The organism is Hymenobacter caeli (genome assembly GCF_013294115.1).
Taxonomy (GTDB): Bacteria; Bacteroidota; Bacteroidia; order Cytophagales; family Hymenobacteraceae; genus Hymenobacter; species Hymenobacter caeli.
In genome coordinates this window covers 56746-114416 of the sequence record NZ_JABSNP010000013.1, presented here as the reverse complement: position 1 = coordinate 114416, position 57671 = coordinate 56746, and the positions used below count along the sequence as shown (strand labels likewise).

At 67.7% G+C, this 57671-nt stretch carries 42 protein-coding genes (2 of these 42 only partly in view); 26 read left to right on the top strand and 16 right to left on the bottom strand.

All coding sequences use genetic code 11. The features are described from left to right. A protein-coding gene (locus HNP98_RS14265; RefSeq protein WP_173810755.1) for a SusC/RagA family TonB-linked outer membrane protein crosses the window boundary here: on the bottom strand, positions 1-3071 show its 5' portion. Its footprint begins 73 nt before the window's first position; only the first 3071 of its 3144 coding nucleotides appear in the window; the start codon lies at positions 3069-3071; its stop codon lies off the left edge, out of view. 299 nt (positions 3072-3370) lie between these two features. Between HNP98_RS14265 and HNP98_RS14260 the strand changes: the two genes are divergently transcribed. The 5 genes from HNP98_RS14260 to HNP98_RS14240 all read left to right on the top strand — a co-directional run bounded on the left by HNP98_RS14260 (position 3371) and on the right by HNP98_RS14240 (position 7682). Continuing rightward, positions 3371-4552 carry an acyltransferase family protein gene (locus tag HNP98_RS14260; RefSeq protein WP_173810754.1) on the top strand — a complete coding sequence of 394 codons (1182 nt, stop codon included), beginning with the start codon at positions 3371-3373 and terminating at the stop codon, positions 4550-4552. A gap of 72 nt (positions 4553-4624) precedes the next feature. Continuing rightward, a complete protein-coding gene (locus HNP98_RS14255) occupies positions 4625-5188 on the top strand; it encodes a DUF2059 domain-containing protein (protein ID WP_173810753.1) in 564 nt (187 codons plus the stop codon). 30 nt (positions 5189-5218) lie between these two features. Further along, a complete protein-coding gene (proC, locus tag HNP98_RS14250) occupies positions 5219-6019 on the top strand; it encodes a pyrroline-5-carboxylate reductase (RefSeq protein WP_173810752.1) in 801 nt (266 codons plus the stop codon). Positions 6020-6128: 109 nt separating this feature from the next. Next, positions 6129-6848 (top strand): hypothetical protein, encoded by a 720-nt coding sequence (locus tag HNP98_RS14245; RefSeq protein WP_173810751.1) that lies wholly within the window; start codon positions 6129-6131, stop codon positions 6846-6848. A 114-nt stretch (positions 6849-6962) separates the two neighbouring features. Further along, on the top strand, positions 6963-7682 hold the full coding sequence (locus HNP98_RS14240; RefSeq protein ID WP_173810750.1) for a hypothetical protein: 720 nt from the start codon (positions 6963-6965) through the stop codon (positions 7680-7682). Between the two features lie 249 nt (positions 7683-7931). Here the strand turns inward: HNP98_RS14240 and HNP98_RS14235 are convergent, their stop codons facing one another. Together HNP98_RS14235 and HNP98_RS14230 are read right to left on the bottom strand one after the other, a co-directional pair. Then, a complete protein-coding gene (locus HNP98_RS14235; RefSeq protein WP_217425779.1) occupies positions 7932-8819 on the bottom strand; it encodes an Rpn family recombination-promoting nuclease/putative transposase in 888 nt (295 codons plus the stop codon). A gap of 53 nt (positions 8820-8872) precedes the next feature. Then, positions 8873-10498: a 3-(methylthio)propionyl-CoA ligase gene (locus HNP98_RS14230; protein WP_217425778.1), complete on the bottom strand. Its 1626-nt coding sequence runs from the start codon at positions 10496-10498 to the stop codon at positions 8873-8875. Positions 10499-10652: 154 nt separating this feature from the next. Between HNP98_RS14230 and HNP98_RS14225 the strand changes: the two genes are divergently transcribed. After that, positions 10653-11078: a hypothetical protein gene (locus HNP98_RS14225; RefSeq protein WP_173810749.1), complete on the top strand. Its 426-nt coding sequence runs from the start codon at positions 10653-10655 to the stop codon at positions 11076-11078. A 25-nt stretch (positions 11079-11103) separates the two neighbouring features. Here HNP98_RS14225 and HNP98_RS14220 read toward each other — a convergent pair whose 3' ends face one another. From HNP98_RS14220 to kaiC, 7 genes are all read right to left on the bottom strand, one after another. Continuing rightward, complete coding sequence (locus HNP98_RS14220; protein ID WP_173810748.1) at positions 11104-11433, bottom strand: hypothetical protein; 330 nt, start codon at positions 11431-11433, stop codon at positions 11104-11106. 150 nt (positions 11434-11583) lie between these two features. Then, a complete protein-coding gene (locus HNP98_RS14215) occupies positions 11584-14715 on the bottom strand; it encodes a glycoside hydrolase family 3 N-terminal domain-containing protein (protein WP_173810747.1) in 3132 nt (1043 codons plus the stop codon). Positions 14716-14901: 186 nt separating this feature from the next. Further along, positions 14902-18975: a T9SS type A sorting domain-containing protein gene (locus HNP98_RS22255; protein ID WP_173810746.1), complete on the bottom strand. Its 4074-nt coding sequence runs from the start codon at positions 18973-18975 to the stop codon at positions 14902-14904. 564 nt (positions 18976-19539) lie between these two features. After that, positions 19540-21264 (bottom strand): sensor histidine kinase, encoded by a 1725-nt coding sequence (locus HNP98_RS14205; protein ID WP_173810745.1) that lies wholly within the window; start codon positions 21262-21264, stop codon positions 19540-19542. Next, positions 21261-21596 carry a circadian clock KaiB family protein gene (locus HNP98_RS14200; RefSeq protein WP_317171113.1) on the bottom strand — a complete coding sequence of 112 codons (336 nt, stop codon included), beginning with the start codon at positions 21594-21596 and terminating at the stop codon, positions 21261-21263. The genes HNP98_RS14205 and HNP98_RS14200 overlap by 4 nt, the downstream gene beginning before the upstream one ends. Positions 21597-21599: 3 nt before the next feature. Then, a complete protein-coding gene (locus tag HNP98_RS14195) occupies positions 21600-21935 on the bottom strand; it encodes a circadian clock KaiB family protein (protein ID WP_246275142.1) in 336 nt (111 codons plus the stop codon). A gap of 15 nt (positions 21936-21950) precedes the next feature. Further along, positions 21951-23690 (bottom strand): circadian clock protein KaiC, encoded by a 1740-nt coding sequence (gene kaiC, locus HNP98_RS14190; protein WP_173810744.1) that lies wholly within the window; start codon positions 23688-23690, stop codon positions 21951-21953. 223 nt (positions 23691-23913) lie between these two features. Here kaiC and HNP98_RS14185 point away from each other — a divergent pair, with 223 nt between their 5' ends. The 3 genes from HNP98_RS14185 (at position 23914) to HNP98_RS14175 (ending at position 27525) form a co-directional block, all read left to right on the top strand. Continuing rightward, a complete protein-coding gene (locus HNP98_RS14185; RefSeq protein WP_173810743.1) occupies positions 23914-25737 on the top strand; it encodes a DUF885 domain-containing protein in 1824 nt (607 codons plus the stop codon). A 67-nt stretch (positions 25738-25804) separates the two neighbouring features. Beyond that, positions 25805-26938 carry a TlpA disulfide reductase family protein gene (locus HNP98_RS14180; protein ID WP_173810742.1) on the top strand — a complete coding sequence of 378 codons (1134 nt, stop codon included), beginning with the start codon at positions 25805-25807 and terminating at the stop codon, positions 26936-26938. A gap of 104 nt (positions 26939-27042) precedes the next feature. After that, entirely contained in the window at positions 27043-27525 is a 483-nt protein-coding gene (locus HNP98_RS14175) for a DinB family protein (protein ID WP_173810741.1), read from the top strand. Between the two features lie 117 nt (positions 27526-27642). On the opposite strand, the gene HNP98_RS14170 is transcribed toward HNP98_RS14175, so the two are convergent. Then, positions 27643-27927 carry a winged helix-turn-helix domain-containing protein gene (locus HNP98_RS14170; RefSeq protein ID WP_173810740.1) on the bottom strand — a complete coding sequence of 95 codons (285 nt, stop codon included), beginning with the start codon at positions 27925-27927 and terminating at the stop codon, positions 27643-27645. Positions 27928-28040: 113 nt separating this feature from the next. Here HNP98_RS14170 and HNP98_RS14165 point away from each other — a divergent pair, with 113 nt between their 5' ends. From HNP98_RS14165 to HNP98_RS14130, 8 genes are all read left to right on the top strand, one after another. After that, positions 28041-29324 (top strand): M48 family metallopeptidase, encoded by a 1284-nt coding sequence (locus HNP98_RS14165; RefSeq protein ID WP_173810739.1) that lies wholly within the window; start codon positions 28041-28043, stop codon positions 29322-29324. 104 nt (positions 29325-29428) lie between these two features. After that, positions 29429-31273, top strand: coding sequence for a DUF885 domain-containing protein (locus HNP98_RS14160; RefSeq protein WP_173810738.1), 1845 nt, complete (start codon positions 29429-29431; stop codon positions 31271-31273). 147 nt (positions 31274-31420) lie between these two features. Then, positions 31421-33253 carry a DUF885 domain-containing protein gene (locus HNP98_RS14155; protein WP_173810737.1) on the top strand — a complete coding sequence of 611 codons (1833 nt, stop codon included), beginning with the start codon at positions 31421-31423 and terminating at the stop codon, positions 33251-33253. Positions 33254-33333: 80 nt separating this feature from the next. Then, positions 33334-35160: a DUF885 domain-containing protein gene (locus HNP98_RS14150; RefSeq protein WP_173810736.1), complete on the top strand. Its 1827-nt coding sequence runs from the start codon at positions 33334-33336 to the stop codon at positions 35158-35160. A 92-nt stretch (positions 35161-35252) separates the two neighbouring features. Then, the gene (locus tag HNP98_RS14145; protein ID WP_173810735.1) at positions 35253-37607 is read left to right on the top strand and encodes a S9 family peptidase; all 2355 of its coding nucleotides are present in this window, start codon (positions 35253-35255) and stop codon (positions 37605-37607) included. A gap of 160 nt (positions 37608-37767) precedes the next feature. Further along, positions 37768-39099: an amidohydrolase family protein gene (locus HNP98_RS14140; protein ID WP_173810734.1), complete on the top strand. Its 1332-nt coding sequence runs from the start codon at positions 37768-37770 to the stop codon at positions 39097-39099. 126 nt (positions 39100-39225) lie between these two features. Beyond that, positions 39226-40251, top strand: coding sequence for an alpha/beta fold hydrolase (locus HNP98_RS14135; protein WP_173810733.1), 1026 nt, complete (start codon positions 39226-39228; stop codon positions 40249-40251). 65 nt (positions 40252-40316) lie between these two features. Further along, positions 40317-41879 carry a serine hydrolase domain-containing protein gene (locus HNP98_RS14130; RefSeq protein ID WP_173810732.1) on the top strand — a complete coding sequence of 521 codons (1563 nt, stop codon included), beginning with the start codon at positions 40317-40319 and terminating at the stop codon, positions 41877-41879. A gap of 212 nt (positions 41880-42091) precedes the next feature. Here the strand turns inward: HNP98_RS14130 and HNP98_RS14125 are convergent, their stop codons facing one another. Then, the gene (locus tag HNP98_RS14125) at positions 42092-43696 is read right to left on the bottom strand and encodes a T9SS type A sorting domain-containing protein (protein ID WP_173810731.1); all 1605 of its coding nucleotides are present in this window, start codon (positions 43694-43696) and stop codon (positions 42092-42094) included. Positions 43697-44016: 320 nt separating this feature from the next. Here HNP98_RS14125 and HNP98_RS14120 point away from each other — a divergent pair, with 320 nt between their 5' ends. From HNP98_RS14120 to HNP98_RS14095, 6 genes are all read left to right on the top strand, one after another. After that, positions 44017-45402, top strand: a complete 1386-nt coding sequence (locus HNP98_RS14120; RefSeq protein ID WP_173810730.1) for a POT-type proton-dependent oligopeptide transporter — start codon at positions 44017-44019, stop codon at positions 45400-45402. Positions 45403-45569: 167 nt separating this feature from the next. Beyond that, positions 45570-47534, top strand: a complete 1965-nt coding sequence (locus HNP98_RS14115; protein ID WP_173810729.1) for a S9 family peptidase — start codon at positions 45570-45572, stop codon at positions 47532-47534. Positions 47535-47826: 292 nt separating this feature from the next. Further along, entirely contained in the window at positions 47827-49329 is a 1503-nt protein-coding gene (locus HNP98_RS14110; protein ID WP_173810728.1) for a M28 family peptidase, read from the top strand. Between the two features lie 68 nt (positions 49330-49397). After that, complete coding sequence (locus tag HNP98_RS14105) at positions 49398-49805, top strand: MauE/DoxX family redox-associated membrane protein (protein ID WP_173810727.1); 408 nt, start codon at positions 49398-49400, stop codon at positions 49803-49805. A gap of 134 nt (positions 49806-49939) precedes the next feature. Next, positions 49940-50572 carry a flavin reductase family protein gene (locus HNP98_RS14100; protein ID WP_173810726.1) on the top strand — a complete coding sequence of 211 codons (633 nt, stop codon included), beginning with the start codon at positions 49940-49942 and terminating at the stop codon, positions 50570-50572. A gap of 88 nt (positions 50573-50660) precedes the next feature. Then, positions 50661-52190, top strand: a complete 1530-nt coding sequence (locus HNP98_RS14095; protein WP_173810725.1) for a serine hydrolase domain-containing protein — start codon at positions 50661-50663, stop codon at positions 52188-52190. A 103-nt stretch (positions 52191-52293) separates the two neighbouring features. Here the strand turns inward: HNP98_RS14095 and HNP98_RS14090 are convergent, their stop codons facing one another. Beyond that, entirely contained in the window at positions 52294-52683 is a 390-nt protein-coding gene (locus tag HNP98_RS14090; RefSeq protein WP_173810724.1) for a hypothetical protein, read from the bottom strand. 162 nt (positions 52684-52845) lie between these two features. Here HNP98_RS14090 and HNP98_RS14085 point away from each other — a divergent pair, with 162 nt between their 5' ends. Continuing rightward, on the top strand, positions 52846-54066 hold the full coding sequence (locus HNP98_RS14085) for an esterase/lipase family protein (protein ID WP_173810723.1): 1221 nt from the start codon (positions 52846-52848) through the stop codon (positions 54064-54066). A gap of 121 nt (positions 54067-54187) precedes the next feature. Here HNP98_RS14085 and HNP98_RS14080 read toward each other — a convergent pair whose 3' ends face one another. Continuing rightward, positions 54188-54529, bottom strand: coding sequence for a hypothetical protein (locus HNP98_RS14080; RefSeq protein WP_173810722.1), 342 nt, complete (start codon positions 54527-54529; stop codon positions 54188-54190). A gap of 174 nt (positions 54530-54703) precedes the next feature. Between HNP98_RS14080 and HNP98_RS14075 the strand changes: the two genes are divergently transcribed. Further along, positions 54704-55117 (top strand): thiol-disulfide oxidoreductase DCC family protein, encoded by a 414-nt coding sequence (locus tag HNP98_RS14075; protein ID WP_173810721.1) that lies wholly within the window; start codon positions 54704-54706, stop codon positions 55115-55117. A 67-nt stretch (positions 55118-55184) separates the two neighbouring features. On the opposite strand, the gene HNP98_RS14070 is transcribed toward HNP98_RS14075, so the two are convergent. Further along, on the bottom strand, positions 55185-55406 hold the full coding sequence (locus HNP98_RS14070; RefSeq protein ID WP_173810720.1) for a hypothetical protein: 222 nt from the start codon (positions 55404-55406) through the stop codon (positions 55185-55187). A 71-nt stretch (positions 55407-55477) separates the two neighbouring features. Continuing rightward, entirely contained in the window at positions 55478-56752 is a 1275-nt protein-coding gene (locus HNP98_RS14065; RefSeq protein WP_173810719.1) for a serine hydrolase, read from the bottom strand. Positions 56753-56861: 109 nt separating this feature from the next. On the opposite strand from HNP98_RS14065, the gene HNP98_RS14060 reads away from it, so the two are divergent. Then, positions 56862-57671, top strand: partial view of a T9SS type A sorting domain-containing protein gene (locus HNP98_RS14060; protein ID WP_173810718.1) — the 5' portion only. The gene runs 132 nt beyond the window's last position; only the first 810 of its 942 coding nucleotides appear in the window; the start codon lies at positions 56862-56864; its stop codon lies off the right edge, out of view.

The window sequence follows — 57671 nt, the reverse complement described above, 5'->3', positions numbered from 1 at the left end:
CCGCCGCCGCGCACGCCGGCCCCGGAGGCCGCCGTTTCGGGGTCGGCCCCGGTGTAGTGGGTCAGCAGCACCAGGTTGCGGCCGGTCACGCTCAGGTCCACGCCTTTCAGAAACGACGAGGCCCCGCCCAGCCAGCGGGTGGGCAGGGCGTACCCCAGGGCCACGTAGCGCAGGCGGGCCCAGGAGCCGTCCTCCACGAAGGCCGTGCCCACGCGGTCCAGCACGTTCTGGTAGTAGCTCTGGGTCAGCTCCACCGCTTTGGTGTTGGGGGCGTAGGTGCCGTCGGCGTTGCGCACCACGCCGCCGAACACGGCCTGCTTGTAGCGCTCGGCGGTGCGGGCCGAGGTGCCCACGTTGGTCTGGTACCAGTCGTTGCCGTTCACCACCACGCCGCCCACCCGGAAGTCGAGCAGGCCGGTCAGGCTCAGGCCCTTGTAGGTGAAGGTGTTGGTGAGCTGGGTGGTGAAGCGCGGGGCCCGGTTGCCGGCGTAGACGAAGGCCGTGCCGGCCGTGGGGTAGCCGGTGGCATCCACGATAATCTGGCCGTTGTACGGGCTGCTGGGGTCGTTCACGCGGTTGAAATCGGTGGCCGCCAGGCCCGAAATGGCTTTGCCCGGGAAGGCCCCGCCCTCGTGCACGTCGGTGATGAACGTGTCGGACTGGTACACCACGGTGAGCGGCGACGGCAGGCTTTCCACGTTGTTGGTGTTGTGGTAGAAGTTGGCCAGCACGTCCCAGCTGAAGCCGTTGGCGTTGCGCACGGGCGAGCCGGTGAGGCTGATTTCCACGCCTTTATTGGTCACCACCCCGCCGTTGATGTACTGGAGGATGAAGCCCGTGGCCTGGCTCACGCGGGGCGCGATGAGTTGGTCGACGGTGCGCGAGTAGTAGTAGTTGACGTCCAGGCCCAGGCGGTTTTTGAAAAACTGCACGTTGGCCCCGTACTCGTAGGTGCGGGTGCGCTCGGGCTTGAGCAAGGGGTTCGAGCCGTAGAAATCGTTGCGGAAGCCGCCGCCGATGTACGTGTTCTGCGTCAGGCTCGACAGCACCCGGTAGGGCCCCGTGTCGCGGCCCACCTCGGCCACCGACGCCCGGATTTTGCCGTAGTTCAGCACGTCGTTCTGCTCCAGGCCCAGAATTTTGGTGAACTCGTAGCCCAGGCCGGCCGAGCCGTAGAGGAAGCCCTTGCCGAAGATTTTGCCCTCGTCGGGCCGCGGCAGCGTGGACGACTGGTCGTAGCGGGCCTGCAATTCGAGGAACAGCTGGTCGTAAATCGAGGTGCTTAGGCGGGCGAAGTTGCCGATGAGGTGGCGCTTCGAGTCGCGTTGCAGGGCCCCGCGGTTCACGGTGTTGTTGAGGCCGGTGAAGTCGGGGTTCTGGAAAATCAGGCCGATGTAGTCCACGGCCTGGTCCTTGTTCTCCTCAATCGTGTTGCCCACAATCAGCGAGCCGCCGAAATGCTCGCCGAAATTGTGGGTGAACGTGGCCAGCGTGGTGGCCGTAATCAGCCGGAACTGGTCCACGGTTTGGGCAATGCCGCCGTTCTGGTTGCCCACCTGCGAGGTGCCCACCGCCCGGATGGAAGTGGAGGTGGTGGTGTAGAAATCGGTGCCAATATTGTGGCTCAGCGTGAGCCACTTGGTGGGCGCAAAGCTGAGCTGCACGTTGCCGATGAAGCGGTTGGTGCCCTCGCTCTGGGGGTTTTTGGCCACCGTCCAGTACGGGTTGTCGGCGTCGGTGCCGTTGCCCAGGGCCAGCAGGCGGCGGCGGCTGCCGTCGGGGTTGAGGTAGTTGCGGGCGTCGTCGCCGCGCGGCCAGTTCAGCAGGCTCAGCAAAAAGCCGCCCGACGACCCAAACAGCCCGGGGCCCTGCAAGGGCCGCACGCTGCCCGTGTTCAGGTACTGGGCCGAGCCCGTGACGCTGAGCTTGGGCGAAATCGTGGCCGAGCCCGAGAGGCGCACCGTCGTTTTGTCGTAGGAGCTTTGGGGCACCACGCCGTTCTGGTGCAGGTTGGAAGCCGAGGCGAAGAACGAAGCCTTGTCCGAGCCGCCCGACATGGTGAGGAAGTTCTGGAAGGTGGTGCTCTTCTGGAAGAAGTTGCCCACGTTGTCGTACACCGGCTGGCCCGCCGCGAACCGGGGCCCCCACGACTGCCGCGTGGTGCCGTCGAAGATGCCGCTCGCGCCTTGCCCGTACTCGCTTTGGGTGGCGGGCAGGCGGTTCACCTGGTCCACCGACACCTGGCTGCGGTAGTTGAGGGTGGTGCGGCCGGCCGAGCCTTTTTTGGTCGTAATCACCACCGCGCCGTTGGCGGCCCGCAGGCCGTAGAGGGCGGCGGCGGCGGGGCCCTTCAGCACGGTCATGCTGGCGATGTCCTCGGGGTTGAGGTCGCCGGCGCGGTTGGAGGCCCCCACCGAGCGGCCCAGCAGCCCGTTGAAGGCCGAGCCCCCGCCGGGGGCCGTACTCTCCTGGAACGAGCTGTTGTCCATGATCATGCCGTCAATCACGAACAGCGGCTGGTTGTCGCCGTCGAGCGAGGTGCCGCCGCGGATGACGATGGAGGCCCCCTCGCCCGGCGAGCCGCCCGAGGAGGTGATGTTCACGCCGGCCACCTTGCCTTGCAGGGCGTTCACCACGTTGGTCTGGCGCGAGTCGATGAGGTCCTTGCCCTGCACTTCCTGCACGGCCGTCACCAGCGTGCGCTTGTCCTGCTTGATGTTGTAGGCCGTCACCACCACCTCGTCGAGGCCGCTGGCGTCGGCGTCCAGCGCCACGTCGAGGGTGGCCCCGGCGGCCGGCCGCTCCACCGACTTATACCCGATGAAGCTGAACACCAGCGTGGCCCCCTCGGGCACGTTGGGCAGTGCATAGCGGCCGTCGGCGTTGGTGGCGGTGCCCACGTTGGTGCCCTTCACGAGCACGTTGACGCCCGGAATGGGCAGGCGGTCCACGGTGCCCACCACGGTGCCCGCCACGGCGCGGGCGGCGGGGGCCGTGGTTTGGGCCCGGCCCGCCGGGGCCAAGGCCCCTTCGGCGGCCAGCAGGAAACCCAGCAAGTAAAGTTTTTTCATAGGTGATTTTTCAGGTTAGGAAACGGTGCAGCGTTCAAAAAACGGCCCCGGGGCCGGGTACCGCCAGGGGCCAACCCAGGCAAAAGCGGTGCGGGCCCCGGCAGCGGCGGCCATTTTATTTCAACAGAAAATGCAAGATTGCAAAACAATCGGATAATGCACGTTTGATGAAATAAAATTATTCAAATATGCTTTTGAATTACCCGGGGGTTCAGGGCGTAGCGGGCGGCTTCCGGGCGGCGCGGGGCCCCGGAAACCCGCCTTAAATTGCCCCTGCTCACCCTCCCCCGTTTTTGCCCATGCGCGCCACCACCCAAGCCGCCCTGGCCACCACCGGGGCCCTGCCCCTGGCCGAGGCCTCGCAGCCCGGCCGCCTGCTCAGCCTCGACGTGTTCCGGGGCCTCACCGTGATGGCCATGATTCTGGTGAACAACCCCGGCGACTGGGGCCACATCTACCCGCCGCTGGAGCACGCCGAGTGGAACGGCTGCACGCCCACGGACCTCATTTTTCCGTTTTTCCTGTTCATCGTGGGCGTGAGCCTGGTGTACGCCCTCGACGGCCCCAAGCGCCGCGGCGCGCCCCGGGGGCCCCTGCTGGCGCGGGTGGCGCGGCGGGCGGCGCTGCTCTTCGGGCTCGGCCTGCTCACGTCGCTCTACCCGCATTTCGACTTCTCGACGGTGCGGATTATGGGCGTGTTGCAGCGCATCGGGCTGGTGTTTTTCGGGTGCAGCGTTATCTTCCTGACGACCAGCTGGCGCACCCAATTGCTCGTTCTGGGGGCCCTGCTGGTGGGCTACGCCGGGCTGCTGCAAGCGGTGCCGGTGCCCGGCTTCGGGGCCGCCAACCTGGCCCCCGCCACCAACCTGGGGGCCTGGCTCGACCGCCTCGTCCTTACCGAGCCCCACCTCTGGAAAACCTCCCGCACCTGGGACCCCGAGGGCCTGCTCGGCACGCTGTCCGCGCTGGGCACCGGCCTGCTGGGCGGCCTGGCGGCCCAGTGGCTGCGCCGGCCCGCCCCCGAGCCGGCCGCCAAAGTGGCCTGGCTGTTCGTGGCGGCGGGCGCGGCCATCGTGCTGGGCCTCATCTGGAACGGCTGGTTTCCCATCAACAAAGCCTTGTGGACCAGCTCCTACGTGCTGTATGCCGGGGGCCTGGCCGGGGCCGCGCTGGCGGCCCTGTACTGGCTGTGCGACGTGCAGGGCTACCGCCGCTACGCCGGCCCGGCCCTGGACTACGGCGTGAACGCCATCACCGTGTTTTTCCTGTCGGCCATCCTCTCGCGCACCTTCGGGCTGTTCAAGCTGCTGGGCCCCCAAGGCGACGCGGCGGGCCTGAAGGAATGGCTCTACGAGTGGGGCATCGCGCCGTGGTTTGCCGACCCGCGCAACGCCTCGCTGGCCGGGGCCCTGGTGCTGCTGCTCATCTGGTGGGGCATCCTGCACTGGATGCGCCGCAAAAGCGTGGTGGTGAAGGTGTGAGGGGGACTGCCGCCCGGCCCGGAGTTACGGCGGGGGCTTTATTTGCATTATCCCTCCTCCTTCCTTTCCGCCATGACCAAGTTTCTACTGTTACTCTGCGCCGCGGGCCTGGCCGGCGCGGCCGCCCACGCTCAGCCCGCCACGACGACGCCCCCCGCTGCCACCGCGCCCGCACCGCTCCCTGAAGCCCAGCGCCAGGCGGCGCTCGACTTTTTGGCCGCTATTCAAATAAAGCAGCAGATGGAGCGGCAAATTGAAAAGATTGTTGAGGCACAAGCTGCAGCCCAAGTGCAGTTGGCGGGTAACCCACCGGAAGCCAAAGCTGCTCAAGTCGCAGCAATGGAACAAATGCGCAGTTTCTACCAAAAAGCCATGAGCTGGGAAGTGGTGCGGGAAGACCTAGTGCAGGCGTATGGCACCACATTTACAACCACTGAGTTGAAGGACCTAACGGCCTTTTATCGCTCCGACTTGGGGCAAGTGTACCTGCGCAAACAGCCGGAAGCAGGAAAATTGGTAGCAGCCGCTACCCAGCGCCGCACCCTGGCCCTGATGCCGGAAATGCAACGCATAATGCAGGCCCAGCAGAAGTGGAACGACATCCAAAAGGCCACGCCCAAAATGCCGGGCCAATAGCTTTATTTCCATTAATTTACCTTTCTCAGCTTGAAAATCCTCATCATCGGCGGCGGCAACATGGGCCTCACCTATGCCCGCAGCTTCGTGCGCGCCCACATCACCTCGCGGCTCGACTTGCGGCTGCTGGCCCGCTCGCCCGCGCGGGTAGCGGCCCTGGCGGCCCACGAAATTGGCACGGTGTGGGGCACGCCCGAGGAATGCGTGCCGGGGGCCGGCATCATCATCCTGGCCGTGAAGCCCCAGGACTCGGGGGCCCTGTTTGCGCGGCTGGCCGGGTTGGTGCGGCCCGAGCAGGTGGTGCTCAGCATCATGGCCGGCGTGACGGTGGCCACGCTGCGCCAAGCGCTGGGCACGCCCAAAATCATCCGGGCCATGCCCAACCTGCCCGCCCAAATCGGGATGGGCATGACGGCCTTCACCAGCACCGACGAGGTGAGCCGCGCCGAGCTGGTGCAGGTGCAGAACCTGCTCAGCACCACCGGCAAAACCATTTACGTGGAGAACGAAGCGGCCATCGACGCCAGCACGGCCATCTCGGGCAGCGGCCCGGCCTACGTGTACTACTGCATGGACGCGCTGATGGCCGCCGCCGCCCAAATGGGCTTCGCCCCCGCCGAAGCCGAGCTGCTGGTGAGCCAGACCTTCCGGGGGGCCGTGGAGCTGTACTCGCAAGCCGGCCTGAGCTGCGCCGACTGGATTGCCAAGGTCTCCTCCAAGGGCGGCACCACCGAGGCGGCCATGCGGGCCTTTGGGGCCGGCCAGGTGCGCGAGGGCCTGATGGCCGGGGCCGGCGCGGCCCGCGACCGGGCCGAGGAACTGGGCCGATAAAGGGGCGAACGGCCGCTTCGCCCGCTAAAACCTAATTTTTAGTATTTTAGCCGTCCCTTCTTCCCACATCGCCTTCGCTTCACTTTTCCACATCTACCCGTCTACCGCCATGCGTTTTACGTGTTTATTTCTGCTCGCGACGGCGGGCTACTCAACGGCCCGCGCCCAGCAAGTAGGCCGGGGGGGCACCGCGCCCACCAACCTGGAGTACGTCAGCCAGCAATTGGAAAAGGGCAAAGGCAACGCAGCCCTGGCCGGCGTGCAGGGCACGCCCCTGCTGGCTTCGTACTGGACCCAAGGCCGGGTGCTGACCGCCAACGGCCCGGTGGCGCACGTCTGGCTGAAGTACAACCTAGCCAATGAGCAGCTGCTGTGGCGCCGCCCCGCCGGCGACTCGCTGGAATTGAACACCGCCCAAATCACCGAGTTCACGCTCGGCGACTCGCTGCGCGGCAGCCGGGCCACGTTTCGGCGCTACCTGGCGGCCCGCATCGAAGCGCTGGCCCTGCGCACCACCTTTTTTGAGGTACGCTACGACGCCGGGCACTCGGCGCTGCTGCGCCAGCGGGCCAAAACCGTGGTGCACGCCACCAGCAGCGGCCCGTCGCTGACGGAGGGCCGCCCGCCGTCCTGGCAGGAATCGACACAGTACTTTGTGAAGCGCGCCGACAACGTGGTGCTACCGGTGCGCCTCAACGAAAAGTCGCTGCTGGAGGCCCTGGGGCCCGCCCAGGCCCCGGCCCTCACGGCCTACGCCAAGCACGAGCATTTGGCCCTCAAGCAAGAAGGCGACGTGGCCCGGCTGCTGGCTTACTACGACACGCTATAAGCGGCCGAAGCACGTATAGCCTGCATTGTCACGACCAGCTGCTGGGCGTAGCCCTGCACCCACTTGCTGCCGAAGCACGTATAGCCTGCGTTGTTACCCCTCAATTTCCTTCGTATGCGGCTCTTTCTCGCACTACTGGTTGCCTTCGCCGGCCAAATGGCCCGGGGCCAAAACATAACGGACGCTAAAGACGGCATCAGGGGCGTGGCCGACTCCAGGCAGCACGAAAGTCTTGTACAGCAGCAGAACCCGGCCCCGAACAACGGCCAGTACGCCGCGCCCCCGCGGGCCAACGCGCTGCCGGCCGGCCCCGCCACTGGCGGCACCTACCTGTTCCCGTACTGGACGCAGGGGGTGCTGCGCTCGTACGCGGGCCCTGCCCGGCGGGCCTGGCTGAAGTACAACGTCATAGACCGCCAGCTCGTGGCCCGTACGGCGGCCGGCGGCGTGGCCGTCGTGAACACCGACAACCTGCGCGAGTTCTCGGTGGGCGACTCGGCCCAGGGCCTGCGCCTGACCTACCGCCGCTACCGCGACGCGCGCGTGCCCCAGCCAAAGCTGCGGACGGCTTTTTTTGAGGTGCACTACGACGCCGGCAAAACCGCCTTGCTGTGCCAGCGCACGGCGTTCCCGAACCGGGAGAGCGTTTTGCAGTACTTCCTGAAAACGTCCGACCACCTGCTTACCCCGGTCAAGCTGGCTCCCCGGCCCCTGCTGGCCGCCTTGGGCCCCGCGCACGCCGATGCCCTGGCCGCCTACACCGAACAGCAGCGGCTGAACCTGGGCCGGGAATCTGACGTGGCCCGGCTGCTGGCCTACGACGACGCGCTGTAGCCGGACGAGGTAGAAATATTGGGGAACGCAACCCGATTTAAAAATCCGGCGGTAGCCTAAAACGGGGTGGTCCGGCGACTTTTTCGGTTGTCGGGCCACTCTGACAGTACCCCGAAGCCGCTGTTCAATCGTCGGAGTGGCCCGACGAAACCCTTCGGGCAATTCGCCGGACCACCCGGTTTTAGACCACCGCCAAAAACCCGTAGGGCCCGGCACCGGGTCTCACCCAGCCGAATGCTCTTTTCAGGACTAAAGCGTCTGAATTTCCGCGTCCGACAAGCCCGTAATCTCGCTAATCGCCGCTGCGTCAAAGCCGCGGGCTTTCATCCGGCGGGCCTGCTCCAGCAGGCCTTCCCTTTTGCCCCGCGCCAGGCCCTCAGCTAATCCCTCGGCCTTGCCTTGGGCCTGTCCCTCGCGGATGGCCGCGGCCAGCAGGGTGCGCTCGGAGCTGATGGAATCCCAGTACCGGTCGTAGCCGGCCAGCTCGTCGCGGGTAAAGGCCGATTCGCGGAGGTACTCGACGGCTTCTTCCAGCTCGGGCTGGGCGAGCAGCTCGGGCGGGATTTGCTCGGTCTGGTCGCGAATCTCGGTGAGGTAGCGCATCCACAGCACCTGCATGCGCTTGGCCAGCAAATTATCGGGCCGAAACTTGGGCAGCTCCACGAAGATTAGCTCCAGGCCTTCGAGGCGGCGCTCGGGCTCGGTGCTGTGCACGAAACGGTAGTGGTGGTAGAACTCGGACGAGGCGGGCTCAAAAATCTGGTCCACCAGGCTGAGGGCGTACACGGGCTGCAACCCCTCGTACTGCCGGCCCCGGCCCAGCTGGCTCACGTAGGCCTTGGAAGCGTTGAAGAGCACCCGCGACTTGAACGAGTCGGTCCACAGCATCTGCATCTCCACGATGAACTGCCGGCCGTGGTTGTCGCGGCAGCGCACGTCCACGATGGTGTGCTTGAAGAGCGGCACCACCGGCACCAGCTCGGCCGGCAGGTACTCTAGCGACTCGATGACCTGCCCCTCGTCCAGGGGCAGCAGCGCGTTGAGGAAGCTCCGCAGCAGGTGCGGGTGCTGGCCAAACACCTTCTTGAAGGTCAGGTCGTTCTTGGGGTCGAGGTAGCGCATGGGCGGGCGGGCCATGAGCGCCCGCCCGGCGAAGGTACGGCCCCGGCCAACGGCCCCCGCCCCCTCTCCTACGCCACGGCGTAGCCCGCGAAATCCTTGCGCAGCTGCGTTTTGAGGAGCTTGCCGGTGGCCGTGTGGGGCAGCTGGTCCACGAACTCCACGGCGTCGGGCTCGCAGAAGCGGGCCACTTTGCCTTTGAAGAACGCCAGCAGCTCCTTGGCCGACACGTCGAGGCCCGGGCGGCGCACCACGATGAGCAGCGGCCGCTCGGCCCAGCGGGCGCTGGGCACGCCGATGACGGCGGCCTCGGCCACGGCGGGGTGCGAAATGGCCAGGTTTTCGAGGTCGATGCTGGAAATCCACTCGCCGCCCGACTTGATGACGTCCTTCGAGCGGTCGGTGATTTGCATGTAGCCGTCGGGGTCGATGGTGGCCACGTCGCCGGTGCGGAACCAGCCGTCGGCCGTCAGCTCGCCGGGCGTGCCGCTGCCGAAGTAGTCGCGCACCACCCAGGGCCCCCGCACCAGCAAGTCGCCGAAGGCCATGCCGTTGTGGGGCAGGGCGATGCCTTCGTCGTCCACAATTTTCATGTCCACCCCGTACACCACGCGGCCCTGCTTGGCGCGGATGGGCAGGCTTTCGGCGGCGCTCAGGCCCTTGTGCTTAGCCGTGAGGCGGGCCCCGGTGCCCAGGGGGCTGGTTTCGGTCATGCCCCAGGCGTGGGTGATGGTCACGTGCAGCTCGTCCTCGAAGGCCGTCATCAGGGCCGGCGGGCAGGAGCTGCCGCCCACCACCGTGCGCCGCAGGGTGGAAAACTGCCGGTGGCCCTCGCGCATGAATTGCAGCAGCGCCAGCCAAATGGTGGGCACCCCGGCCGAGAACGTCACGCCCTCGCTCTCAAAGAGTTCGTAGAGGCTGGCGCTGTCCATGCCCGCGCCGGGCAGCACCAGCTTGGCCCCCACGATGGGCGCCGCGTAGGGCAGGCCCCAGGCGTTGACGTGGAACATGGGCACCACGGGCATGATGACGTCGAGGGCCGCGCAGCCGAGCGAATCGGGCAGGCAGGCCGCCAGCGCGTGCAGCACCGTGGAGCGGTGCGAGTAGAGCACGCCCTTGGGCTGGTCGGTGGTGCCGGAGGTGTAGCAGAGCGAGCAGGCCGTGTTTTCGTCGAACAGCGGCCACGCGTAGTCGGCCCGCTCGGCGCTGAGCAGGTCTTCGTAGCTGCACAGGCCGGGCAGGGCCGACTGGGCGGGCAGGTGCTCGGGGCCCGCCAGCAGCACCCATTTCTCCACCTGGGGGCAGATGGGGGCCAGGCGCTCCACGAGGGGCAGAAAGGTGAGGTCGAAGAACAGGAGCCGGTCCTCGGCGTGGTTGAGGATGTACACCAGCTGCTCGGGAAACAGGCGCGGGTTGACGGTGTGGCACACCGCCCCGATGCCGGCCACGCCGTAGTACAGCTCGAAGTGGCGGTGGGTGTTCCAGGCCAGGGTGCCCACCCGGTCGCCGGGGGCCACGCCCAGGCGCAACAGGGCCTTGGCCAGCTGCTTGGCGCGGCGGTGGGCGGCGGCGTAGGTGTAGCGGTGAATGCCGCCCTCGGGCAGGCGCGCCACGATTTCGGTGTCGGCGTGCCATTTGGCGGCGTGTTCGAGTATGCCGGCCACGCGCAGCGGCTCGGCCATCATCAGTCCTAACATAAGCGGGCGGGGTGGGAATGACACCAGGCCCGTAAGGTAGCAAAAGGCGGGCGTTTCGGCCCAAAACCAGCCCGGCGGCTCAACCTTGGCCAGGCTTCACCGTTGAACCCAACGCCCACGCTTTGCGTAGCGGCCGCTATGCCCACCGCTATCAATGAATACAACCTACCAATCGGCTGATTTTCTGGATATTATCTACCAAAGCCACCACAATATCCTGCTGGGCCGCTGGCTCCGGCCCGTCACGGAAGCGGAGGCCCGCCGCGGCTACGACGACCTGCTGGCCGCCGCCCAGCCGCACCGGGCCCGCTACTGGCTGCTCGACATCCGGCGGCGGCACCGCAGCGCCCCGGCCACGCTGGCCTGGCTGCTGGGCGAGTACTACGACCAGCTGGTGCACGCGCTGGGGCCCCCGGTGTGCCTGGTGTACTTCATGGCTCCCGGCCTGCGCGAGGAGTTTATGCAGGACGGCGTGGTGCCCGAGCCGGCCTCCTACGCCGGCCAGCCGTTCCGCATGAACCAGGTGATTACCGAAACCGACGCCGTGGCCTGGCTGCTGGGCGAGCAGAAAATCAGGTAGCGCCGGGGCGCTGGAAGCCGCGGCGTTACGCCAGTGGCAGCACTTGGCGCAGCAGGTAGCGCCGAATGAAAAAGCGTGCTGCCCACACCGTGGCCAAGCATAAGAGCGCAGCCGCCGGCAACGCCCGGTTGGCCGGCAACACCCAATGCACCAGCACGCCCAGCACCGCAAAAGTCCCCACGACGCAGGCATAGTACGTGCGCACCAAACGTTTCCAAGCGGCTTCCGATACGCTGGTGGCCACGCCGGCGGGCAGGCCCTGCGTCCAGCGGCGGAACAAGGCGCTGTCAGTGAGGGCCGGCGGGTTGGCCATCAGCGCGGCAGCAACCACCACGCCGGTTCCGACTATGGCCAAGGCGAAAGTGGACATTTCGTTGGGTGCGAGCACGAGCAGCTAGGCATCAAGGGGTAAACGACGACGTGAATATAGGGCCCTGGTGGCAAATCGATAGCCGTTAAACTACCTAACTGCAAACGGCCTGGCCCCACATTCTGGCCGGGGCCCCTACGGGTTCAGCACACTCTCGATGGCCGCCTGCATGATGCCCGTGCGCAAATTCAGCTCCGAAATCTTGTTGTTGCGGCGCGTCGGGTGCACCCGGTTCGACAAGAATACCACCACCAAATCATACTTGGGCTCGACGTAGAAGGCGGTGCCCGTGTAGCCGGTGTGGCCGTAGGCGGCCGGCGACGAGCCCGGGGCGAAGTTCAGGGCCGGGTTGGCGGCGGGGCGGTCGAAGGCCAGGCCGCGGCGGTTGTCGGGGCAAAACTGGCAGCGCGTCCACTCGGCCAGCAGTTGGGGGTCGAAAAGCTGCTGGCCGCCGTAGCGCCCGCCCCAGGCGTAGGTCTGCACGAGCTTGGCCACGTCGTTGGCGTCGCCAAACAGGCCGGCGTGGCCCGAGAAGCCGCCCAGCAGGGCCGCGCCTTCGTCGTGCACCGTGCCGTGCAGCAGCTGCCGGCGGAAGGCCGAATCGACCTCCGTGGGCACGAGGCGGGCCAGCGGGAAGCGCCGCGCCGGCCGGAAGCCCAGCGTGGTGGCCCCCAGCGGCCGGTACACTTCGCGCTGCAAGTAGTCCGCAAACGTCCGCCCCGTGCGGGCCCGCACCAGCTGCGGGTACAGCATAAACGAGAGGTCGGAATAGACGTAGCCCGGCTGGGCGTTGAGCGGCGAGGCCCCGATTTCCTGGTTGATGCGGGCCGGCAATTTGCGGCTCGCCCACAGGCCCCGGGCCACCAGCAGCGGAAACCGGGCCGACGAATCGGCGCGGAAGTAGCGGCGGCGCAGGGCCCCGCTCGGCTTCCGCAGCTCCTGCCAGAACGGGATGAACGCCTTGAGCCGGGCCTGGTGGGCCAGCACGTCGCGCATCTTCAAATCCGCCTTGTCAGTGCCGCGCAGAAAGGGAAAGTAGTTGCCCAACGTGCTGTCGGGGCTGAACTTACCCGCCTGCTCCAATTGGAGCAAGGCCGGCGTGGCGGCCAGTAATTTGGTGAGCGAGGCTAGGTCGTAGAGGTCGTCGTTGGCCACGGGGCGGGGCACGCGCAGGGCCCCCGTGGGGGCGGCGGTTTCCTGGGGGTGCCGGGCTTTTTTCAGGGGCCGGATGGGCGCGGTTTCGTCGTAGCCGGCGTAGGTCTGGTTGCCGTAGCTTTTGCGCAGCACCACGGTGCCGCGCCGTGCCACTACTACCTGGCAGCCGGGCACGGCCTGGGCCGCCAGGGCCCGGCCCACAAGGCTGTCGAGGCGGGCTTCGAGGCGGCCGTCGAGGCCCACGTCTTCGGGGTGGGCGTAGCGCAGGCGCAGGCCGCCGGCGGTGGTCAGGCCGAAGCCCCGCGGCAGGGCGTTGCTCACCGTGACGGGCAGCGTGCCCTGGGCCCCCACGCCGCCGAAGATGAGCTGGGCGGCCAGGCTCTGGGCGTCGGGGCTTTCCTGGTAGGCCAGCACCACGGCGGCGGCCCGGTCGAGGTCGCGCACCTTGGCCACGGCGTAAGCCGAGCCAAACACGCTGAGCACCAGCGTCTGGTGCTGGCCCACCAGCTCGCGCAGCAGCAGGTTATCCTCGGGCGTGATGCCGAAGTTGGTGGCCGGCAGGCGGCCCAGGCCTTGCAGGCTCACCAGCACCAGGTTGTAGGGTTTCAGGGCTTCGCGCAGGCGCGTCAGCTCATCGAGCGTGGGGGTGGCCGGGGCGTGGAAGTGGGCGGTGGGCACGTAGTCGGCCACCGCCCGCTGGAAGTCGGTAGTGTCGCGCGGGGCCCCGCCGAGCACCAGCGTGGCCACCCGCAGCGTGTCGAGGCGGCGCAGCGGCAGCAGGCTCCGCTGGTTGCGCAGCAGCGTGAGGCTCAGCTCGGTGAGGCGGTGGCTGAGGTAGCGGGCGTGGGGCGGGTTGAGGTCGGCGGCGAGGTTTTGCAGGTCCACGGGCCGGTAGTGGTTCAGCCCGGCCCACTGCTTGAGGGCCAGCACGCGGCGGCAGTGCTGGTCGATTTCCTTTTGCGAGATGCGGCCGCTGTCCACGGCCGCCCGCACCATGCGCAGGGCCAGCGGCACGTTTTTGCTGAACTCCAGCACGTCGTTGCCGGCTTGCAGGGCCCGCACGTCGGCCTCGCCGGCCGGGTACTTGCTGATGACGCCCTTCATGTTCATGGCATCCGTGAAAATCAAGCCCTTAAAGCCCAGCTGGCCCCGCAAAAAGCCCGTTATCACCGGCCGCGAGAGCGTGGTGGGCACCCCGGTGCTGTCCAGGGCTGGCACGTTGAGGTGGGCCACCATCATGCCCCCCAACCCGCTGGCGATGAGGCCCCGAAACGGCGGCAGCTCCAGCGAGTCGAGCCGGCGGCGGTCCACGCGCACCAGCGGCAGGGCCAGGTGCGAGTCGGTGTCCACGTCGCCGTGCCCGGGAAAGTGCTTGGCCACGGCCAGCAGGCCGGCGTCCTGCATGCCGCGCATGTATTCGCGGCTGGCGCGCGTCACGGCCGCCGGGTTTTCGCCCCAGCTGCGGAAGCCGATGACGGGGTTGGCGGCGTTGTTGTTCACGTCGACCACCGGGGCGAAGTTGACGTGCATGCCCAGCCGCCGAAACTGCCGGGCCACCTCGCGCCCCATGTCGTAGAACAGGGCCGTGTCGGCCCCGGCCACCGCGCCCAGGCTCATCTGGTACGGGAATTTCTCGATGCTGTCGAGCCGCATGCCCGCGCCCCACTCGCCGTCGAGGGCCACCAGCAGCGGCACCCGGGCCTGGCCCTGGTAGCGGTTCAGCAGCTTGGATTGCCGCACCGGCCCCCCCTGGAAAAAAATCAGCCCGCCCACCCCGTACTGCTGCACCAGGGCCGACACGGAGTCCTCGTCGATGCGCTGCCGGTTGGAGTACGCGGCCACCATGAACAGCTGCGCCGCCCGCTGGTCGGGCGTGAGCACCCGCATCAGCGAGTCGACCCAGGCCGAGTGCAGGTACTGCGTGAAGGCGGGCTGCTGAGAGTTAAGAGTTAAAATTTTTGAGTTAACAGCTGGCTTACGCTCCTTGTGAGCAGCTTTTAACTTATAACTTTTAACTTTTAACTGCGGCGAAGCGCGGCGCTGGGCCGGGGCCAGCAGCGGGGCCCCCAGCAGCACGAGCAGCAGCAGCCGCCGAAGAAATAAGGAATGCAAGGGCAAAGGGAAATTTTTTCCCGTGAATGTACTGCGCACCCCGCCCAAACGCGGGCCCCGGCCGCCCTAATCATCGAGCAGCCGAAACGTTGCCGGCCGACCGCCGCGCCCGGGTGCACAACGCAAAAAAGCCTCCGGCGGGGGCCGGAGGCTTTACTTTATGCGCAAGCCGATGGGCGCTTCCGCTTACTGGCGCAGCAGCGGCAGCGTGGCGTTGACGCCGTTGCCCTGCACCCGCACGAAGTAGGTGCCGCTGGCCAGGGGCCGCACGTCCAGGGGCTGGGGGCCCGGCTGGTAGGCGTAGCGCAGCACCACGCGGCCCGTCAGGTCCAGCACCTGCACGGCGTAGGTGCCAGCGGGCAGGCCGCTCAGGTCCAGGGTGGCCTGGCCGGTGGTGGGGTTGGGGAACACGGCCACCGCGGCGTTGGCCACCCGGCGAAAGGCCACCGCCACGGGCTGGGTCAGGTTCCAGGCCCCGTTGTTGTCCACCTGCCGCAGGCGGTAGTAGAGCACGCCGATGCCCAGCGCCCCGGCCCCGGTATCAGTGTAGCGGTAGTCCGACGCTGTGCTCACGGTGCCGTGGCCGGGCAGGGCCCCGACTTTCTGAAAGGCCTGCCCGTCGGCCGAGCGCTCCACGTCGAAGTGGTGGTTGTTCAGCTCCTGGGCCGTGCGCCAGTTCAGCAGCGCGTCGGCCCCCACGGCCACGGCCGTGAACTTGGTCAGCTCCACGGGCAGCGGGGCCACGATGGTCACCGCGTCGGGGGCGAGGGTGCCGCCCGGGCTCGTGTAGGCCGTGGCCGGGGCCGTGAGCAGGGCGATGATGCGCTGGGGGTCGAGGTAAGTAGCGGCGGCGTTGGACTGGTAGGCCACGTTATTAACCGCCGCCGGGGCGATGTTGGCCTTGAAGCCGAACTCCACACTGGCCCCGGCCGGCACGCTGAGCAACGGGTTGAGGACAAACGCCGGGGCCGTTGCCCCAACCGTGGGCGCGGTGTAGTCGGTGCCCGCCACCAGGGCTTTGGTGGTGCCGTCGGCGTAGCGGAGCAGGGCCCCGGTGGTGCTGGCGTAGGTGAACAGCCCCGCGCTGTTGGTGGCCAGCGCCGGCACGGCGCTCAGGCCCGTGAAGCCGCCGCCGGTGTTGGACACCGTCATCACGTAGGAAGCCGGGTTCACGCCGCTGCCCGAGCGCGTCACTTGCGGGGTTGTGGCCCGCAGCGCAACGGTGGGTGCCGGCGCGCAGGCAGTGCCCGACAGGCTACCTGCCAGGTTAATGTTGGTGCTGGCCAGGCCCGGGCCGCCGCCGGTACCGCCGGCACCGGCCGTGACCGACGAGGTGACCGCAGCCGTGCTGTAAACGATGCCGCCGCCCCCGCCCCCGCCGCTGGGGGCGGTGCTGCCCCCGTCGCCGCCCTTGGCTTGCACGCTGACCAGGCCCAGGCCGGAATCAGCCGTCAGCAGCACCGTGCCGCCCGCGCCGCCGCCGCCGCCGCCGCCCTGCGTCGCGAGGGGGCTGGTGCCGGCGGTGCCGTTGGCCAGGATGGTGCCGGTGCCCACGACGGTGCCCGAGCGCACCACGACGAGGCCGCCGCCCACCCCGCCGCTCGATTGCAGGGGCGTGGCCGTGCTGTTGGTGCCCGCGCCGCCGCCGCCGCCCAGCTGCAAGCGGTCGGTCGTGAGCGTGGTCGACGCCGCCCCGCCGGTGCCGCCGTTGGCGTTGGCACCGCCGTTCGCCCCCGTCTTGCCCGCGCCCCCGTTGGCCCCGCCGCCCCCGCCCGCGTCGGCGGTGGCGACGAAGTTCTTCTTGTTAGTCGTCGTGCCGTTGTTGCCGCCGCCGCCGCCCGTGGCCGGGGCCCCGCGGCCGTAGCTGCCGTTGAGGTAGGCATTGGCGGCGTCCGTTTGCGCGGCTGTGCCGTCGTACACCGACAGCGGCCGCCCCGCGAGGCCTTCCGCTTTCGAGCCGTGGATATTGCCCGCGGCGGTGAGGTAGGTGTTTTCGTCGAGGGCCGAGGTGGTGCTACCGCTGCTGGTGCTTTGCCGGCCGGCCCCGCCGCGGAAGCCTTTACCGCTCATGTCCAGCGTACCGCCGACGCCAAAATTGGTTTGCCCGGCCACGTCCATGGCCAGCACGCCGCCGGTCGTGCCGTTCCAGGCCAGGCCTGTTACCGTGCCGGCAATGGTGAGCGACGAGTACTGCGGCACCCGGATAACCTGGAAGCGGCGCTGCCCCGTGTTGCCGCCCGTGGGCCCCGCGTTTGCGTACGTTTTGCCCAGGGCCCCCGCCAGCTGTAGGTTGCCGGCACCGTCCACGCCGCTGGCAGCCACGGCGTACTCGTACTGGCCGGCGGTGTAGTTGGTGGTACTCACGGCGCCGTAGCTGGCGGTGCTGGTCACGTCGATGTTCGCGCCCTGCATCTGCATAATTAACAGCAGGTCGCCAGCGGCGATGGGGGCCGCCGTGTTGCCGGTGGGCGTGGTACCCACGGTCAGGAATTTGTTGCCGGCCGCGGCCGTCAGGCCCGGGTAGTACGTGTTGGGCATTGCGGTACCATTCAGCGTCACGGGGCCGTCTTTGCCGGGCATGGCGCAGGCGCCGGCAATGTTGGCCGCCCCGGCCACGGTGGTGGTAATGGCCGACGAGTTATTGCCCGGCACCACGTCGGGCACTGCTTGGCCGCTGGGGTAGGCGTAGTTGGCCGTGCTGGTGTAAACGGTGCCCGCCGCCGCCGCTGCGGGGATGGTCACGGTCACGGTGTTGGTGACCGATGCGCCGGCCACCAGCGTGGCCTGGGCAAACGTAACCACGCCGCTAACGGCGTTGTAGGTGGCCCCCGTCGGCACCCCCACACCGGTCAGCCCGACGGCCAGTTGCAGCGTCGGGATGACGTTGGTGGCCGTTTCCTGGCCGTTGTTGCTGGTCGTCACCGCGTAGGCAATGGTCGAGCCCGGGTTGGCGCTGGCCGGGCCGCTCACGGCGGAGGCCACGTCGGCCCCGGTCACCACCACCGTGATGGTGGCCGGGTTGGAGATGTTGCCGTTGAGGTTGTTGACGGTGTACGGAATCGCGAACGTGCCCGAAAAGCTGCCCACGGGCGTGAACGTCACCGCCCCGGTGTTGGTGACGGTGAAGGTGCCCTGGGGCACGGTGTAGGCGTGGTCGATGGGCACGGTCGTGGGGTCGAGGTCCACGGTGGCCGGGTCGATGGCCGGGGCCCCGCTGGGCACCGCGTCGTTGGCCAGCACGCTGAACACCACCGGCGCGTTGTAGCGGGTGCCGGTCAGGTCGTCGTTGGCGATGGGGGCCTGCACAATTTCCAGCGCCCGAATCTCGTGGATGCTGTTGTTGCCGCCGGTCGAGGCCGCGAAGCCCACCCGCAGCGTGGGCGGCGGGTTGGTCACCGTCACATTGTTCACGGTGGTGGTCAGTGTCTGCCCGTTCTGAATTCGCACCGTGATGCGGTACGTGACCGCGCCGGACACGGCGTTCACCACCGGAATCACGTTGATGTAGGCCTTGCGGTACCCGGCGGCGGCGGGGGCCGTAACGCGGGCGCTGCCGCCGGCGGCCAGGTTGAAGCCCAGCGTGCCGGTGCCGGCGAGGTAGGCGTAGCCGTTGGTGGGCGTCACGGGGTCGTAGGGCCCGCGCAGGGCCACGGCGTTGGGCACGAAACCCGCCCCCCCCACGCGCCCCTCCGTGGGGTTGGAGTAGTTGCCGTACTCGTCGAGGCCGATGCCCAGGTAGCCCTTGGTGACGCCCGCGGACACGGGGGCCGCCGTTTTCTTGTCGTAGCCCAGCGAGCCGCCCGTGGCCCCGATGGCGAACTGGCCCGCGCCCGGGTCGGTGCCGGCCCCGTCCACCAAAAACACGCTGATGCCGTCGGCCGGGGCCGGCACGGCCGGCGTGCCGCTGGTGCTGGTGGTGCCGTAGGCGAAAAACTCGAAGGCGATGCTAAAGCCGTTCGGCGTGCCAAACGTGAGGTTGTCGATGGCGTAGCCGGCCTGGTTGCCCACGGCGTTGGTGAGCCGCAGCGCCCCCGCGCCGGCGGCGTCCAGGGGCGTGGTGCCCGCCGCCGTGAGCTGGGCCGTGCCGCCGAGGGTGAAGTTCGACGTGCTGGTGCCGCTGAACGGCGCAGCGCGGGGGAAGGTGATGGTCTGGGCCTGGGCCTGCGCGGCCAGCAGGCCCAGCAGCAGGGCCCAGGCACGCGCAAGAGCGGCCCGCCCGCGGAAAAGCGCGCGCGGCGGCGGGGTAATCGTTATGGTCATAGCAAAGAAGGAAAAGGGTGGATGGGCAACGGGTGAGGCAATCGGAACAGACTATGATGGCATATTAAGAATTATAAATTGTACTTTAAAATAAATAGTAACATTTATAATAGCAGTAATTAGGCAATAGCAACTTTTAAAGCATTCATCAAAAATATGGTTTATATTTCAAATATGAAAATTCTATAAATATAATTTTCTGCATTGGCGTGCTCGGGCACGGGCGCGCCGGGGGCCCGGCGGGTTGGCGGGGCACCCGGCGGCCGGCACCCGCGGGACCAGCGCCGCGGCTGCGGGCCGCCGCCGTTGAAAGGCGGCCGGACGGGCCGGAAGTGTCCGGCTGCGCCGCTGTCCCGTTCTGAGTAGTTGCGCGCGTCAGCTCCCACGCGGGACAAAAACGTGTCCCGGTGCCTCCGGTTTGGCCGGTGCCCAACGCCCGGGCGGCCCACGCTTGCCCGAAACTGCACTGCGCCAGCAGTTGCACCGCACCCGGTGCCGGGGCACGCGCACCACCGACCGAGACGCTAGGCGGCGTCGCTACGCCGTTCCGCCGCCGAAACCGCTCTAGCGGCGAAAATGCACGGAGAACGTGGAGCCCACGCCCAGCTGGCTTTGCACCTCGACGCGGCCCCCGGCGTTTTCCACCAGCTTTTTGACCATGTACAGGCCGATGCCGCTGCCTTCCACGTGGTCGTGCAGGCGCTGGAACATGGCGAACAGCCGCTCCTCGTCGGCCAGGTCCAGGCCCAGGCCGTTGTCGCGCACGGCCAGCACGATTTCGTCGGCCACGGCCCGGCACGCGAGGCAGATGCGCAACGGCCGCTCCGGGGCGCGGTACTTGATGGCGTTGCTGAGCAGGTTGTACACCACGCTGCGCAGGTTTTTCTCGGCGAGGGGCACCGGCGGGCAGCCCTCGGCGGCCACGTCGAGGCGGCCCCCGGCGGCTTGCAGCTGGGGGGCCAGGTCGAGGCACACGTCGGCGATGACGGCCCGCACGTCGACCGCGGCGGGCTCCGGGGCCAGGGCCGCCTCCTTCTGCACCTCGATGATGGCCGCGAGCGACTCGATGGTGCGCTTGAAGCGGTCCACCGAGTCCTGCATCATGGCCAGGATGGGCGGCACTTGGTCGCCGGCCCAGGCGGCGGCCGGCAGCTCGGCGGCAAGGGCCTGCACCAGGCCTTCGAGGTTGGTAATCGGGCCCTTGAGGTCGTGCGAGGCCGTGTACACGAAGTTGTCGAGGTCCTCGTTCACGCGGGTGAGCTGCTCGTTGTTGGCCCGCAGCTCGGCCCGGGCCTGGGCCTCCCGCTCCAGGGCCAGCCGCTGCTCGTGGATGTCGGTGAAGGTGCCAATCCACTGCACGATGGTGCCCTGGGCATCGCGCGAGGGCAGGGCCCGGCCCAGCATCCAGCGGTAGTAGCCGGCCGCGTTGCGGATGCGGAACTCCGCGTCCAGCGGCTCGCCGGTGGCCAGGCTGTGGCGCAGGTGGGCCAGGGCGGCGGCATGGTCGTCGGGGTGGATGAGGCGGGTCACCGGCCGGTCGGCGGGGGCGGGCCACGCCTGGCCCGTGTAGTCGAACCAGCGGCGGTTGAGGTAGGTGTTGACGCCGGCCGGGGTCGCCGTCCAGGCAATCTGCGGGATGCCTTCGAGGACGCGGCGGGCCTCGGCAGCGGCCTGCTCCACGGCCTGGCGGGCGGCCTGCTGGCGCAGCAGCTCCTCGTTGGCGCGGCCGAGCAGGGCGTTTTGCTCGGCCACCAGGGCCCGGATGTCGCTGATTTCCTGCTGCGCCGAGAGGTCCGTCACGAGCACGGCCAGCGCCGGGGCCCCGTTGAACAGCATCTCGTTCATCGACACGGCAAACGGCCGCAGCGGGCCGCCCGGGCTTTGCAGGGGCAGCTCGCCCCGGGCCTTGCCGGCCCAGCCGCGGGCCAGCAGCCCGGCCCAGTAGCCCTGGAAATCAAGCGGCACGAAGGCCGCGAAGGCGCTGCCCAGCAGCGCCGCCAGCGGCTGGCCCAGCAGCCCGGCCAGGGCGGCGTTGGCGTACAGCACGGTGCCCTCGGGGCTGAGCAGCAGGGCCCCCTCGTTCATTTGCTCAATAAGGGTGCGGTAGCTTTCGTCGGCCCCCTGCAGGGTGAAGATGCGGGGCCCCTCGGGCCCCTGGATGGCCAGCGCGTCCACGGCCCCGGTGCGCACGGCGGCAATCAACTCCTCGGCTTCGCGCAGCCGGTGGCGCAGCTCGTCGTTTTCGCGGGCCAGGTCGTCGGGGGCAGGCGTTGCGGGCGTCGTCGTCATGGCAAGGGCGGGGCGGGCGGCAGGCTGAGGGCGGCCACCACGGCGGCCCGGTCGGAGAGGTCGCCCACGAGCCGGCGCTGGGGCAGCGGGCGCACCCGCACCAGCGTGGGGGCCGCGATGATTTGCTCCTGCTGGGCCAGGTGGGGCTGCTGGTAGATGTCCACAATCAGCAGGCCGTAGCGGCCGGCCAGGTGCAGCTCACAGATTTCCTTGCAGTTGCGCACGGCCCGCGTCGAGTTGGGCGTGGCCCCCGTCACGTAGAGGTGGAACACGAACTCGGCCGTCGGTTCGGGCAGGTCGTCGGCGGGCGGGGTGGGTTCGGCGGCAACCACGGCTTAGCGGGCCCCGCGCGGGCGGATGTCGAGCCCCACCAGCACCCGCTCCTCGTTCGAGAGGTCGCCGATGACGCGGCGCATGGGTTCGGGCACTTTGCGCACCAGCGTGGGCACGGCCAGGATCTGGTCGCCCTCGGCCAGCTGCGGGTGTTGCAGCAAGTCAATCACTTCCAGCGAGTAGCGGCCCTCCATGTGCTGCTCGCAGTAGCGGCGCAGGTTGGCCAGCGCGGCCACCGACTTCGGCGTTTGGCCGGCCACGTACAGGCGCAGCTCGAACGTTTCCCCTGGGGCGGGCAACGCATTCCCCGCCAGCACTTCCCTCGTATCAGTCATCATGCAGTTTTATACGGCCTAAGCAGGGGTTTCGGATGGGGCGCTGGGCCCCCCGCTGGGGCGGCCGGCGGCCAGGGTGCCGCGGTCGCGGTCCTGGGCCTGCTGGCGGGCCTGGGCCTGGTCGTTCACCCGGCGCAGCTCCTCCTCCACCGACTCGAACTCGGTGCGCAGGTTGTTGATGGTGGCTTCCAGCACCCGGCGCTTGCGCTCCAGCTCGCGGTCGTTGCGGTCCACCTCGAACTGCGCGGCCCGGGCCACGGCCTGCTCCTGCAGGCGCTGGCTGAGGCGGCCGGCCCCCGTCACGATGCCCAGGGGCCCGATCACCACGTCGAGCAGCTCGACGCCGCGGGCGGTTACCACGAACTCGCGCACCTGGTTGGAGTGGGCCATGCCCCGCGACTTGAGGATGCTCAGGCCGCGGTTGCGCTCGCCGATGCCTTCGAGATCGCGCACCGAAATCCAGGTGTCGACCAGCGACGACACGCCTTCCTCGGCCAGCTCCACCAGGCCCCGGCTGCCGCTGACGAGGGCCGTGAACAAGGCCGTGACGCCGTGCACCTTCAGGTAGTCAATCAGCCGCGTGAGCATGCTGCGCACTTCGCTGGCGCTGCCCACCGAAACCAGGTTGCTGATGGGGTCGATGACGACGGCCTGCGGCCGGAACTGCCCGATGAGCTTGTGCACCACCACGAGGTGGCGCTCCAGGCCGCTGAGGGTGGGCCGCGAGGCTTCGAGGCGCAGCAGGCCGCTGGCGATGTACGGGGCCAGGTCGAGGCCCACGGAGCGCATGTTGCGCACGAGCTGGGCCGGCGATTCCTCGAAGGCGAAGTACAGGCAGCGCTCGCCGCGCTGGCAGGCGGCGAGGGCAAAGGCAACGGCGAGCGTGGTTTTGGCCGTGCCGGCCGTGCCGGTGAGCAGCGTGCTGGTGCCCTGGAACCAGCCGCCGCGCCCAAACATAGCGTCGAGCCCCGGCACCCCCGACGACACGATGTTGTCCGACACTTCGTGCTCGAGCCGGAGGGAGGTGACGGGCAGCACCGAGAAGCCTTCTTCGGTGATGAGGTAGGGGTACTCGTTGGTGCCGTGGGTGCTGCCGCGGTACTTCACCACGCGCAGCCGCCGGGTGGTAATCTGGTCAATCACCCGGTTGTCGAGCAGGATGACGCAGTCCGACACGTACTCTTCCAACCCTTGCCGGGTGAGGGTGTGCTCGCCGCGCTCGGCGGTGATGACGGCCGTCACGCCCTTGTCCTTCAGCCAGCCGAACAGCCGGCGGATTTCGGCCCGCAGCAGCGCCTGGTTGGTGAAGCCCGCGAACAGGGCTTCCAGCGTGTCGAGCACCACGCGCTTGGCCCCGATGGCGTCGATGGCGTAGCCCAGGCGGATGAACAGGCCTTCGAGGTCGTACTCGCCCGTTTCTTCGAGCGCGGCGCGGTCGATGTGCACGTGGTCGATGCGCAGCTGCTTGTTGGCTTGCAGGGCCCCCAGGTCGAAGCCCAGGGAGGTGACGTTGGCGGCCAGCTCGGCGGCGGTTTCCTCGAAGCTCAGCAGCACGCCCGCCTCGCCGAACTGCTGGATGCCGCGCACCAGGAACTCGATGCCCAGCAGCGTTTTGCCGCAGCCCGCGCTGCCGCAGACCAGCGTGGGCCGGCCCCGCGGCAGGCCCCCCTCGGTGATTTCGTCGAGGCCGTCGATGCCGGTGGGGGCCTTGGGCAGCCGGGGCAGCGCGGGGGCCGCGGCCAGGGGTTTCTTTCGCATAGAATGGGGTGTACGCGGGCAAAGTTAAAGCAGTTTTGGAACTACTAAGGGGCGCGTGGGGCGCCGCAAACCCGTTGGCCGCCGGCCCCGGCCCGGGGCCGCGCGGCCGAAGCACAACGGTGCCGGCGGACAAGTTGCCGCCCAAACGAAGGTAATCCGTCACCTTCATTGTCTCGCCGGGCCCGTAGCTTGCCGGTCGATTTCGTTTTCCGCTGAACGCCCCATGAAAAAACTCCTCCTCGCCGGGCTGGCCACCGCCGCCCTGGCCACGGCCTGCAACCAAACCAAAACCGCCGACGCCACCAGCGGCGCGGCCACCGACTCGGCCACCACCGGCGCGGCCCCAACCGACCCGCAGGCCCTGGGGGCCCTGTTCGACGCCTTCTGGGAAAAGCAGTCGCGCCTCGACCCGCTCTCGGCCACGGCCCAGGGCGACAACCGCTACAACGACCAGCTGCCCAACGACGGCACCCGCGCCTACCGCGACACGCTGCGCACCTTTTACCAGGATTATCTGACGCGCCTGGAAAAATTTGACCGCGCCCAGCTGGGGCCCAACGACCAGCTCAGCTACGACATCTTTCAGTACCAGCTGCAGCAAAGCCTGGCCGGGCTCAAGCTGAACACCTGGATGATGCCCTTCAACCAGTTTTATGCCCTGCCGCTGACGCTGGGCCAGATGGGCTCGGGCGAGGGCATCCAGCCCTTCAAAACGGTGAAGGACTACGACAACTGGCTGGGCCGGGTGCGGGGCTTCACGGTGTGGGCCGACACGGCCGTGGCCAACTTCCGGGCCGGCGTGCGGGCCGGCGTGGTGCTGCCCCGGGCCCTGGTGGTGAAAATGGTGCCCGAGCTGCGCGACCTGGCCGTGGCCGACCCCGCCAAGAACCTGTTTTACAGCCCCATCAACAAATTCCCGAAGGACTTTTCGGCCGCCGACAAGGCCCGGCTGACGGCCGCCTACAAGCAGGCAATTAGCACGGAGCTGAACCCGACGTTCCAGAAGCTGGGGGCCTTCCTGCAAACCGAGTACCTGCCCAGGGCCCGCGCTACCAGCGGCCTGGGGGCCCTGCCCGGCGGCCCGGAAATGTACGCCTACCTGGTGGCCAACTCCACCACGACCGATATGACGCCGGCCCAGATTTACCAGCTGGGCCTGGGCGAGGTGGCCCGCATCCGGGCCGAGATGGAGCGGGTAAAGGCCAGCGTGGGCTTCAAGGGCGACCTGCGAGCCTTCTTCGAATACATGAAGACGGACAAGCGCTTCATGCCCTACCAGACGCCGGCCCAGGTGCTGGCCGCCTTCGAGGCCATCCACCAGCGCATGGAGCCCAACCTGCAAAAGATGTTCCTCCACGTGCCCAAAACGCCGTTTGAAATCCGCCAGACCGAGGCCTTCCGCGCCGCCTCGGCCTCGGCCGAGTACAACCAGGGGGCCCCGGACGGCTCGCGGCCGGGCATTTTCTACGTGCCCATTCTGGACGCCACCACGTTCAACACCACCTCGGGCATGGAGTCGCTGTTCCTGCACGAGGCCATCCCCGGGCACCACTACCAGATTTCGCTGCAACAGGAAAACACGAGCTTGCCCAAGTTCCGGCGCTTCGGCGGCCAGAACGCCTACGTGGAAGGCTGGGCCTTATACTGCGAAAGCCTGGGCAAGGAGCTGGGCCTCTACACCGACCCCTACCAGTACATGGGGGCCCTGGGCGACGAGCAGCTGCGGGCCGTGCGCCTGGTGGTGGACACCGGCCTGCACAGCCGCAACCTGACCCGCGAGCAAGCCATCCAGTACATGCTCGCCAACCTGCCCCTGAGCACCCCGGACGCCACCTCGGCCGTGGAGCGCTACATGGCCATCCCGGGCCAGGCGCTGGGCTACAAAATCGGGGCCCTGAAAATCCGGGCCCTGCGCACGAAGTACGAGCAGCAGCTGGGCCCTAAGTTCTCGCTCAGCGCCTTCCACGACGAGATTCTCAAGGACGGCTCCATGCCGCTGGCCGTGCTGGAGAAGAAGATGGACGCCTGGGCCGCGGGGGTGAAGTAGCGCGGCATCTTTACGTAACTGCTTCGGGGGCCCTATCTTGGTTCTTCGCACCAATTCTCTTTGCCCAATGAAACTCCTCTTCGCCGCGGCCCTCGGGGCCCTGCCCCTGCTGGCCCAGGCCCAGGCCCAGGCCGAAACTTTCGTACTGAAAGGCAAAGTCGCCAACCCCAAGGCCGTCGATAAGGTCTACCTCGGCTACCCTATCGCTGGCAAAATAGTGACGGACTCGGCAGTATTGAAAAAGGGTGCATTCTCGTTTAAAGGCACCGTGCCGGGGCCCACGCGGGGCACCCTCTTATTTGCTCATCAAGGCACGCGGCTGAACAAAACGCACGATATGAGCATCCTATACCTTGAGCAGGGCACCGTAAAAGTGGTTACCGCCGATTCAGCCGCCAAGGCCACCATCACGGGCACGCCCCTCAACGCATTGCAGGCCCAGCTAGACACTCAACTCAAGCCGCTGAATGCGCAAGACAAGGCCTTGGGCAAGCAGTATATGGCCGCTCGCGCCAAGCAGGACAAGCCGGCCATGGACGCGCTCGAACCCAAGTTCGATGCCATCGCCGAAGGCGAAAAGAAGGTGGCCACCGACTTCGTGGCGGCCCACCCCGACGACCGGTTCAGTCTGTTTGCCATCAAGCAAGCCGTGGGCTACGCCCCGAAAGCGGCCGACTACGACGCGCTGTTCCAGAAGCTTTCGCCCCGGGTGCGGGCCACGCCCGAGGGCCAGAAAATTGCGACCCAGATTGCCAAGCTGCAAGCGGTGGCCCTGGGGGCCCTGGCGCCCGACTTCACCCAAAACACGCCCGAGGGCACGCCGCTTACGCTCTCGTCGCTGCGCGGCAAGTACGTGCTCATCGACTTCTGGGCCAGCTGGTGCGGGCCCTGCCGCCAGGAAAACCCCAACGTGGTGGTGGCCTACAACGCCTACAAGGACAAGGGCTTCACCATCCTGGGCGTGTCGCTCGACAAGGAAAGCGGCCAGGGGGCCTGGGTGAAGGCCATTGCCGCCGACGGCCTGGTCTGGCACCAGGTGTCGGACCTGAAGTACTGGCAGAACGCCGTGGCCCAGCAGTACGGCGTGCAGTCCATCCCCCAGAACTTCCTGCTCGACCCCGCCGGTAAAATCGTGGCCACCAACCTGCGCGGCGAGGAGCTGCAAACCAAGCTGGCCCAGCTGCTGACGCCGGTGAAGTAGCCCCGCCGCCGTGCGCTGCCCGAAAGCCCGGCCCCGTGCCGGGCTTTTTTGGGCCCCGGCCGCCGCGCCCCCGGCCGGCAACCTTGCCCCACCGCCAACACCTTATGGAACCGCAAGCCCGGGCCGCCCTCGTCGCGGAATTAATTGAGCTGATGGCCGGCGGCAACGCCCACGTGCCCTTCGCGCAGGCCTGCGCCGGGCTCGACGCCTCCCTGCGCAACCGGGCCGTGCCGGGCCTGCCCTACACCATCTGGCACCTGGTGGAGCACCTGCGCATCGCGCAGCACGACATCGTAGCGTTTTGCCTCGACCCGGCGCACGTGTCGCCCGCGTGGCCGGCCGGCTACTGGCCCGCCCCGGGCGCGGCCGTGGACGAAGCCGGCTGGCAGGCCGCCCTCTACGCCATTGCCCACGACCAGGAGCGGTTCATCGACTTGCTGAACGACCCGGCCACCGACCTGCTGGCCCCGCTGCCGCACGGCACCGGCCAGAACATCTTCCGCGAGGCCCTGCTCATCGGCGACCACCAAGGCTACCACACCGGCCAAATCGTGCTGCTGCAACGCCTGCTGGGCGACTGGGTGTGAACTATTGGCTTTTAGCTTTTAGCTGCTGGCTATTAGCTTCTGTCTTGGGTTGAAGGTGTGGTACTAATCAGGCATTTACATCCATCTTTGGCTGACTTCTTACCGGCGGCCCCGGGGCTACGCCACCAGCCGGTGCCCCACGCCCCGCAGGTTGAGGATGACGATGTTGGGGTCGTGGCGCAGGTGCTTGCGCAGGCGCGAGATGAATACGTCCATCGAGCGGGCGTGGAAGAAGGAGTCGTCGCCCCAGAGCTGGAGCAGGGCCGTTTGGCGGTCGAGGGGCCGGGGCTGGTGGGCCACGAGCAGCCGCAGCAGCTCGGTTTCGCGGTGCGAGAGGGTGGCGCTGAGCTGCCCGTCGAGCCACAGCTCCTGGCGCAGGGGCACGAACGAGTAGCGGCCCACAACGGTGGCCCCGCGCTGGGCTTTTCGTTGGGCCCTTTGCCCGGGCCGCCCCGTGCCGTAGCTTGCGGATGCGGGGCCCCGGCCGGCCGCACTCACCCTAACCTACGCTGCGGATGCTGTACAAACTACTCTTGCTGTTGGCGTTGACGGTGGGCACGGCCGCATCGGCGGGGCCCGCCGCCGCGCAAACTGCCCCGGCCGACACGGCCGCGGCCCGCCGCCCGGCCTTCGACGTGGAGGCCGCCACCCGGCACTACCTCGACACCCTCACCCCGGCCCAGAAGGCCAAGTCGGATGCTTACTTCGAGGGCGGGTACTGGCTCCAGCTCTGGGACCTGGTGTACGCGCTGGGCGTGGCGGGCGTGTTTCTGGGGCTGGGCTGGTCGCGGTGGCTGCGGGCCCGCACGGCGCGGCTGCCCCGCCTGTGGCAGCGCAACTGGGCCTACGCGGCGCTGTACCTGCTGCTGGCGGCGGGGCTGAGCTTCCCGCTCACGGTGTACGAGGGCTTTGTGCGCGAGCACCAGTACGGGCTTTCCAACCAGACGTTCGGGGCCTGGCTGGGCGAAGATTTAACGGCCCTGGCCCTGTCAGTGGGGCTCGGCAGCCTGCTGGTGCTGGCGCTGTACGGGGCCATCCGGCGCGCGGGGGCCCGGTGGTGGGTGTGGGGCACGGCCATCGTGGGGGTTTTCATGGTGGTGGCGGTGGCCGTGGGGCCGGTGTTCATCAGCCCGCTCTTCAACCACTACACGCCGCTGCCGGCGGGCCCGGTGCGGGCGGGCATCCTCAGCATGGCCCGCGCCAACGGCGTGCCCGCCGACAACGTGTACTACTTCGACGCCTCAAAGCAGAGCAAGCGCATCAGCGCCAACGTGAGCGGGCTGGGCCGCACCATCCGCGTGTCGTTGAACGACAACCTGCTGCGCCGCTGCACGCCCGCCGAAGTGCAGGCCGTGATGGGCCACGAGCTGGGCCACTACGTGCTGAACCACATCCCCAAGATGCTGGTATTTCTGCTGCTGCTGGTGGGCATTAGCTTTTGGGGAGTTGATTGGGCGTTTGGCCGACTGGTGCGCCGCTACGGGGCCCGGTGGGGCGTGGCGGGGCTGGCCGACGTGGGCGGCCTGCCGCTGCTGGCGGCGCTGTTTGCAGTGGCCGGTTTTCTGGCCACGCCCGTCACCAACACCATCGTGCGCACCAACGAGCAGGAGGCCGACATGTTCGGGCTGAACGCGGCCCGCCAGCCCGACGGCTTCGCCACCATCGCCATGAAGCTGTCGGAATACCGCAAAATCGAGCCCACGCCGCTGGAGGAAATCATCTTTTTCGACCACCCCAGCGGGCGCACGCGGGCGCAGTCGGCCATGCGCTGGAAGGCCGAGCACCTCGACGGGCGCTAGGGCCCCGGCGGGGCCCGCAAAACCTGCCTACTTTGCGGGCCGGCGGCCGGCCGGCTGGTGGCCGGGCAGCATCAAATTCAACTATTTCAGGGCCGCTTTACCTTATGCGCAAACTTCTTCTCACCGGCCTGGGGGCCCTGGCCGGGCTCGCGGCCTGCAACCAGACCAAGGCCCCGGTGGCCGCCACGCCCGTTGCCGATTTCCCCGCGCTGCTCGGCGGCTACTGGGAGCGGCAGGCCCCGCTGTTTCCGCTGGCCGCCACCAGCCAGGGCGACAACCGCTTCAACGACCGCCTGGTGAACGACCAGACCCGCGCCTTCCGCGACTCGCTCGCCGGCCTCTACCAGGGCTACCTGGGCCGGCTGGGCCGCTTCGACCGCGCCAAGCTGGCCGTGGGCGACCGGGTGAGCTACGACATCTTGCAGTACGATTTGCAAACGCGGCTCGAAGGCCTCAAGCTGGGCCTGGCCGTGGGGGCCGACTTCCCCAACAGCTGGATGATTCCCTTCAACCAGTTCGGGGGCCTGCCGCTCTCGCTGGGCCAGTACGGGGCCGGCACGGGGGCCCAGCCGTTCAAAACCGTCCAGGATTACGACAACTGGCTGGGGCGCGTGCACGGCTTCCCGGTCTGGGCCGACTCGGCCATCGCCAACTTTCGGGCGGGCATGAAGGCCGGCGTGGTGCTGCCCAAAACGCTGGTGGCCAAGATGGTGCCCCAGATGCGCGACCTGGTGGTGAGCGACCCCGCCAAGAGCCTGTTCTACGGCCCCATCACGCTGCTGCCCAAGGGCTTCGCCGACGCCGACAAAACCCGCCTGACCACTGCCTACCAAAAGGCCATCCTCACCGAATTGGCCCCGACGTATAAAAAGCTGGGCGACTTTCTGGCGAAGGAATACTTGCCCCGCGCCCGCGCCACCACTGGCCACGGGGCCCTGCCGGGCGGCAAGGCGCAATACGAGTTTCTGGTAAAAAACTGGACAACCACCCGCCGCACGCCGGCCGAAATCCACGACATCGGCCTGCACGAGGTGGCCCGCATCCGGCAGGAGATGAACGCCGTGCGCACGCAGCTCGTGTTCCACGGCGACCTGAAGGCGCTGTTCGAGTACATGAAAACCGACCGGCGCTTCATGCCTTACAAAGAGCCCGAGGACGTGCTCAACGGCTTCCGCGCCATTCAAACCCGGATGCAGCCCAACCTGAAAAAGCTGTTCACCCGGGTGCCCAAAACGCCGTTTGAGGTGCGCCAGACCGAAGCCTTCCGCGCCGCCTCGGCCTCGGCCGAGTACAACGCCGGCACGCCCGACGGCGCGCGGCCCGGCATCTTCTACGTGCCCATCCTGGACGCCACCCAGTACCGCACGCCGGGCATGGAGTCGCTGTTCCTGCACGAGGCCATCCCCGGGCACCACTACCAGGTTTCATTACAGCAGGAAAACACCGCCCTGCCCAAGTTCCGGCGCTTTGCCTGGTACGGGGCCATGGGCGAGGGCTGGGCCCTGTACTGCGAGAGCCTGGGCAAGGAGTTGGGCCTCTACAAAGACCCCTACGAGTACCTGGGGGCCCTGAGCCAGGAAATGCACCGCGCCGTGCGCCTGGTGGTGGACACGGGCATGCACAGCCAGGGCCTGACCCGCGAGCAGGCCATTGCCTATTCGCTGGCCAACGAAGCCACCACCCGCGCCGCCGCCACCGCCGAAATCGAGCGCTACATGGCCATCCCCGGGCAGGCGCTGAGCTACAAAATCGGCCAGCTCAAAATCCGGGAGCTGCGCAACCGGGCTGAACAAAAGCTCGGCGGCGGCGAGCACCTGCGCGAGCACTACCCCGGCCAGTACCGGGACAAGTACAGCCTCGCCGCTTTCCACGACGAGCTGCTGAAGGACGGCGTGATGCCGCTGGACGTGCTGGACAAGAAGATGACCCGCTGGGCCGACGCGCAGTAGCGGGCCCCGTGCCGTTTGCTTTTCAAAAAGAAAGCCCCGCTACCGGGGCTTTCTTTTTGCCCAGTATTGTAGTAAAGTGAATATTATTTAATCTTATAGTTCATTATTTGGTCGTTCTTGTGCGCTCAAATGTTCAGATTTCCCTTCATGAAAAAACTGTTACTGCCCCTGCTCGCGGCCGGCACCCTGCTCACCGCTGCCCCGCCACACGCCGCAACCGCGCAAAAAGGCAAACCTGCTGCGAAACCCGCCGCCAATGCGCCGGCACCGCCGGCTGCCTCGGCCCCGCTAGCCGCGCTGTTAGAACAATACAACGACCGCAAAAACCAGCTGTTCCCGGTGTTTGCGACGTTTCTGGGCGACAACAAGTACGACGACCGGCTGCCCAACGACCAGACCCAAGCCTTCCGGGACACGGCGCGGACTTTCTACCAGCGGTACCGGGCGCAGCTCCACACGTTTAAACGTGCCCAACTCCGCCCGGCCGACCAGTTGAGCTACGACATCCTGGACTATGAGCTGACGCAGCAGCTGGCGGAGTTTCGGTTCAACAACTGGCTGATGCCGTTCAACCAGTTTCAGTCCTTGCCCAACGTGCTGCCCTTATTCGGGTCGGGCAAGGGCCCGCAGCCGTTTAAGACGGTGCTCGACTACGACCGGTGGCTGGCCCGCCTGCGCGGCTTCCCGGCCCTGAACGACTCGGCCATTGCCAACTTCCGGCGCGGGATGCGAGCCGGCGTGGTGCTGCCCAAAGCCTTGGTGGTGAAGCTGCTGCCCCAGTTGCGTGCGATGGTGGTGGCCGATCCGGCCCAAAGCTTGTTTTACGGCCCGGTAGCGGCGTTTCCGGCCAGCTTCTCGCCGGCCGATAAAGCCCGCCTGACGACGCTTTACCAGGCCGCCATCCGGCGCGACGTGCTGGTTCCCTACCAGAAGCTGGCCGACTTTCTCGAAACCGAATACTTACCCCGGGCCCGCGCCACGGCGGGCTACAACGCGCTGCCCCAGGGTGCGGCCCGCTACGCCTACGCCGCCGAAGTGGGCACCACCACCACCCGCACCCCGGCGCAGATTCACGCCATCGGCCTGGCCGAGGTAGCCCGCATCAAGGCCGAGATGAAGCGCGTGAAAACGCAAACCGGCTTCAAAGGCGACCTGAAAGCCTACTTCGCGTTCGTAAACACCGACCCGCAATTCCGGCCTTTCAAAACCGACCAGCAGGTGCTGGACGCCTTCCGGGCCGTGCAGGCACGCATTGCACCGGCGCTGCCAAAGCTGTTTAATCACATGCCCAAAACCGGGTTTGAAGTGCGCCAAACGGAGGCCTTCCGGGCGGCTTCGGCCTCGGCCCAGTATTTTCCCGGGGCCCCCGATGGCTCGCGGCCGGGCGTGTTTTACGTGCCCATTCTCGACCCGCTCAAGTTCAACCCGGCCGCCAACCCGGCGATGGAAACGCTGTTTCTGCACGAGGCCATTCCGGGCCACCACTTTCAGCTGTCCTTGCAGCAGGAAAACCCCAACCTGTCCAGCTTCCAGCGCATGGCCAGTTATAACGCTTTCGTCGAAGGCTGGGCCTTGTACACCGAAAGCCTGGGGCAGGAGCTGGGCGTCTTTACCGACCCAAATCAATTGATGGGCCACCTGGGCGCGGAAATCCACCGGGCCCTGCGCCTGGTGGTGGATACCGGCCTGCACACCGGCCAATTGACTCGCGAGCAAGCCATCCAGTACATGCTGGACAACGAGGCGATTAGCGAGCAAAGTGCGACGGCCGAAGTAGAGCGCTACATGGCCATTCCGGGCCAGGCGCTGGGCTACAAGACCGGGCAGCTCAAAATCAGCGAGCTGCGGGCCCGCTACGAAAAACAGCTGGGCCCCAAATTCAACCTGCGTGCTTTTCACGATGAAATCCTGGACGGCGGTGCCATGCCCCTGGCTGTGCTGGAAAAGCGGATGGATGCCTGGGCCGCCCGGCAGCGGTAGGCGGAGTAGGGCAGTTTGCTGGGCCTTTGAGCTAGCCATAAAATATTAACAACAAAGTACTTATCCTTCTTCTTCGCTCTATGCGTCGATTCTCTCTACTCCGCTGGGTCCTGGCCCTGCTGGTCACTTGCCCGTTTGCGCCCGCGCTGGCGCAAAAAACCAAACTAGCCGCGAAAACCACTGCGGCAGCGGTGCCCAAAGCTGCCTCCGCGCCGCTGGCAGCGCTGTTTGAGGCCTACTGGGACGAGCAGGCCCGGCTGTTTCCGCTGGCAGCTACGACGCAGGGCGATAACCGCTACAACGACCAGCTGCCTAACGACCAGACCCAAGCCTTTCGCAGCCAGGTGCGGGCGTTTTATCAAAAATACCAGGCCCAGCTGCGTAAAACTGACCGCAAAGCTCTCAGCGTCAACGACCAAACCAGCTACGACATCCTCGACTACGACCTGAGCACCAAGCTGGCCGACTTGCAGCAGCCTACCTGGATGCTGCCCTTTACCCAATTCGCTAGCTTTCCCAACTCGATGGGCCAGCTGGGCGCGGGTACGGGCAACCAGCCCTTCAAAACGGTGCAGGACTACGACAACTGGCTCGGGCGCGTGGGCGGTTTCCCTGTCTGGGCCGACTCGGCCATCGGCAACTTTCGGCGCGGGATGCGGGCCGGCGTGGTGCTGCCCAAAGCCTTGGTGGGGAAGATGATTCCGCAGCTCGAAAGCTTCGTGGTGACGGACCCGGCCAAAAGCTTGTTCTACGGGCCGCTCACGAAGTTTCCGGCCACCTTCACCGACGCCGACCGCAGCCGCCTCACGGCCACCTATCAGCAAGCCATCCGCACGCAGCTCGTGCCCGCCTACGCCCGGCTGGCCCGGTTTCTGAAAACCGAGTACCTGCCCCGGGCCCGCGCCAGCAGCGGCATCGGGGCCGTGCCCGGCGGCCCGGCGATGTATGCCCAGGCCATCCGCTTCTGGACCACCACCGCCCGCACGCCCGCCCAGCTTTCGCAAACCGGCCTGGCGGAGGTGAAGCGCCTGCGCGCCGAGATGGAAAAGATTAAAACACAGGTTGGCTTTCCGGGCGATTTACCCGCGTTTTTCACGTTTCTGAACACCGACCCGCGCTTCACGCCCTATAAAACCGAGGCCGAGGTGCTGGCGGGCTTCGCGGCCATTCAGGTCCGCATGGCGCCCAACCTGCCCAAGCTGTTTGGCCGGGTGCCCCGCACCGGATTTGAGGTGCGGGCCACCGAGGCGTTTCGAGCGGCATCGGCCGCGCCCCAGTACAGCCGCGGCACGGCGGACGGCTCGCGGCCGGGCATTTTCTACGTGCCCATTCTCGACGCCACCAAGTTCAACACCGTCACCAACTCGGCGATGGAAACCCTATTTCTGCACGAAGCCATTCCGGGCCACCACTACCAGGTGTCGTTGCAACAGGAAAACACCGCCCTACCCAAGTTCCGCCGCTTCGGCAGCTACTCGGCGTTTAACGAAGGCTGGGGACTGTATACCGAGAGCCTGGGCCCGGAGTTGGGCCTCTACACCGACCCGTACCAGCAAATGAGCGCCCTGATACTCGACGTTCACCGTGCCATCCGCCTGGTAACGGACGTGGGCCTGCACACCGGCACCATGACCCGCGAAGAAGCCATCCGGTACATGCTGGCCAATGAAGCCACCAGCGAGCAGTTTGCCACGTCCGAAATCGAGCGTTACATGTCTTTGCCCGGCCAGGCGCTGGCCTACAAAGTGGGCCAGCTGAAAATTCGGGAGCTGCGCGCCCGCTACGAAAAGCAGCTGGGACCCAAGTTCGACCTGCGTGCTTTCCACGACGAAATCCTGGCGGGCGGCACCATGCCCTTGGCCGTGCTGGAGCGGCGGATGGACGCCTGGGCGGCGGGGCAGCGGTAGCATTCAGCAGATTTAGTCACCGCACCTGCTTGGCTAGCGAACTGCTTTCCTGGGCTTCTCTTTTGATTTTCACCATTCTTCTCTCTCGCTCTATGCACAAGTACTTCCTGGTTCTGCTCACGGCCACAGCATTTCTAGTTTCGGCAACGGCCTCGGCCCAGCAGCTGCCCGCCCTCACGGCCAAGGACTACGCTCGGGCCGAGGGCTTCCTGGGCTACAATACCCTGCCGCTAGTCGACCGCAGCATGGGCGCGCCAACCTGGCTGGCTGGCGACCGGTTTTGGTACCGGGTGCTGACGCCGCAGGGCAGCGAGTTCGTTCTGGTGGACCCGGTTCGCAAGACCAAAACCGCCGCTTTCGACCCGGCTAAGCTGGCGGCGTCCCTGGGCACGGCCAGCGGCAAACCCTACGAGGCGGCCCGCCTGCCGTTTCGCACCTTCACGTTTTCGCCCGATGAGAAACAGTTACTATTCGCGACCGGGGACAAGAATTGGCAATACGAAGTGGCTAGTGGCCAGGTCAGTGCCGACCCCATCCCAGCCCTGAGCGCGAGCGCCGTGGCCAGTGCCTTAAATGAAGTCGCGTCGCCCGACGGCCGGCGGGTGGCGTTTTTGCGTGACTACAACTTGTGGGTGCGCGACACCAAGACCAAGGCAGAAACTGCGCTGACCACCGACGGCATCAAGGACTATGGCTACGCCACCGACAACTCGGGCTACGCGACCACCGACAAGCCGGTGCTGCTCTGGTCGCCCGACTCGCGTAAAATCGCCACTTTCCGGCAGGACCAGCGCCAGGTGAGCGACATGTACCTGGTGACGACCAACGTGGGCCAGCCGACGCTAAAAACCTGGAAGTACCCCTATGTGGGCGACCAGAACGTTATCAGCATCGAACGGGTCATCCTAGAGGTGGACCAGCCGAAAGTGGTTCACCTTCAGCTGGCCCCTGACCCCCGCGGCAACACGGGCTGCCTCAACCTGGCATGTGAGGGAAGAATGGGGGATGTTGAATGGAGCCCAGATGCTACGCAACTGGCGTTTGTATCCAGTTCGCGCGACAGCAAACGAGTGAACTTCCGCGTGGCGGACGCTGCTACTGGCCGCGTGCGGGAAGTCTTTTCCGAAACAGTACCGACGTTTTTTGAATCAGGCCGCGAAGTCACCAACTGGCGCTACCTGCCTAAAACCAAGGAAGTAATCTGGTGCTCGGCCCGCGATAACTGGGGGCACCTCTACCTCTATGATGCTGCTACCGGCAAGCTCAAGCACCAGATTACGAAAGGGAGCTGGGCAGTGAGGCGACTGGTGCGGGTGGACGAGAAAGCCCGCCAGCTTTACTTCCTGGCCAGTGGCCGCGAGCAGGTAAATCCTTACTTCACCTACCTATACCGCATTGGCATGGACGGCAAGCATCTCACCCTGCTCACGCCCGAGGCCGGCAACCACGCGGCCACGTTCGCGCCCTCGGGCCGCTATTTCATCGACAACTATTCACAGTATAACGCGCCCCCCATTAGCCTGCTGCGCGCTCCTGACGGCCGGGTTGTGCTGCCCCTAGAAAAAGCCGATATTTCGCGGCTCACCGCGATTGGCTGGAAGCCGCCAACGCCCATTATGGTCAAGGCACAGGACGGACAATTTGACCTCTATGGCCTGATGTACACGCCATCCACCCTGGACCCGGGCCGGAAGTATCCGGTGGTCAACCTCGTTTACCCAGGGCCGCAATATGGTACGGTAAGTGCAACCGGGGGCTGGTCGTTTGCCGCGGCGCGGGGGGATAATCAGGCGCTGGCCGAGCTGGGCTTCGTGGTGGTGCTGATTGAAGGCAGCTGCAACCCGTACCGCTCCAAGAGCTTTCAGGATGCGTGCTACGGCAACCCAGCCGAAAACACCCTTTCTGACCAGGTGACCGGGCTGCGACAGTTGGCTCAGAAGTACCCGTACCTGGACCTGAACCGCGTCGGCATTTGGGGCCATTCCGGCGGCGGGTACGCGGCGGCGGCAGCCATGTTTCGCTACCCGGATTTCTACAAAGTAGGCATTTCCGAGTCGGGCAACCACGACCAGCGCAGCTACATAAGTGGTTGGGGGGAGCGGTACGTCGGGTTGCTCACGCCGCAGGCCGACGGCACGTCCAATTACAGCGCGCAGGCCAACGCGCCCTTGGCCAAAAACCTCAAAGGCAAGCTGCTGCTGGCTCACGGCCTGATGGACAACAACGTGCCGCCCTACAACACGATGTTGGTGGTCGACGCCTTAATCAAAGCGAATAAAACCTTCGACTTGGTAGTGTTTCCGCAGGCGCAGCACACCTACGGCCCCGATGCGCCCTACATGACCCGGCGCCGGTGGGACTACTTCGTGCGCAACCTGGCCGGCATGGAGCCGCCGCAAGACTACAAGATGCTGCCCAAGACCGACCCGCGCGACGGGGCGCTATAAAGAAAGGGAAAGCAACTGGACAAAAAACCGCCGTTCGCTGAAGAAACCAGGAGCGGCTCGGTTACGTGGGCCCCTTGCCTGGGCTGGCAGGGCAGTTTGCTGGCCCTTTCTTTTAGTTAAAAACACTGATAATAAATCACTTGCCCACTTTCCCCACTTTATGCGCTCCTTTTCTTTACTCCGCTGGGCCCTGGCCCTGCTAACCGCCGGGCCGGCCCTGGCCCAAACGCCCGCACCCAATGCCATCCGGGCGGTGAAGTGTGGGCGCTTGCTGGACGTTCGCACCGGCCGCATCGTTGCCAACGGCGTGGTGCTGGTGCAGGGCGAAACCATTCTCCAGGCCGGTGCCAATCTGCCGATTCCGGCCGGAGCCGAGGTCATTGACCTGGGCAACGCGCTGGTGCTGCCCGGCCTGATTGATGCCCACACCCACCTGCTGCAAAACTACCGGCCCGAGCTGGGCGGCGACGACAACAACATGCTCCTGACCGTGGCCACGCTGAGCACCGCGCGCCGGGCCCTGCTGGGCGCGGCCATGGGCCGCGAAGACCTGGAGGCCGGCATCACCACGGTGCGCGACCTGGGCAACAGCGGCCACAACGGCGACGTGGCCCTGCGCGACGCCATTGCCAAGGGCGAGGTGGTGGGGCCGCGCATCGTGGCCTCCACCCGGGCGCTGGCCGCGGCGGGCGGGCAGTTCGGGCAGCTCACGCCCGCCGCCCAGGCCCTGGTGGCGCAGGAGTACGTGGCCATCAGCGGCGTGGAAGAGGCCCGCCGGGCCGTGCGCCAGGCCCTCTACGACGGGGCCGACTGCATCAAGGTCATCGTGAACACCGACCCGCGGGTGGTGTCGCTGGCCGAAATGAAGGTCATCGTGGAAGAAGCCCACCGGGAGGGGCGGCCCGTGGCGGCCCACGCCATCGGCGACGAGGCCACGCGCATCGCCGCCGAGGCCGGGGTGAACTCCATCGAGCACGCCTACACCGTGCCCGACGACGTGCTGAAAATGATGGCCGCTAAGAAGATTTTTCTGGTGCCTACCGACTACCCGGCCGAATTTTATACCAGCGCTTTCCCCGCGCCGGCCAGCGCCACCCCCGAGCAGCGCCAGCAGTACCAGCAAGGCGCGCAGGGATTTGCCGCCGGCAACAACAAGCGCCTGGCCCGCGCCGTGAAAGCCGGCGTGCGGATTGCGGCCGGCTCTGATGAGTACTACCAAGTGCCCGGCAAGACGCGCGGCCAAAGCAGCCTGCAGATGTTCCGGGCCTACGCCGCGGCCGGCCTATCGCCGCTGGAAATCATCCGGGCCGCCACCCTCAACGGGGCCGAGCTGCTGGGCCTGAAGGACAAAATAGGGGCCCTGGCGCCGGGCATGGCCGCCGACCTCATCGCCGTGGAAGGCGACCCCCTGGCCGACATCACCGCCCTGGAGCAGGTGCGCTTCGTGATGAAGGGCGGAAAAGTAGTAAAGAACGAGCTGCGGCCCAAGTGAGGCCCGCTGCTTCAACGCCGACGTTTCCCCCCTCGACCCACAGAGCCGGGCCACGCGCACCAAGAACTACTCGCACTACTGCTACTTCGCCAAGATGCGGGGTAGCCACAATAATTCATTTTTTTTATGAAGCGAACCGCAGCCCTTCTTCTTTTTTGCATTGCCCTCCTTGGGGGCCCCTACTCATGGGCCCAAGGAGCAAAAAGTCCGCTTCGCCAAGCCGCCGTCGATACGGCTTTCCTGCTGCCCGTCAACGGGGTGAAGCAGTACCTGGAGATTAAAGGCGCCTCCAAGACGAAGCCCGTTTTGCTGTTTATCCACGGGGGCCCTTCTTGGCCGGCCACGCCCATGAACCGCAAGTACAGCCAGGCCCTCGCCAACGACTTCATTTTTGTGTCGTGGGACCAGCGCAACTGCGGCAAGTCGCAGACCGACACGACGGTAGCGCTGACGCCCGGGCTGTACGTGGAGGATGCCCACGTGGTGACGCAGTTCCTGAAGCAGCAGTACCACCAGCGCAAAATATTCGTCGTGGGCCACAGCTGGGGCAGCCTCATCGGGGTGAACCTCGTGCAGAAGTACCCACAGGACTACGCCGCCTACATCGGGGTGGGGCAACTGGTGAACCCGGGCAAGTCAGAAATGCTGGCCAGAAACCACGTAGTGCAGCAGGCCACGCTGCGGAAGGACACGGCGACCCTAGCGGCGCTGGCCAAAATCCCGTTTTCGGAGGCAGGAGGCTATCCAAACGGCCTGGCTGGCCTGTCGCGATTCCGGATGGTTTCCGATAAGTACCTCGCCAGCAGCGAGGTGGCGGAGCTTCCAAATCCGATGACGCTGTACCCCGATTATCAGGCCCTGGATTGGATGACCCCGGTACTGCGGACGTACAAGCTGCTGAGCAGCTACATGGATGGGGGGAAAACAAATCTGCTGAAGCAGAACACCTTCCAACTGCCCGTGTACCTCCTCGTGGGCAAGTACGACTACACGACTTCCGCGGCGCTGGCGCAGCAGTATTTCACGGCCATTAAGGCCCCGAAGAAACAGCTGTTCTTGTTTGAGCACAGTGGGCATCAACCGAGTTGGGAAGAGCCCGCGCTTTTTCACGCGCGCCTGCTGCAAATCGCGGCAGCTAACAAAACCAATTGAATGAATCCAGCAACGTATTGAAATAAAGCTACTTAATAAAATCTGCGCATTTACACGCACTCACTATGACTCCACTTCGACCGCTGCTTTTTGCCAGCGCATGGGCGCTGCTGCCCCTACTGGCCCCGGCCCAGACCCTTGCCCCACCCGCCGCGCCGGCCGATGCAGCCCGCGCCGCCCGTATTGCGGCCGTCTTCCCGGTGCTGGATAAGCTCTACGCCGACTTTGCCGCCCAGCGCCACGTGCCGGGCCTGGCCTACGGCCTGGTGGTGGACGGGCAGCTGGTGCATACCGGGGCCGTGGGCTACACCGACGTGGCGACTAAAACCGCCGTCACGCCGCAGTCGGTGTTTCGCATCGCCAGCATGACCAAGAGCTTCGTGGCGCTGGCCGTGCTGCGCCTGCGCGACGAAGGCCGCCTGCGCCTCGACGACCCGGCCGAAAACTACCTGCCGGAGCTGAAAAAAGCGCCCCACGCCCCCACCGATGCGCCGTCCATCACCATCCGGCAGCTGCTGAGCCACAGCGCGGGCCTGCCCGAAGACAACCCCTGGGGCGACCGCCAGATGGGCCGCTCCGACGCCGAGCTGAGCGCCCTGGTGGGCGGGGGCCTGAGCTTTTCCAACGCGCCGGGCGTGGGCTACGAGTACAGCAACCTGGGCTTTGCGCTGCTGGGGCGCATTGTCACGCGGGTATCCGGCCAGCCGGTGCAGGCCTACATTAGCGAGAAAATCCTGCGCCCGCTGGGCATGGGCCACACCACTTGGGACTACCAGCAGGTGCCGCCCGCCCGCCTGGCCCACGGCTACGGGGCCCCCACCGCCGCCGGTCCCGGCCCGGAGGAGCCGCTGCTGCCCCGGGGCGAGTCGTTCGCGGCGCTGGGCGGGCTGCTCACCTCGGTCGAGGATTTTGCGAAGTACCTGGCGTTTCAGGCCGATGCCGCGCCGCGGCCGATTACGGCGGCTACCCCCGACGCCGGGCCGGTGCGGCGCAGCTCGGTGCGCGAGATGCAGCAGCCCTGGTCGGCTACTACCCTGGCCGTGAACCGCCGCACCCTCAGCGGCCGGGCCTGCCCCATTACTTCGGCTTATGGCTACGGCCTGCGCATCGCGCAGGACTGCGACGGCCGCCGCTACGTGGGCCACAGCGGCGGGCTGCCCGGCTTCGGCTCGTACTGGCTGCTGCTGCCCGAATACGGCATCGGCGTGGTGGCCTTCGTCAACCAAACCTATGCCGCGCCCACGGCCCAGAACTACGCGGCCCTCGACACACTGATCACGCTGGCCGGGCTGCGGCCGCGGGCCGTGGCCGCCTCGGCCATCCTGGCGCAGCGCAAGGCCGAGCTGGCGGCCATGCTGCCCGATTTCAACACGCCGGCCACCAATCCGCTGTTCGCCGAAAACTTCTTCCTCGACGAAGACCTGGCCACGCGGCGCAAGGCCGCCCAGGCCCTGCTGGCCCAGGCGGGCCCCATTCGTAGCGTCGGCGAGCTGGAGCCGGAAAACCAGCTGCGCGGCCGCTTCCGGCTGCTGGGCGAGCGGGCCACGGTGGAGGTGTTCTTCACCCTGAGTCCCGAAAGCCCGGCGCGGGTGCAGCACCTCGACTTGCAGCTGCTGCCCACGCCCTGAAGCGGGGGCCCTAAGGCACCATTGACGCTATGCAGCAAGCACACCTGGGCGTCCTGCTGCGCCCCGCAAAGCATTTATATTGGTTTGGTGAACGGCTCAATTGGCGCAGTGGAAACGCTTCACGGGGCACAGCAGGACGTTCTGGGCGGCCAGCATCGAGCTGAAAGTTCGCCAGCCACCAATCCACTCACCGCACGGCAACACGCGCTCCTCTAGTTGCGCACTAGTTGCAATACCTGGCTGAAGTGTGCGCCCTGCACCCGCACCAGGTACGCGCCCTTGCTGAGCCGGCCGGCGTCGAGCGCCACGCGGGTGCCACCGGTAGCAGGCGTGGCCGGCTGCACCGCCCGGCCCAGCAGGTCGAGCACCGTGACGGTATAGGGGCCGGCGGGTAGGGCCCCCAGGTCGAGGGTGGCCGGGCCGGCCCCGGTGGGGTTGGGGTAAAGCTGCGCCGTGGCGGCTGCGGCGGCCGGGCCCGCCGTGGCCAGCGCCGTGGCGGGCCCGGCGAGCTGGTAAATGGTGCCGCTCTGGTCGTCGGAGATGAACAGCTTGCCCTGCGGGTCCACGGCCGTATCCACGGGGCGGCCCCAGACGCTGCCGAGGCTGGGGCCGGTGAAGCCGGCCACCAGGTCGGCCTGCGGGCCGGGCGTCTGGGTAGCCGCGTTCCAGGGGAAGTACGCCACCTTGTAGCCGGCAGGCGCGGTGCGGTTCCAGGAGCCGTGCAGGGCGATGACGGCCGCGTTGCGGTAGGCCGCCGGGAAGGCCGTGCCCTGCAAAAACGTGAGGCCCAGCGCCGCCGAGTGCGCCGGAATGCCTTTGCTGATGCGCGTCATGGCGGCGAGGTCCACGTGGCCGTCGCGGTTCCAGTCGTAGTCGCGGTCGAAGGGCATGTTGTCCATCCCGGCGTCGGGGTTAGGGTTGTAGAAGGGCCAGCCGTAGTTGGCCCCGTCGTTCACCTGCGTGAACTCATCGGGCGGGTGGTTGTCCACGTATTCCGGCAGCACCTGGCCGTACTTGCCGGTGCCGTCGTCGAGGGGATAGGGGGTGTTGTCGCGGTTGTTCACCGCCACCCACAGCGTGTTGGTGCCGGGGATGAAGGCCAGCCCCTCGGCGTTGCGCAGGCCCCGGGCGAAGAGCCGGCGGTTGCTGCCGTCGGCGTCGTACTGGTAAATGGCCCCGCGCACCGGGTCGCTCTGGGTATCGGAGGCGCAGGCGTTGCAGGTCGAGGCGATGCTCACGTAGAGCTTGTGGTTGCCGTCGAGGGCCAGGTTTTTGAGCTGGTGTCCGTAGTTGCCCATCAGCTCGGGCGTGCTGGCGTCGGGCAGGCCGGCGATGACGACCTGGCGGCCCTGGCCGGTGAGGTCGCCGGCCTGGTACACGTAGCGGTTTATCTGGTTGCTCTCACTCAGGTACAGGTACGTGGTGGTGCCGATGGTGTGGAACACTATGTCGTGCGGGTTGCGCAGGCCGGTCACGAAGTCGGTCACCACCGGCGTTCCGCCCGCGCTGCCAGGCCGCACCAGCGCCACCTTGCCGGCCCCGGGCTGCGAGACGAGCAAATTACCGTCGGGCGTGAGGGCCAGGAAGCGGGCCCCCGGCACCCGCGCGTACACGGCAATGGCGAAACCCGCCGGCACTTGCAGCGTCCGCGGCACGTCGAACGGGGCGCTGGCCAGGGCCGCGGGCACCGTGAGCGGCACGGTGGCTGCCGCGGGCAATTGCGCCCAGGCGGGGCCCGCCAGGCCCAGGCCCAAGCCGATGGCTAATAGGCAACGACCCGCGCCCAGCACGGCTGATTTGTACGAAGCGGTGTTCATATTGGACGAGGGGCTAAATAGTGAAGAAGGATAGACTCCCAATCAGTTAAGCTACCGTTTTTGGTCACCAAAAGTTCACCGCCCCGCCTTCAAGGCCTACCTGGTACAACTCCCGGGTCGGCGCGCGGAGGCACCCGTACCACCAAGCTGTGCTGGCACCGCAGGGGTCTGGCCCTAGGGGCCCTCACGCGAGACCAGGCACAGCTTGGTGGTGCACACGGCACACCCCCCGCGCACCCTGGTCCCGAAACCGCGCCTTTCGCCTGTAACTTGGCCCGCCGGGCACGGGGCCCGGCCGGCCCCTTCCCTCCCTTCGCCTTATGCCCGCCACTACCCCGCCGCCGGCCGCGCCCGCCTTTCCCAAATCGGTGCCCTTCATCATCGGCAGCGAGGTGGCCGAGCGGTTCAGCTACTACGGAATGCTGACGATCCTGCCCACGTTTCTGGTGGCGCAGTTCTTCAACCCCGCCCACAGCGGGGCCCTAACGGCCGGGGCCGAGGCGCGGGCCAACGAGCTGGTGCACTCGTTTTCGGCCCTGGGCTACGCGCTGCCGGTGGTGGGGGCCCTGCTGGCCGACTGGGTGCTGGGCAAGTACCGCGTCATCCTGTACCTGTCCATTCTGTACTGCGGCGGGCACGTGCTGCTGTCGGCTTTTCACAATGACCTGAGCGGCTTCCGGCTGGGGCTGCTGGTGGTGGCGGTGGGCATGGGCGGCATCAAGTCGAGCGTGACGGCCAACCTCGGCGACCAGTTCACGCCGGCCAACGCCTCCCTCCTGCCCAAGGCCTACGGCTGGTTTCAAATGGCCATCGACGTGGGCGCGGCGCTGGCCACCGTGGTTACGCCGCTGCTCTACAAATACTTTGGGCCGGCGGTGGCCTTTGGCGTGCCGGGGCTGCTGATGGCCACGGCGGCGTTCACCTTCTGGCGGGGGCGGGGGCGCTACGTGCGGGTGCCGCCCACCGGCTTCCGGGCCGGCCTGCGCCAAACGCTGGGCCCCGGCGAGGGCCGGGCCGCGCTGCGCCGCATCGGCGTGGTGTTTGCCTTCGTGCCGGTGCTGTGGATGCTGAACGAGCAAAGCTCCTCGGAGTGGGTGCTGCAAGCCACCCACCTCAACCGCGAGCTGTGGCCGGGCTTCACGCCGCTGGCCGAGCAGCTGCAGGTGGCGGGCATCGTGTTCGGCATCGGGCTGAACCCGCTGCTCACCTACGGCATTTACCCGGCCCTGGCCCGGCGCGGGGTGCGCGTGACGCCGCTGCGGCGCATGGGCGCGGGCATGGTGGTGGCGGCGCTGGGCGTGGCCATCGTGGGCGGGGTGCAGCGCAGCGTGGACGCCGGCGGCCACCCCTCGGCCTGGTGGCAGGTGCTGGCCTACTGCGTGCTGGTGGCCGGGGTCATCACGGTGGCCATCACGGGGCTGGAGTACGCCTACACCCACGCACCCAAGGCCCTCAAAAGCCTCACCACGGCCCTGTGGGTGCTCACCATCGCGGCGGCCAACTTCGGCCTGAGCCTGCTCAACGGCAGCATTGCGCGGGGCGGCTGGCTGGCTGGCCTGCACGGGGCCAACTTCTACTGGTTTTCGGTGGCGCTGATGGCCGTGAACGTGACGCTGTTTGCCCTGGTGGCCACGCGGCTGGAGGAGCGGGTGTACGTGGGGGCACCTCACCCCCTAGCCCCCTCTCCTGCGGAGAGGGGGGACTAGTTTTTAGTCTTAGCTTCTAAAATCTAGAGCTAGTTCCCCCTCTCCGCAGGAGAGGGGGCTAGGGGGTGAGGTTCCAATAGGCGGGTCTCCACGCATTTTCATTTATGGCTATAAAAAGAACGCTTTGTGCCTTACCTTGACGCACCGCTCCACCAACTCTTAGCCGCATGAAAAACCTGCTACTCGCCGCCCTGCTGCTCACCGCCGCCGGGGCCCCCCGCGCCCAAACCGCGCCCGCCCGCCGCGACGTGGGCAACCTCACCATTGAGGGCATTCCGGCCCTGCCCCCCGACCTACTCGCCCGCGTGGACCAGTACCAGAACGTGCGCGGGGCCAGCGTGGCCGACTGGGACCGCGACGGGAAGGGGCTGTTCGTCAGCACGCGCTTCGCTGAGGTGCCCCAGATTCATTACGTGGCCGGCCCGGGGGCCGACCGCCGGCAAATTACCTTTTTCAAGGAGCCGCTGGCCACGGTGGCCACGTGCCCCGACAAGCGGCAGAACGGCTTTTTGTACAGCCGCGACCAGGGCGGCGACGAGAACTACCAGCTCTACTTCTTCGACCTGGGCACCGGCAGCTCGCGCCTGCTCACCGACGGCAAGAGCCGCCACGTGTTTCAGGGCTGGAACCGGGCCGGCACCCAGCTCGCCTACGTGGGCAACCAGCGCAACGGGGCCGACCTGGACCTGTTCGTGGTCGATTTCCCGGCCAAAACCGCTGCCCCGCCCGCGGCGCTGCTGGAGCTGAAGGGCGGCGGCTGGCGCGTGGCGGCGTGGGCCGACGACGGCCGGCAGATGGTGTTGCAGAACTACAAGTCGGCGGCCGAAAGCGAGCTGTTCCGCTTCGACCTGGCCAGCCGCCAGCTGACGCCCCTGCACCAAACCGCCGCGCCGGTGGCCTACTCGGGGGTGGAGTTCAGCCGCGACGCCAAGGGGTTGTTTCTGGTTTCCGACGAGGGCAGCGAGTTCCAGACCCTGCGCTACCTGGACCTGGCCAGCGGCCGGCTCACGCCGCTCTCGGCCCCGATTCCGTGGGACGTGGAGGGGCTGGAGCGCAGCCGCGACGGCGGCCAGCTCGTGTTTTCCACCAACGAGGGCGGCTACTCCAAACTCTACGTGCTCGACGCCAACACCCGCGCCTACCGGCCCGTGGCCAACGTGCCGAAGGGCGTCATCGGCGGCTTTAAGCTGAACGACGACGGCCGCCGGCTGGCCCTGACGCTCGCCTCGGCCACGAGCAGCGCCGACGCCTACGTGCTGGATTTGGCCGGCGGCCAGCTCACCCGCTGGACGACGAGCGAGGTCGGGGGCCTCAACCCGGCCGCTTTCGTCGAGCCGGAGCTGGTGCAGTACCCCACCTTCGACCAGGTGAGCGGCCGGCCGCGGCTGATTCCGGCGTTCATCTACCGGCCCAAAAACGCCCGCGGCAAGGTGCCCGTGCTGCTCAGCATCCACGGGGGCCCCGAGGGGCAGTCGCTGCCCAACTTCAGCGCCCTCATCAACCTGCTGGTGAACGAGCTGGGCGTGGCCGTGGCCGTGCCCAACGTGCGCGGCTCGACGGGCTACGGCAAAACCTACCTCGGCCTCGACAACGGCCCCCGGCGCGAAGACTCGGTGAAGGACATCGGGGCCCTGCTCGACTGGATTGCGACCCAGCCGGGCCTCGACGCCACGCGCGTGGCCGTGTTCGGCGGCTCCTACGGCGGCTACATGAGCCTGGCCACCATGACCAACTACAACGAGCGCATGCGCTGCGGCATCGACCTGTTCGGCATCAGCAACTTCGCCACCTTCCTCAAAAACACCAGCCCCTACCGCGCCGACCTGCGCCGCGCCGAGTACGGCGACGAGCGCGACCCGGCCATGCTGAAGGCGTTCGAGGCGATTTCGCCCATCCACAAAATCAAAAACATCACCCGCCCCATGCTCGTGTACCAGGGCCAGAACGACCCCCGCGTGCCGCTCTCCGAATCGGAGCAGATGGTGGCCGGCCTGAAAAAACAGGGCACCACGGTCTGGTACATCCTGGCCAAAGACGAGGGCCACAGCCTGGCCAAAAAAGCCAACCGCGACTACACCTACGGGGCCATGATGCTGTTTTTGCAGGAGAATTTGCTGCGGCCGGGCATTTAGGGCTGGGGCTGCTGGACGAGTAAGGTCATGCTGAGAAACAGTCATGTAAGTGGGCCGTCATGCTGATAACATAGGCCGTCATGCTTCGGCTCCACTTCGTTCCGCTCAGCATGACGGCCTCTTTGGTGGCCTACTTGAAAGCCCCTGGGCAAAGCGCTATGACCTCGGCATAACAACTAACTGATTAGCTCCCCCCCACCCGGGGCCCTGATTGCCAATTGGCGCAGCCCAACGTAGCTTCGCGGGCCCCGCTCGGGGCCCCGCATCCTGGCTTTTCCCTATTTTTCCTTCGATGACGCACATTAACTACTGCCTGCGGCAAGGGCTGGCCGCCGCGCTTTGCCTGGCCGCTCCCCTGGCCGCCACCGCCCAGAAGAAGCCGGCCCCGGCCGGCAAAGCGGCCAACGCCGAAAGCGCTATCCACGAGGCCGACATCAAGCGCGACTTGTACGCGCTGGCCGGCGACCACTACCGGGGCCGCGAGGGCGGCACCCTCGACGAGCTGAAGGCCAGCGTGTGGCTCGTCGACCAGATCCGGGCCACCGGCATGCTGCCGGCCGGCGACGACGGCACGTACTTCCAGTGGTTCAACCTGCAGCGCACGCGCCTGGGCAAAAGCAGCACGCTGCGCATCGGCACGCACGACGTGCGGCTGAACGAGGACGGCGTGGTGGTGGCCCCCACCAACGCCAGCATCACGGCGCCGCTCGTGTACGTGGGCACGGGCTCGGCGGCGGAGCTGGCCAAGGTCGACGTCAAGGGCAAGGCCGTGGCGGTGCAGATTGCCGGGGCCCCCACCGACGGCATCAGCTACCGGCGCTACGTGTTCGGCAAGTTCGGCGGGCAGGCGGGCGAGCTGGTGAAGGCCGGCGCCGTGGCCGTGGTGTTCGTGTCGGACGCGCCCGCGCAGGCCCTCTACGACCACTGGAGCCACATTTACGAGCGGGGCCGCTACAGCCTGCCCGGCGCGGCCAGCACCAAGGTGGTAAGCACGCCGCCCGTAATCTGGCTGCCCGCCAGCGCCGCCGCCTGGGTGCAGCAGGCCGGCCAGCAGTTCAGCACCGAGCTGAAGGTGGAGAGCTTCCAGTACCCGTCCGTCAACCTCGTGGCCAAGATGCCCGGCACCGACGCGCAGCTGAAAAAGGAGTACGTGCTCTTCAGCACCCACCAGGACCACGACGGCGTGCGGGCCCCCATCGCCGGCGACTCGATTTATAACGGGGCCGACGACAACGCCACGGGCTGCGCGGCGCTGCTGGCCATCATGCGGGCCTTCAAGCAGCAGCCGGGCCGGCGCTCGGCGCTGTTCGTGTACCAGGGCTCGGAGGAGCGCGGCCTGCTGGGCTCGACGTACTTCTCGGCCCACCCCACCGTGCCGCAGGCGTCCATCGTGGCCGTGCTGAACGCCGAGATGATGGGCCGCAACGCCCCCGACAGCGCCGCCCTGCTGGGCAGCACGCCCCCGCACATGAACTCGTCGGACCTCGTGAAAACGGCCCTGGCGGCCAACCAGCAGGGCCCCAAGTTCAAGCTCGACACCGAGTGGGACAAGCCCACGCACCCCGAGGGCTGGTACTTCCGCTCCGACCACCTGCCCTACGCCCGCCTGGGCATCCCGGCCATCATGTACACCTCGCTGCTGCACGTAGACTACCACACCCCGCGCGACGAGCCCAGCCGCATCGACTACGCCAAGCTCACGAAAATGACCCAGTGGATGTACCTCACCGGCTGGGCCGTGGCCAACCGCACCGCGCCGCCCGCCCGCGAGCCCGGCTTCAAGCTGGAGCGGTAATTTTTTACCGCGCCTTGGCCGCACCGGGCCCCGGGCCCGTATGACGCGGACGCATCGAAAGCTCTTCCATGAATTTTACCAACCCCGAATGGGCCTTCGTTATGGGCCGCCTGCTGCTGGGCGTCAGCTTTTTGGCGCATTTGCTGGTGCGGGCCCCCAAGCTGGCGGCGTTTCAGGCGGGGCTGCTGAAGCAGTTTGCGGGCACGCTGCTGCCGGCGGCGCTGGTGGGGCCCTACGCGCTGGCGCTGCCGTGGGCCGAGGGGGCCGTGGGCCTGCTGCTGGTGCTGGGCTGGTGCACGCGGCCCGCGCTGGTGGCCACCATGCTGCTGCTCACGAGCCTGCTCTTCGGTAGCAGCCTGCTGGAGCAGTGGAACACCGTGGCCATCCAGCTGCTGTACGGCCTCTACACCGTGGTGTTGCTGCTGCAAGTGCAGTTCAACCGCCTGTGCCTCGACCGCATCGGCCGCTACCGCTGAGCCTTATTCAGCTATTAGCTGTTGGCCTTTAGCTGTCAGCGCTCGTTCAATCCACCAAATAGTTGGCCGGAGTTATTTGTTTGATTAATAAGGCCAGCTGATAACCACCAACTGCTCATTGTTCATTGTTAGAAATGCACCACATCACCGCCGCCGACATCCACGGCTTCGAGAAGGTTTTTCGCCTCAACTTCGTCAACGGTTTGCCGGGCTTCAAGTCGGCCAACCTGGTAGGCACGGCCGCAGCCGACGGCTTCCCCAACCTGGCCATTTTCAGCTCCGTGATTCACCTGGGCTCCGACCCGCCCCTGCTGGGCATGGTCACGCGCCCCACCACCGTGCCGCGCCACACCTACCAAAACCTGAAAGACAGCGGCTGCTACACCCTCAACCACGTGCCCACGGCCAAGCTGGCGGCGGCCCACTACACCTCGGCCGACTTCCCGCCCGGCGTTTCGGAGTTTGGGACCTGCGGCTTCACGCCCGAGTACCACGACGGCTTTGCGGCCCCCTACGTGGCCGAAAGCGCCGTTAGCATCGGCCTGCGCTTCCTGGAAGAGCACGCCATCAGCAACGGCACGGTGCTGATTGTGGGCACCATTGAGCACGTGTACTTGCCCGCCGCCGGCCTGCGCGACGACGGCACCCTCGACTTGGTGAGCATGGGCACGGCCGCCATCTCGGGCCTCGACGGCTACCACGTGGTGGAGCCGCCCGTGCGCTTCGGCTACGCCCGGGTGGGCCAGCCCCCGGTGGCCCTGAAATAGGATTTGGGTTTGAGTTAAAAGGTAAAAGTGAAGAGCTAAAACCTGCCGTCCGCTTTTAACTCTTCACTTTTGACTCAAATAACGCCCTATGAAGCTGCTACCATTGCTTTTGCTGGCCGCGCTACCGGGCAGTCTGCCTGCGCAGCCCACGCCCGGGGCCCCGCCCATTGATTCGGCCCGGGCCCGGAAAATAGCGGCGGCCTTTCCCGTGCTGGATAAGATTTACGCCGATTACGCGGCCCGCAACCACGTGCCGGGCCTGGCCTACGCCCTGGTGGTGGACGGGCGGCTGGTGCACGCCGGGGCCCTGGGCTACGCCGACGCCCGGGCCCGCACCGCCGCCACCCCGCAGTCGGTGTTCCGCATCGCCAGCATGACCAAGAGCTTCGTGGCCCTGGCCGTGCTGCGCCTGCGCGACGAAGGCCGCCTGCGCCTCGACGCCCCCGCTGAAACCTACCTGCCCGAGCTGAAAAAGTACCGGCCCAATACCCTCGACGCGCCGCCCGTCACCGTGCGGCAGCTGCTGAGCCACGCCGCCGGCCTGCCCGAAGACAACCCCTGGGGCGACCGGCAGATGGGCCGCTCCGACGCCGCGCTGGCGGCCCTGCTGGGCCGGGGGCTGTCGATGGCCAACGCCCCGGGCGTGGCCTACGAATACAGTAACCTGGGCTACGCGCTGCTGGGCCGCCTCGTCAGCCGCGTGGCGGGCCAGCCGTTTCAGGCCTACATCAGCGCCCGTATTTTGCGGCCCCTGGGCATGAACGATACTTACTGGGACTACCGCCGGGTGCCCGCCGGCCGCCTGGCCCACGGCTACCGCTGGCAGGCCGGCGCGTGGCAGCCGGAGCCCCTGCTGCCCAACGGCGGGGCCTTCGCCGCGCTGGGCGGGCTGCTGACGACGGTGGAGGATTTTGCCAAATACCTGGCGTTTCAGGCCAGCGCCTGGCCCCCGCGCCCCGGCCCCGACGCGGGCCCCGTGCGGCGCAGCTCGGTGCGCGAGATGCAGCAGCCCTGGACCTTCAACGCCCTCAACGCCGCCTACCGCTACCCCAGCGGCCGGGCCAGCCCGATGGTCAACAGCTACGGCTTTGGCCTGCGCGTGGCCCGCGACGGTGCCGGCCGCGGCTACGTGGGCCACGGCGGCGGCCTGCCCGGCTTCGGCTCGCACTGGTGGCTGCTGCCCGACTACGGCGTGGCCGTGGTGGCCCTCGACAACCTGACCTACGCCGGGCCCACGGCGGCCAACTTCGCGGCCCTCGACACACTGGTGGCGCTGGCCGGCCTGCGGCCCCGGGCCCCGGCGGGCTCGGCCATCCTGGCGCAGCGCCAGGCCGAGCTGGCCCGCCTGCTGCCCGCCTGGGAGGTACCGGCCAACTCCCCGCTCTTCGCAGAGAATTTCTTCCTCGACGAACCCCTGGCCGGCCGCCGCCAAGCCGCGCAGGCGTTGTTTGCCCGGGCCGGCAAAATAGGCTCGGTGGGCCCGCTGGTGCCGGAAAACCAGCTGCGCGGGCGCTTCCTGCTGACGGGCGAGCAAGCCGCCATCGAGGTGTTTTTTTCCCTGACGCCCGAAACCCCCGCCCGGGTGCAGCAGCTGGATTTGCGGCTCCTGCCCCGCTAGCAGCGGCGGGGCGCCGGGCGCACCGGGTCTGGCGGGGTACCGGGCCGGGCCCAAAAAAAGCCCGCTGCCGGGCGGGCAGCGGGCTTTCCGGGGCAGCAGACGATTATTTGGGGGCCTGGGTCTTGTCCACCGGCGTTTTGGCGTTGCTCGTCGATTGGTCGGCCACCGGGGCCAGCTTGCCGTTGGCCGACTGCGGCGAGGCCACGCTGCTGCCGGCCGGGGCCGAGTTGAGCTGGTCTTTGGCGGTGCCGTTTTTGATGGCCGCGGCCGAGCCCTCGCCGCCGGCCGGCTCCACGCGCTCGGCGGGGTAGCTCACGCGGGTGCCGTTGTCGATGCTGTCGCGGTAGACGTCGGAGTTGCGCCAGGTGGGCGTCCAGTTGAAGCTGTTCTTGTACTGGAGGTCCACGCCCGGGCTGTTGGGGGCGTAGTCGCAGGCGGTGAGGGCCGTGGCGGTGCCCAGCAAAACCAGGGCGAGGCGGAAGGAGCGGGTCATATAGCGAAGCAATGAAGGGTAATTACCCACAAAGTACGTAGATTTTGGCCGGACGGCTGCCTGCCAACGCCGTAAACAGGGCCACAGATTTCACTTTTTAAGCCGCCGGCCGCCGGCCGCCGGGCTCCTTCCCTCCCCCACCCGCTTCCTTCCCCGCTGCCCATGTCCGACCTTCCCAACGAACGGCCCTCGCGCCTGCGCCGCGCCCTGGCGGCGGTGGGCCGCGTGGCCACCGCCCCGGTGCGGGGCGCGGCCTACCTGGTGCGCTCGGGCCAGGCCCACCAGCACTTTTTTCTGCCGGTGCTCAACGGGGCCCTGGGCGACCAGCTGGCCGCCCGCCGCGACCCGCGGGCCATCCGCATGAGCTTCCGGCGCAACGGCCGCGACGCGTCGGTGGCCGCCCTGCGCCTGCGCGGGCCCCGCCGGAAAACGGTGGTGTTCGTGCACGGCCTGATGGGCGACGAGCTGATTTGGCAAACCGGCTTCCAGGACCCGCCCGGCCACGCCCGCTACGGCCCCCGCCTGGCCCGCGAGGCGGGCGCGCGGGCCCTGTACCTGCGCTTCAACTCGGGCCGGCACCTCTCCGAAAACGGCCGCGAGCTGAGCCACCTCCTCACGGCGCTGGTCAGCGCCTACCCCGAGGCCATCGGCGAGCTGGTGCTGGTGGGCCACAGCCTGGGCGGCCTGGTCATCCGCTCGGCGGGGTACTACGGAAGCGAGCAGTGGGCAGCGGGAAATGGGGAGCGGGCAGCGGGCCAGGCAGCGGAGCGCGGGGAGGGAGCAGCGGGAAGCAAGGGCCCCGGGAGAACTAAAAAGCCCGTTTCCGTTACCGGTCCGCTTCCCACTCCGCACGCCCCACTTCCCGACCCGCTGGCAGAAAAAGCTCCCTGGCTGGCGCACCTGCGCACAATATTTCTGCTGGGCACGCCCAACGACGGCTCGTGGCTGGAGCAGAACAGCCACTTCACGGCCCGGCTGCTGCGGCGCATCGACTTGTTTCCGACGCGCTTCCTGAGCAATGCCCTCAACCAGCGCAGCAACGGCATCAAGGACCTGCGCCGCTCCGTGTTGGTGGACGAGGACTGGCAGGGCGCCCACGCCGACGACCCGGCCCCGCCCCGCACCGCGGTGCCGCTGCTGCCCGGCGTGGCCTACCACATCCTGATGGGCAGCTGGCTGAAAACCAACCGGCCGGCCGCCCTGCGGCAGTACTTCGGCGACGGCCTGGTGGGCCGCGGCAGCGCCCAGGGGACCGAAATCTTCGGCAACGAAGCCGCCCTGCCGCCCGGCACCAGCGTGCGCACCGCCGAGTTTGCCCAGCAGCACCACCTCGGCCTCCTCACCCACCCCGAGGTGTACCAGTACCTCAAGCACTGGCTGTAGCCGCCCGCCCCGGGCCGGCGGCCCTCTCCCACGCGCAACGGCCGCCCCCGCCCCCGGGGCGGGGGCGGCCGCGCGGCAAGGGGTGGAGAGGTTGTTTGCCGGGGCCGGAGCGGCCGCCGCGCTACTTGTTCGTGGCCGGACCGGTGCCGGTGCCCGCCCCGGTGCCGGCGGCGTTCGTGGAGCCGCTGGGGCCGCTGCCCGCCGGGGCGCTGCCGCCCGTGCCCCCGGGTGCGCCGCCCCCGTCGCCGCCGGCGGGTGTGCTCATTGCGCCGCCGCTGCCGGCGTCGCTCGTCGCGCCCGCCGTGGTGGGCATGGCCCCCTTGGTATCGGTCGTGTCGGCCCCCGAGGCGGTGGTGGGGGGCTCGGCCGTGCCCGTGCTGGAGGTGCTGCCTTTCGAGCCGCAGCCGCCCAGCAGCGCGGTGCCCAGGGCCAGCGCGGCCAGGTAAATGGGAGGATTTTTCATGAGAAAACCGGGTTGAAAGTGAAGGTTTTTGAAAAGGAACGCGCCAGACTTTACGGACGCGGCCGGGCCAATGGCCACCGCGCAAACCCGTATTTTTGGCGATAACTACGCAGAAGCAAACCCCGCGGCCACCGGCGCGTTGTACGGGCACGGCCCGTTTCCGTCCGCTTCGCCATGCCCCCCACCCCGGCCCCCGCCGTTATTCTCTTCGACGGCGTTTGCAACCTCTGCCACGGCTTCGTGCAGTTCGTCATTCGCCACGACGCGGCGGGCCGCTTCCGGTTCGCGGCCCTGCAAAGCGCCGCCGGCCGGGCCCTGCTGGCCGCCCACGGGGCCCCGCCGCCTGCGCCCGACCCCGAATCGGTGCTATTGCTCCTGAACGGCCGCCTCTACTCGCACTCGGGGGCCGTGCTGCGCATTGCCCGCGAACTGGGGTGGCCCTGGCGGCTGGCGGCGGCGGGCTGGGTGCTGCCCCGCGCCTGGCGCGACGGCCTCTACCGCTTCGTGGCCCGGCACCGCTACCGCTGGTTTGGCCGCCAGGAAAACTGCCTGCTGCCCACGCCGGCCCTGCAAGCGCGGTTTCTGTAGCCAATCCTGACCCGGGTGGGCCGCCCAAAAAAGCCGGCTCCTATGACGGGAGCCAGCTTTTTATGCACTAGGGCTTGGCGGGCGGGGCCACGCTATCGGTGCGGGGCGGGTCGGCCTTGTCCAACGAGTCGAGGCTCGAGGTCTTGACCTTCGAGCTGGGGTTGGTGGTGTCGGAACCCGGCGAGCCCTGCGAGGTGGAGTCGCCGTCGCCGCCGCTCTTGTTTTGGCAGGCCCCCAGCAGCGCGGTGCCCAGCGCCAGCGCGGCCAGCAGGGCCGCAGGTTTTTTCATGTTCATGGCAGGAGCGTTTACGTTTTTAAAGACCAGCAGAAGCGCCGCCGGGCTATACGGCAACCGGCCGGCTACGGCCGTTTCCGGCGGCACTCGGCCTCGTACACGCGCCGCCCCAGCTCGCGCAGGAAGGGCAGGCCGATGGTGTCGTACTCGTACTTGTCGTCGTTGAGCACGCCGTCGGCGTTCACGTACACCACGGCGCTGAGCAGGAACTCCACGCCCCGGGCCGCGTCCGTCACGTAGGCGTTGTCAATCAGGAAGCCGTACGACTCGCCGATTTTGTTGAACACCCGCACGCCCGGCGGCAGCGCCGCCTGCCCGCCCCCGCCCAGCAGGTACTTGCCGTAGGTGGCCAGGTAGTGGGCGGCGTCGTAGCGCGGGCGGGGGCCGTGGGCGGGCGCTTCGGCCATGGCCGTGCGCAGCAGGGCGTAGTCGGCCGGGGCCAGGGCGGGGCGGCGGCGGGCGGGCAGCGTTTCGGGGAACAGCAGGGCCCGCAGCACCCGCTGCTGGTCGCGCAGCGGAAAGATGTTTTTCTGGCCGAGGTCGAGGGGCCCCGCCACCACGGCGTCGCCCACCACGTGCGCCCGGCCGATGGCCGTGCCCCGCAGCCGCCAGTGCGGCACGGGCCCCGCCCAGTACGCGGCGGGCTGGTGGTAGAGCGGCTGGCGGCAGGCCGTGTCGGCGTAAAAATCGACCGGGTTGGTGTGCCTAGAGTTGGGCGGCGCGTCGCCCACGGCCAGGCGGCCCACGATGCGGCTGCGGCGCAGCCCCAGCTGCCGCAGCCCGGCGTTGAGCGCCGCCGGGCCCACGAACTCGTAGAGGCGGTTGTAGGCGTCGTTGTCGCTCACGAGCAGCACCCGGCGCACGTAGTTGGCCACGGTGGGCCGGCCGCTGGCGCTGCTGGTGTCGCGCCGCACCCGCGCCTGGCCCGCGAAGGCCGAATCGGTGAGCATGGGCGAGTCGGGGGCGAGGCCGGGCACCTGGGGGGCCAGGGCCCGCAGCCGCGCCAGGGCCAGGGCCACGGTGGGCAGCTTCACGGTGCTGGCGGGGTAGAAGTACTCGCGCGGCCGCAGGCGGTAGCCGTAGCTGCGGAAGTGGGCCCGCCCCCGGGCGTCGCGCCGGATGCGGGTGTACAGGATTTGCACCCGGTAGGCGGCCGGCCGGGCCAGCACCCGGCCCAGGCCCAGGGTGTCGCGGCGCAGCAGCTGCCGCAGGGGGCTGGCCAGGCCCTGGGCCGCGGCGGCGCGGGGCGCGAGGGCCCCGGCCAGCAGCCCCAGCAACCCCAGCAGGCGGGCCACGGGGCCCCCACCGAGCCAAAATTGTGGCGCACGGAGCAAATGCATGCGGTAAGATAAGGGGCCGGGGCTATTCGGCACCGGGGCCACGGCGGGGGTTGGACGGTTGGGGGGCCCGCGCTTAGTTTTACCGGCATACCCTCCACTTTTTCATCTTATGAAAACACTTTTCCGCACCGGACTGGCCGCTGGCCTGCTCTTCACTGCGTTGGCCCCGGCCCGTGCCCAGGCCGTGGCCAACGGCGGCTTCGAAACCTGGGCCGCCCGCAGCGGCACCGACGCGCCCACCAACTGGCTGACCGTGGACGACGTTATTGCGGCCCTGCTCACGCGCTTTCCCACGGGCACGTTCACCAAGGCCACGGACGCCCACGGCGGCGCTTTCGCCCTGCGGCTCGAGACCAAATCGACGCTGCTGGGAATCATTCCGGGCGGGGCGACGCTCGGCACCAAGCTCGGGCCCCTCACCGCCGCCGCGCCCGCCGGGTTGCCCTTCACGGGCCGGCCGGCCGTGTTCCAGTTCTACTACAAGCTCACGGGGCCCCAGCCGGCGGCGGCCAGCGACGGGGCCTTCGCCGAGGTAGCCCTCACGCGCACCGTGGGCGGCCAATCCGTCGTCATCGCCACGGCCGCGCGGGTGTTCACCACCGTCACGGCGGCCTACGTGCTGGCCCAGCTGCCGCTCACCTACACCTCGGCCGCCGCCCCCGACTCGGTGCACATCAGCTTCGGCTCGGGCCTGATTGACGTCTCGACCGGGGCCCCCACGGGCGGTACGGCCGGCACGGTGTTCCAAATCGACGACGTGGCCTTCGCCGGCACGGCCACCGCCACCCGCGACGCCGCCCTGGCCGCCGCCCTCACCGCCGCGCCCAACCCCAGCCCCGGGGGCCGCTACGTGCTGCGGGCCCCGGCGGCGCTGCTGGCCGCGCCCCTGGCCGTGGTGGACGCCGCCGGCCGCGTGGTG

Coding starts and splice junctions, on each gene's coding strand:
- HNP98_RS14260 (WP_173810754.1), top strand. CDS start 3,371: ATGCGCGCCACCACCCAAGCCGCCCTGGCCACCACCGGGGCCCTGCCC.
- HNP98_RS14255 (WP_173810753.1), top strand. CDS start 4,625: ATGACCAAGTTTCTACTGTTACTCTGCGCCGCGGGCCTGGCCGGCGCG.
- HNP98_RS14245 (WP_173810751.1), top strand. CDS start 6,129: ATGCGTTTTACGTGTTTATTTCTGCTCGCGACGGCGGGCTACTCAACG.
- HNP98_RS14240 (WP_173810750.1), top strand. CDS start 6,963: ATGCGGCTCTTTCTCGCACTACTGGTTGCCTTCGCCGGCCAAATGGCC.
- HNP98_RS14235 (WP_217425779.1), bottom strand. CDS start 8,819: ATGGCCCGCCCGCCCATGCGCTACCTCGACCCCAAGAACGACCTGACC.
- HNP98_RS14230 (WP_217425778.1), bottom strand. CDS start 10,498: ATGTTAGGACTGATGATGGCCGAGCCGCTGCGCGTGGCCGGCATACTC.
- HNP98_RS14225 (WP_173810749.1), top strand. CDS start 10,653: ATGAATACAACCTACCAATCGGCTGATTTTCTGGATATTATCTACCAA.
- HNP98_RS22255 (WP_173810746.1), bottom strand. CDS start 18,975: ATGACCATAACGATTACCCCGCCGCCGCGCGCGCTTTTCCGCGGGCGG.
- HNP98_RS14205 (WP_173810745.1), bottom strand. CDS start 21,264: ATGACGACGACGCCCGCAACGCCTGCCCCCGACGACCTGGCCCGCGAA.
- HNP98_RS14195 (WP_246275142.1), bottom strand. CDS start 21,935: ATGATGACTGATACGAGGGAAGTGCTGGCGGGGAATGCGTTGCCCGCC.
- kaiC (WP_173810744.1), bottom strand. CDS start 23,690: ATGCGAAAGAAACCCCTGGCCGCGGCCCCCGCGCTGCCCCGGCTGCCC.
- HNP98_RS14185 (WP_173810743.1), top strand. CDS start 23,914: ATGAAAAAACTCCTCCTCGCCGGGCTGGCCACCGCCGCCCTGGCCACG.
- HNP98_RS14180 (WP_173810742.1), top strand. CDS start 25,805: ATGAAACTCCTCTTCGCCGCGGCCCTCGGGGCCCTGCCCCTGCTGGCC.
- HNP98_RS14175 (WP_173810741.1), top strand. CDS start 27,043: ATGGAACCGCAAGCCCGGGCCGCCCTCGTCGCGGAATTAATTGAGCTG.
- HNP98_RS14165 (WP_173810739.1), top strand. CDS start 28,041: ATGCTGTACAAACTACTCTTGCTGTTGGCGTTGACGGTGGGCACGGCC.
- HNP98_RS14160 (WP_173810738.1), top strand. CDS start 29,429: ATGCGCAAACTTCTTCTCACCGGCCTGGGGGCCCTGGCCGGGCTCGCG.
- HNP98_RS14155 (WP_173810737.1), top strand. CDS start 31,421: ATGAAAAAACTGTTACTGCCCCTGCTCGCGGCCGGCACCCTGCTCACC.
- HNP98_RS14150 (WP_173810736.1), top strand. CDS start 33,334: ATGCGTCGATTCTCTCTACTCCGCTGGGTCCTGGCCCTGCTGGTCACT.
- HNP98_RS14145 (WP_173810735.1), top strand. CDS start 35,253: ATGCACAAGTACTTCCTGGTTCTGCTCACGGCCACAGCATTTCTAGTT.
- HNP98_RS14140 (WP_173810734.1), top strand. CDS start 37,768: ATGCGCTCCTTTTCTTTACTCCGCTGGGCCCTGGCCCTGCTAACCGCC.
- HNP98_RS14135 (WP_173810733.1), top strand. CDS start 39,226: ATGAAGCGAACCGCAGCCCTTCTTCTTTTTTGCATTGCCCTCCTTGGG.
- HNP98_RS14130 (WP_173810732.1), top strand. CDS start 40,317: ATGACTCCACTTCGACCGCTGCTTTTTGCCAGCGCATGGGCGCTGCTG.
- HNP98_RS14125 (WP_173810731.1), bottom strand. CDS start 43,696: ATGAACACCGCTTCGTACAAATCAGCCGTGCTGGGCGCGGGTCGTTGC.
- HNP98_RS14120 (WP_173810730.1), top strand. CDS start 44,017: ATGCCCGCCACTACCCCGCCGCCGGCCGCGCCCGCCTTTCCCAAATCG.
- HNP98_RS14115 (WP_173810729.1), top strand. CDS start 45,570: ATGAAAAACCTGCTACTCGCCGCCCTGCTGCTCACCGCCGCCGGGGCC.
- HNP98_RS14110 (WP_173810728.1), top strand. CDS start 47,827: ATGACGCACATTAACTACTGCCTGCGGCAAGGGCTGGCCGCCGCGCTT.
- HNP98_RS14105 (WP_173810727.1), top strand. CDS start 49,398: ATGAATTTTACCAACCCCGAATGGGCCTTCGTTATGGGCCGCCTGCTG.
- HNP98_RS14100 (WP_173810726.1), top strand. CDS start 49,940: ATGCACCACATCACCGCCGCCGACATCCACGGCTTCGAGAAGGTTTTT.
- HNP98_RS14095 (WP_173810725.1), top strand. CDS start 50,661: ATGAAGCTGCTACCATTGCTTTTGCTGGCCGCGCTACCGGGCAGTCTG.
- HNP98_RS14090 (WP_173810724.1), bottom strand. CDS start 52,683: ATGACCCGCTCCTTCCGCCTCGCCCTGGTTTTGCTGGGCACCGCCACG.
- HNP98_RS14085 (WP_173810723.1), top strand. CDS start 52,846: ATGTCCGACCTTCCCAACGAACGGCCCTCGCGCCTGCGCCGCGCCCTG.
- HNP98_RS14080 (WP_173810722.1), bottom strand. CDS start 54,529: ATGAAAAATCCTCCCATTTACCTGGCCGCGCTGGCCCTGGGCACCGCG.
- HNP98_RS14075 (WP_173810721.1), top strand. CDS start 54,704: ATGCCCCCCACCCCGGCCCCCGCCGTTATTCTCTTCGACGGCGTTTGC.
- HNP98_RS14070 (WP_173810720.1), bottom strand. CDS start 55,406: ATGAAAAAACCTGCGGCCCTGCTGGCCGCGCTGGCGCTGGGCACCGCG.
- HNP98_RS14065 (WP_173810719.1), bottom strand. CDS start 56,752: ATGCATTTGCTCCGTGCGCCACAATTTTGGCTCGGTGGGGGCCCCGTG.